General features: G+C 25.7%; 50 protein-coding genes (2 of these 50 cut by a window edge). 6 read left to right on the top strand and 44 right to left on the bottom strand.

Annotation, left to right across the window (positions count from 1 at the left end):
• The 6 genes from mutL to efp form a co-directional block, all read left to right on the top strand.
• A protein-coding gene (mutL, locus tag VJI77_RS00500) for a DNA mismatch repair endonuclease MutL (protein ID WP_293439759.1) crosses the window boundary here: on the top strand, positions 1 to 1,040 show its 3' portion. 811 nt of this gene lie to the left of the window's left edge; 1,040 of the gene's 1,851 nt are visible here — the last part of the coding sequence; its start codon lies off the left edge, out of view; its stop codon occupies positions 1,038 to 1,040.
• Between the two features lie 2 nt (positions 1,041 to 1,042).
• Positions 1,043 to 1,984 (top strand): tRNA (adenosine(37)-N6)-dimethylallyltransferase MiaA, encoded by a 942-nt coding sequence (gene miaA / locus VJI77_RS00495; protein ID WP_323987873.1) that lies wholly within the window; start codon positions 1,043 to 1,045, stop codon positions 1,982 to 1,984.
• A 1-nt stretch (position 1,985) separates the two neighbouring features.
• Positions 1,986 to 3,266 (top strand): methionine gamma-lyase family protein, encoded by a 1,281-nt coding sequence (locus VJI77_RS00490; RefSeq protein ID WP_313960775.1) that lies wholly within the window; start codon positions 1,986 to 1,988, stop codon positions 3,264 to 3,266.
• Positions 3,267 to 3,390: 124 nt separating this feature from the next.
• Entirely contained in the window at positions 3,391 to 4,029 is a 639-nt protein-coding gene (gene nth, locus VJI77_RS00485) for an endonuclease III (protein WP_293439756.1), read from the top strand.
• Positions 4,030 to 4,037: 8 nt separating this feature from the next.
• On the top strand, positions 4,038 to 5,432 hold the full coding sequence (locus tag VJI77_RS00480; protein ID WP_323987872.1) for a VanW family protein: 1,395 nt from the start codon (positions 4,038 to 4,040) through the stop codon (positions 5,430 to 5,432).
• An 81-nt stretch (positions 5,433 to 5,513) separates the two neighbouring features.
• Entirely contained in the window at positions 5,514 to 6,071 is a 558-nt protein-coding gene (efp, locus tag VJI77_RS00475) for an elongation factor P (RefSeq protein ID WP_009372767.1), read from the top strand.
• Positions 6,072 to 6,115: 44 nt separating this feature from the next.
• On the opposite strand, the gene VJI77_RS00470 is transcribed toward efp, so the two are convergent.
• The 44 genes from VJI77_RS00470 to VJI77_RS00255 all read right to left on the bottom strand — a co-directional run.
• On the bottom strand, positions 6,116 to 7,090 hold the full coding sequence (locus VJI77_RS00470) for a tyrosine recombinase XerC (RefSeq protein WP_323987871.1): 975 nt from the start codon (positions 7,088 to 7,090) through the stop codon (positions 6,116 to 6,118).
• 159 nt (positions 7,091 to 7,249) lie between these two features.
• Entirely contained in the window at positions 7,250 to 8,362 is a 1,113-nt protein-coding gene (locus VJI77_RS00465) for a tetratricopeptide repeat protein (protein ID WP_323987870.1), read from the bottom strand.
• 6 nt (positions 8,363 to 8,368) lie between these two features.
• Entirely contained in the window at positions 8,369 to 10,105 is a 1,737-nt protein-coding gene (gene argS / locus VJI77_RS00460; RefSeq protein WP_323987869.1) for an arginine--tRNA ligase, read from the bottom strand.
• A 9-nt stretch (positions 10,106 to 10,114) separates the two neighbouring features.
• Positions 10,115 to 12,469: an endonuclease MutS2 gene (locus tag VJI77_RS00455; RefSeq protein ID WP_323987868.1), complete on the bottom strand. Its 2,355-nt coding sequence runs from the start codon at positions 12,467 to 12,469 to the stop codon at positions 10,115 to 10,117.
• A 5-nt stretch (positions 12,470 to 12,474) separates the two neighbouring features.
• The gene (locus tag VJI77_RS00450; RefSeq protein WP_293439750.1) at positions 12,475 to 12,993 is read right to left on the bottom strand and encodes a cell division protein ZapA; all 519 of its coding nucleotides are present in this window, start codon (positions 12,991 to 12,993) and stop codon (positions 12,475 to 12,477) included.
• 13 nt (positions 12,994 to 13,006) lie between these two features.
• A complete protein-coding gene (pheT, locus tag VJI77_RS00445) occupies positions 13,007 to 15,373 on the bottom strand; it encodes a phenylalanine--tRNA ligase subunit beta (protein ID WP_323987867.1) in 2,367 nt (788 codons plus the stop codon).
• A gap of 10 nt (positions 15,374 to 15,383) precedes the next feature.
• Positions 15,384 to 16,406, bottom strand: coding sequence for a phenylalanine--tRNA ligase subunit alpha (gene pheS / locus VJI77_RS00440; protein WP_313960768.1), 1,023 nt, complete (start codon positions 16,404 to 16,406; stop codon positions 15,384 to 15,386).
• A 13-nt stretch (positions 16,407 to 16,419) separates the two neighbouring features.
• Positions 16,420 to 17,109 carry a response regulator transcription factor gene (locus VJI77_RS00435; protein WP_009372600.1) on the bottom strand — a complete coding sequence of 230 codons (690 nt, stop codon included), beginning with the start codon at positions 17,107 to 17,109 and terminating at the stop codon, positions 16,420 to 16,422.
• A gap of 9 nt (positions 17,110 to 17,118) precedes the next feature.
• On the bottom strand, positions 17,119 to 19,023 hold the full coding sequence (gene selB, locus VJI77_RS00430) for a selenocysteine-specific translation elongation factor (protein WP_323987866.1): 1,905 nt from the start codon (positions 19,021 to 19,023) through the stop codon (positions 17,119 to 17,121).
• A 1-nt stretch (position 19,024) separates the two neighbouring features.
• Positions 19,025 to 20,413 carry an L-seryl-tRNA(Sec) selenium transferase gene (gene selA, locus VJI77_RS00425; RefSeq protein WP_323987865.1) on the bottom strand — a complete coding sequence of 463 codons (1,389 nt, stop codon included), beginning with the start codon at positions 20,411 to 20,413 and terminating at the stop codon, positions 19,025 to 19,027.
• Between the two features lie 35 nt (positions 20,414 to 20,448).
• Positions 20,449 to 21,504: a selenide, water dikinase SelD gene (gene selD / locus VJI77_RS00420; protein WP_323987864.1), complete on the bottom strand. Its 1,056-nt coding sequence runs from the start codon at positions 21,502 to 21,504 to the stop codon at positions 20,449 to 20,451.
• 9 nt (positions 21,505 to 21,513) lie between these two features.
• On the bottom strand, positions 21,514 to 22,134 hold the full coding sequence (locus VJI77_RS00415; protein WP_323987863.1) for a helix-hairpin-helix domain-containing protein: 621 nt from the start codon (positions 22,132 to 22,134) through the stop codon (positions 21,514 to 21,516).
• A gap of 199 nt (positions 22,135 to 22,333) precedes the next feature.
• Positions 22,334 to 23,719, bottom strand: a complete 1,386-nt coding sequence (asnS, locus tag VJI77_RS00410; protein WP_004833381.1) for an asparagine--tRNA ligase — start codon at positions 23,717 to 23,719, stop codon at positions 22,334 to 22,336.
• A gap of 1 nt (position 23,720) precedes the next feature.
• Positions 23,721 to 25,007 carry a replication-associated recombination protein A gene (locus VJI77_RS00405; RefSeq protein ID WP_323987862.1) on the bottom strand — a complete coding sequence of 429 codons (1,287 nt, stop codon included), beginning with the start codon at positions 25,005 to 25,007 and terminating at the stop codon, positions 23,721 to 23,723.
• Between the two features lie 53 nt (positions 25,008 to 25,060).
• A complete protein-coding gene (gene rplS, locus VJI77_RS00400; protein WP_004833379.1) occupies positions 25,061 to 25,408 on the bottom strand; it encodes a 50S ribosomal protein L19 in 348 nt (115 codons plus the stop codon).
• Between the two features lie 58 nt (positions 25,409 to 25,466).
• Entirely contained in the window at positions 25,467 to 26,159 is a 693-nt protein-coding gene (gene trmD, locus VJI77_RS00395) for a tRNA (guanosine(37)-N1)-methyltransferase TrmD (RefSeq protein WP_041953910.1), read from the bottom strand.
• Positions 26,152 to 26,652 (bottom strand): ribosome maturation factor RimM, encoded by a 501-nt coding sequence (rimM, locus tag VJI77_RS00390; RefSeq protein WP_323987861.1) that lies wholly within the window; start codon positions 26,650 to 26,652, stop codon positions 26,152 to 26,154. Before rimM ends, trmD begins: the two co-directional genes overlap by 8 nt.
• Positions 26,653 to 26,656: 4 nt before the next feature.
• Entirely contained in the window at positions 26,657 to 26,884 is a 228-nt protein-coding gene (locus VJI77_RS00385; protein WP_009372714.1) for a KH domain-containing protein, read from the bottom strand.
• A gap of 11 nt (positions 26,885 to 26,895) precedes the next feature.
• The gene (gene rpsP, locus VJI77_RS00380; RefSeq protein ID WP_004833375.1) at positions 26,896 to 27,150 is read right to left on the bottom strand and encodes a 30S ribosomal protein S16; all 255 of its coding nucleotides are present in this window, start codon (positions 27,148 to 27,150) and stop codon (positions 26,896 to 26,898) included.
• Positions 27,151 to 27,167: 17 nt separating this feature from the next.
• On the bottom strand, positions 27,168 to 28,511 hold the full coding sequence (gene ffh / locus VJI77_RS00375) for a signal recognition particle protein (RefSeq protein ID WP_323987860.1): 1,344 nt from the start codon (positions 28,509 to 28,511) through the stop codon (positions 27,168 to 27,170).
• Between the two features lie 12 nt (positions 28,512 to 28,523).
• Positions 28,524 to 28,877: a YlxM family DNA-binding protein gene (gene ylxM / locus VJI77_RS00370; RefSeq protein WP_009372500.1), complete on the bottom strand. Its 354-nt coding sequence runs from the start codon at positions 28,875 to 28,877 to the stop codon at positions 28,524 to 28,526.
• Positions 28,878 to 29,006: 129 nt separating this feature from the next.
• Positions 29,007 to 29,987 (bottom strand): signal recognition particle-docking protein FtsY, encoded by a 981-nt coding sequence (gene ftsY / locus VJI77_RS00365; protein WP_323987859.1) that lies wholly within the window; start codon positions 29,985 to 29,987, stop codon positions 29,007 to 29,009.
• A 1-nt stretch (position 29,988) separates the two neighbouring features.
• A complete protein-coding gene (smc, locus tag VJI77_RS00360) occupies positions 29,989 to 33,525 on the bottom strand; it encodes a chromosome segregation protein SMC (protein WP_323987858.1) in 3,537 nt (1,178 codons plus the stop codon).
• Positions 33,515 to 34,594, bottom strand: coding sequence for an elongator complex protein 3 (locus VJI77_RS00355; RefSeq protein ID WP_323987857.1), 1,080 nt, complete (start codon positions 34,592 to 34,594; stop codon positions 33,515 to 33,517). The genes smc and VJI77_RS00355 overlap by 11 nt, the downstream gene beginning before the upstream one ends.
• On the bottom strand, positions 34,587 to 35,303 hold the full coding sequence (rnc, locus tag VJI77_RS00350; protein ID WP_009354264.1) for a ribonuclease III: 717 nt from the start codon (positions 35,301 to 35,303) through the stop codon (positions 34,587 to 34,589). The genes VJI77_RS00355 and rnc overlap by 8 nt, the downstream gene beginning before the upstream one ends.
• Before the next feature lie 11 nt (positions 35,304 to 35,314).
• A complete protein-coding gene (locus VJI77_RS00345; protein ID WP_009372380.1) occupies positions 35,315 to 35,536 on the bottom strand; it encodes an acyl carrier protein in 222 nt (73 codons plus the stop codon).
• A 2-nt stretch (positions 35,537 to 35,538) separates the two neighbouring features.
• Positions 35,539 to 36,531, bottom strand: a complete 993-nt coding sequence (gene plsX, locus VJI77_RS00340; RefSeq protein WP_323987856.1) for a phosphate acyltransferase PlsX — start codon at positions 36,529 to 36,531, stop codon at positions 35,539 to 35,541.
• Between the two features lie 254 nt (positions 36,532 to 36,785).
• Positions 36,786 to 38,603, bottom strand: a complete 1,818-nt coding sequence (locus VJI77_RS00335) for an aminotransferase class I/II-fold pyridoxal phosphate-dependent enzyme (RefSeq protein ID WP_323987855.1) — start codon at positions 38,601 to 38,603, stop codon at positions 36,786 to 36,788.
• A 13-nt stretch (positions 38,604 to 38,616) separates the two neighbouring features.
• Positions 38,617 to 39,660 (bottom strand): DUF1015 family protein, encoded by a 1,044-nt coding sequence (locus VJI77_RS00330; protein WP_323987854.1) that lies wholly within the window; start codon positions 39,658 to 39,660, stop codon positions 38,617 to 38,619.
• A 153-nt stretch (positions 39,661 to 39,813) separates the two neighbouring features.
• Positions 39,814 to 40,959 (bottom strand): recombinase RecA, encoded by a 1,146-nt coding sequence (gene recA, locus VJI77_RS00325; RefSeq protein WP_323987853.1) that lies wholly within the window; start codon positions 40,957 to 40,959, stop codon positions 39,814 to 39,816.
• 14 nt (positions 40,960 to 40,973) lie between these two features.
• Positions 40,974 to 41,516, bottom strand: a complete 543-nt coding sequence (gene pgsA, locus VJI77_RS00320; RefSeq protein WP_323987852.1) for a CDP-diacylglycerol--glycerol-3-phosphate 3-phosphatidyltransferase — start codon at positions 41,514 to 41,516, stop codon at positions 40,974 to 40,976.
• Complete coding sequence (locus VJI77_RS00315) at positions 41,500 to 43,824, bottom strand: DNA translocase FtsK (protein ID WP_323987851.1); 2,325 nt, start codon at positions 43,822 to 43,824, stop codon at positions 41,500 to 41,502. Before VJI77_RS00315 ends, pgsA begins: the two co-directional genes overlap by 17 nt.
• An 11-nt stretch (positions 43,825 to 43,835) precedes the next feature.
• On the bottom strand, positions 43,836 to 44,267 hold the full coding sequence (gene dut / locus VJI77_RS00310; protein WP_293439712.1) for a dUTP diphosphatase: 432 nt from the start codon (positions 44,265 to 44,267) through the stop codon (positions 43,836 to 43,838).
• Positions 44,268 to 44,333: 66 nt separating this feature from the next.
• Positions 44,334 to 45,473, bottom strand: coding sequence for a hypothetical protein (locus VJI77_RS00305; protein ID WP_323987850.1), 1,140 nt, complete (start codon positions 45,471 to 45,473; stop codon positions 44,334 to 44,336).
• 1 nt (position 45,474) lies between these two features.
• Entirely contained in the window at positions 45,475 to 46,017 is a 543-nt protein-coding gene (locus VJI77_RS00300; protein WP_293439708.1) for a prepilin-type N-terminal cleavage/methylation domain-containing protein, read from the bottom strand.
• Positions 45,995 to 46,330: a PulJ/GspJ family protein gene (locus tag VJI77_RS00295; RefSeq protein WP_009372689.1), complete on the bottom strand. Its 336-nt coding sequence runs from the start codon at positions 46,328 to 46,330 to the stop codon at positions 45,995 to 45,997. Before VJI77_RS00295 ends, VJI77_RS00300 begins: the two co-directional genes overlap by 23 nt.
• Complete coding sequence (locus VJI77_RS00290) at positions 46,320 to 46,742, bottom strand: type II secretion system protein (RefSeq protein WP_323987849.1); 423 nt, start codon at positions 46,740 to 46,742, stop codon at positions 46,320 to 46,322. The genes VJI77_RS00295 and VJI77_RS00290 overlap by 11 nt, the downstream gene beginning before the upstream one ends.
• Positions 46,735 to 47,079: a prepilin-type N-terminal cleavage/methylation domain-containing protein gene (locus VJI77_RS00285; protein ID WP_009354265.1), complete on the bottom strand. Its 345-nt coding sequence runs from the start codon at positions 47,077 to 47,079 to the stop codon at positions 46,735 to 46,737. The genes VJI77_RS00290 and VJI77_RS00285 overlap by 8 nt, the downstream gene beginning before the upstream one ends.
• 133 nt (positions 47,080 to 47,212) lie before the next feature.
• Positions 47,213 to 48,448 (bottom strand): aminopeptidase, encoded by a 1,236-nt coding sequence (locus tag VJI77_RS00280; protein WP_323987848.1) that lies wholly within the window; start codon positions 48,446 to 48,448, stop codon positions 47,213 to 47,215.
• A 74-nt stretch (positions 48,449 to 48,522) separates the two neighbouring features.
• Positions 48,523 to 49,161 carry a CPBP family intramembrane glutamic endopeptidase gene (locus VJI77_RS00275; RefSeq protein WP_323987847.1) on the bottom strand — a complete coding sequence of 213 codons (639 nt, stop codon included), beginning with the start codon at positions 49,159 to 49,161 and terminating at the stop codon, positions 48,523 to 48,525.
• A 116-nt stretch (positions 49,162 to 49,277) separates the two neighbouring features.
• Positions 49,278 to 51,809 (bottom strand): magnesium-translocating P-type ATPase, encoded by a 2,532-nt coding sequence (mgtA, locus tag VJI77_RS00270; protein WP_323987846.1) that lies wholly within the window; start codon positions 51,807 to 51,809, stop codon positions 49,278 to 49,280.
• A 1,255-nt stretch (positions 51,810 to 53,064) separates the two neighbouring features.
• Positions 53,065 to 54,993: an AAA family ATPase gene (locus VJI77_RS00265; protein ID WP_323987845.1), complete on the bottom strand. Its 1,929-nt coding sequence runs from the start codon at positions 54,991 to 54,993 to the stop codon at positions 53,065 to 53,067.
• A 102-nt stretch (positions 54,994 to 55,095) separates the two neighbouring features.
• Complete coding sequence (locus VJI77_RS00260) at positions 55,096 to 57,351, bottom strand: DEAD/DEAH box helicase (protein WP_323987844.1); 2,256 nt, start codon at positions 57,349 to 57,351, stop codon at positions 55,096 to 55,098.
• Positions 57,348 to 57,671 carry the 3' end of a site-specific DNA-methyltransferase gene (locus tag VJI77_RS00255; protein ID WP_323987843.1) on the bottom strand. The gene runs 1,347 nt beyond the window's last position, so only the last 324 of its 1,671 coding nucleotides appear in the window; its start codon lies beyond the right edge, outside the window; the stop codon is at positions 57,348 to 57,350. The genes VJI77_RS00260 and VJI77_RS00255 overlap by 4 nt, the downstream gene beginning before the upstream one ends.

Genomic DNA, 57,671 nt, shown 5'->3' with positions numbered 1-57,671 from the left:
TTGCTACATTAATACCAAAAGGAAAGTTTCCTGCATTTGTAATGTTTATCGAAGTAAATCCCAGCTTAATAGATATAAATGTTCATCCAAATAAAAGAAAGATTAAATTTATTTTTGAAGACAAGTTACTAAATTTACTTAATAATAACATTACTGACATTGTTCTAAAAAATACTACAAGTGATTTTATATCTGTAAAGGAAGTACAAAAAGAAAAAATCTTATACAACGAAGAAAAGATTAATAACGAACAATCTTCAGAAGAAGATATTATTGAAACTATAATTTATGATGATGATTATAATACACAAAATATTGTAAATAAGTTTTCTTATGATGATTTATTTAAAGTAAATAAAGATGATATAAAAACGATAAATGAAGAAGATAATATTGAAAATTATATTGTTGAGGACGAAAAAGTAGAAAATACTCCAGTATTGGAACAAATAAAACTTGATGATAATACTGAAACTTCAAAAAATATTTTAGATTATGAAATTATAGGTAAAATTTTTTCAAAATATATTTTATTGTCCGATAAGGATGAGTTTATAATTATAGATATACTAAATGCTAAATATAGACTGTTGTATGAAAATTTATTGGATAATTACAATAATTGTACTATTACAAAACAGATACTTTTATTTCCTATAATTTTGGAATTAAATGAATATAAATTGAGTGTGTTTAATACTATTAAAGATAAGTTGAAAAATTTAGGTATAGAAGCTGATATTTTTGATGAAAATTCTATAGCAATAAGGACAATGCCTAATTTATTAAATGATAATTTAGATAAAGAAGATATTAGAGAAATGATTGATGAACTGTTATTTAAAGATAATAGAGTGTTTGAGGACTCATTATACAAAATGGTTTCTAAAAAACGAATAAATTTAAGTTTAACGGATTTTGAGATAGAAGAATTATTGTCACAGTTATCTAAAATAAATCTAGATATAAATTTCTATGACAAAAAAATATTAAGAAAAATATCTAAAGAAGATTTTGATAAATTATTTTTTAAGGAATAAAAATGAAGAAAAAAATAATATTTATTGTTGGCCCTACATCTGTTGGAAAAACAAAATTAAGCGTTGATATAGCAAAAGATTTTTCAGGAGAGATTATATCTTGTGATTCTATGCAAATTTATAAAGAATTTAATATAGGAACTGCTAAGATAACAGAAGAGGAAGTTAGTGGAATTAATCATTATATGATTGATATTTTAGATGGAAATCAAAAATTTAATGTTTCTGAATATAAAAATATGGCAGAGAAATATATTGAAGAAATTTATTCTCATAATAACATTCCGATTTTTGTAGGAGGAACAGGACTTTATGTAAATTCTATATTATATGATTTTAAATTTACTGAATCTGAAGAATCGAATAATCTAAGAGAACAAATTACAGAATTTTACGAAAAAAATGGGGCAATTTTGCTTTATGATTTATTATTATATCTAGACTATTCAAGTAGAGAAAAAATTCATAAAAACAATATAAAAAGAGTAATTAGAGCAATAGAAGTTTGTGTAAATACAAAAAAAGAATTTTCCAAACAATGCAAAGATTATGAAAATAATAATTGTAAGTATGATTACTTAATAATAGGATTAACTTTAGATAGAAAAATATTATATGATAAAATAAATTCTAGAGTCGATATAATGATTAATAATGGACTTGTTGAAGAAGCATCAAGTCTATATAAAAAATATGGCGAGTATTCACAACCATTTACTGCTATTGGATACAAAGAGTTTATTCCATATTTTAAGAGAGAAATTACTCTGGAATCTTGTATTGATAATATAAAACAAAATTCAAGAAAATACGCTAAAAGACAATTTACTTGGTTTAATAGGAATGAAAATATACATTGGATTGATGTTGAAAATGGATATGATGAAGTTCTATTTAAATCTAAAAAATTAGTAAAAGATTTTTTAACTAAAGGAGAATTATAAATTGGAAAAATATTTAGATACTGATTTTAATTTTGATTCTAAAATTATTAATTTTGTAAACAAATGTTCTAAGGAAATAGAAATAGAATTTGAAACTTTAAAAGAAATAGAAGAATATAATCAATTAAAAGTTTTAAATGCATTTAAAAAGCAAAAATTATCTGCTACTGATTTTTCTTGGACAACAGGATATGGATACGGTGACTTTGGAAGAGAGAAATTAGAAAGGATATATTGCGACATCTTTAAAGCAAAAGATGCTATAGTAAGGCAAGAAATAACATGTGGAACTCATGCAATATCTTTAGCATTGCAAGGTAATTTATTACCAGGAGACGAGTTTATTTATATAACTGGAACTCCTTATGACACACTTTTAAAGGTTATAGGTATTAGTGGAGATGAAAAGGGAACACTACTTGATTATGGAATAAAGTATGATAAAGTTGATTTAGTAAATAATGAAATTGATGTAGAAACTGTATTATCTAAAATCAATTCAAAGACTAAATTATTAGCTATTCAAAGATCTCCTGGTTATAGTAGTAGAAGATGTATTTCAATTAGTGAATTAAAAACAGTTATTAATAAAATAAAATCAAAGTTTCCAGATATTATTATAATGATTGATAATTGCTACTGTGAATTTGTTGAAAAAAAGGAACCTCTAGAAGTTGGCGCCGACATAGTTGTAGGATCATTATTAAAAAATTTAGGTGCAGGAATCACTTTAAATGGAGGATACATAGTTTCAAACTCCAATGATATTATAGAATCTATTTCGAATAGACTTACTTCTCCAGGTCTTGGAAAGCATGTAGGTGTAAGTTTTGGTACTACAAGAGCAATTATTCAAGGATTATACTTTGCGCCTCATATAGTTTTAGAAGCAGTAAAAAGTGCAATATTAGTATCATATATTTTTGAAAAGTTAGGATATAAAACAATTCCTAAATATAATGAAAAAAGAAGTGATATTATTCAAGTAATTACTTTAAATGATGAGAATAAAGTTATAGATTTTTGCAGAGCTATACAAGAATTTTGTTGTGTAGATAGCCACGTTGTTCCCTATCCATGGGATATGCCAGGATATTCTGATAAAGTTATTATGGCTTCAGGAAGCTTTATAGATGGTTCAAGTATTGAATTGAGTGCAGATGGACCTCTAAGAGAACCTTATAATGTGTATTATCAAGGTGGTTTAAATTTTTATCAAACTAAAATAGCACTAATTAATGTATTAAATACTTTTTATGATAAAAAATACATAAATTTATAAAACTTTTAGAAATATTTTTAAGAATTAGCGTATTTTAAAAAAAATTATGGTATAATAGTTATAGTTTTACACTTTTTACAAAAAAACTATAGCTATTAAATAATAAGATATTGGAGTGAATGTTTTGAAATGTTTATCTAAGGAAAAAATAAACATTGTAATGGAAAAATTAGAAAAATTATATCCTGATGCAAAACCAGAACTTAATTTTTCTAACAGTTTCGAGCTGCTGATAGCAACTATTTTATCTGCTCAATGTACTGATGTAAGAGTTAATAAGGTTACTGAAAAATTATTCAAGGATTTTAAGACTCCAGAAGAATTTTTAACTTTAGATGTTGATGGTTTGTCTAAATATATACATAGTTGTGGTTTTTATAATTCAAAAAGTAAAAATATTTTAGAAACTTGTAGAATTTTAGTTGAAAAATATAATTCTATAGTTCCAAGTGATATGGAATCATTAACTTCATTACCAGGAGTTGGAAGAAAAACTGCAAATGTAGTTAGATCTTGTGCTTTTGGTATTCCTTCTCTTGCTGTAGATACTCATGTGTTTAGAGTTACAAATAGAATAGGAATTATAAATGAAGGTAATGTTTTAGATTCTGAATTTGCATTAATGAAGAAGCTAAAGAAAAATACATGGAATAAAGCACATCATTTATTTATTTTTCATGGAAGAAGATTATGTAAATCAAGAAAACCAGATTGTAAAAATTGCATAATAAATTCCGAATGTTTATACTTTAAGAATTTATAGGAGGATATATGAAAAGATATATAAAAATATTTGCTGTATTAGGAATATTTTTAATAGTAACAATATCGGGTTATTTTTTGCTTAATAGAAATCCATTAAGTAATGCTACAGGACATACTAAAAATTTAAAGAAAGAAGAACTTTTAACATATGATAAATTCTATGAAGGAATTTATATTAATAATATTGATTTAAAAGATTTAACTAAAGAAGAAGCTTTAAATAAAATAAAACAAAGTTTAGAAATGGGTAGCGAGTTCACTTTAAAACATGGTAATTATGAAAAGAAGTTTCTTCCTAAAGATATTGACTTTTCATATAATTATGAAAATTTAGTTAATGAAGCTTTTAATATAGGTAGGTCAGGATCCGATGATGAAAGGATTGAAACTTTAAAAAATTTGATAAAAAATCCTAAAAAGTTTGATGTTAAGTCTACTTTTGATTTATCAAAATTAAATAGCATTATTACCGAAGTTTCTGAAAAAATAAATTCTGAACCAATAGATGAAAAATTTTCTTTTTCTGAAGGAAAAATATCAGTTGTGGATGGTAAAGTTGGATTAAAAGTTGAGAGTGAAAAAATATTGGATAATTTTAATACAGTTCCTGTGAAATTTGATTTAGAAATACCAACTATTGTTACAGAATATAAAAAGATTGATAAAACATTGTTATCATCAATCAAAGGTGTAATAGGAGAAGCAACTACTAAATTTGATAATCAGCCTAATAGAAATAATAATATAAAAATCGCAGCAAATAAAATTAATGAATTTGTAGTAAATCCAGGAGAAACATTCTCTTTTTCAAAAGAGTTAGGGGAAGTATCTAAAAATACAGGTTATAAGCCTGCAGGAACATTTATTAATAGTAAGATAGTAGATTCTATAGGAGGAGGAATTTGCCAAGTTAGTTCTACCTTATATCAAGCGTTAGTTAAATCTGATTTAAAAATAGTTGAACGAAATCAACATTCAATGAGGGTACCTTATTGTACTATTGGTTTAGATGCAATGTACTATGAAGGTTCTAGTGATTTGAAATTTCAAAATACATTTGATTTTCCTATAGTTATAACTAGTTATGTTTCAAATGGGGAAATAACTTTTAGAATATTGGGTGATACAGATAAGAAAAATTATGATATTAAACTATTTACTACTGATGTTTCTCGAATTCCAATGCCTATAGAGGAAGTTCCGGATCCAAGTTTACCAGAAGGAAAGAAAGTTGTAGTTGAAAAGGGATTTCCAGGTTATAGGGGCTCATCATATAAACAAAAAGGAAATGAAAAAGCAGAATTATTAAATAGTGATTATTACAAACCAAAAAAGCAAATTGTTAAAGTAGGAACAAAAAAAGAAGTAAAAGAAACTATCGAAAAAGAAAAAAATGATTAATAATGAGCAAAAATATAGATATTTTTAATGCAATATGTTATAATACTTTTTGGATTATTTATTAAAATAGGAGGAATAATAATGATTTCAGCAGGAGATTTTAGAAAAGGTACTACATTTGAAATGGATGGAGATGTATACCAAATTATAGATTTTCAACATGTAAAACCTGGAAAAGGTGCTGCTTTTGTAAGAACTAAGATAAAATCAGTAAAAAATGGTGGTTCTAGAGAAATGACTTTTAACCCAAATGATAAATATGAAGTTGCAAAAATTGAAACTAAAGAGATGCAATATTTATATTCAGACGGTGAGTTATATTACTTTATGGATACAGAAACTTATGAACAATTACCATTGAACTTTGATGTTGTAGAAGATGCTCTACTATATTTAAGAGAAAATGACAATGCTACAATAAGATTTCATGATGGAAAAGCATTTAATGTTAGTGCACCAAATTTTGTAGAACTTGAAGTTGTAGAAACTGAACCTGGTGTTAAGGGTGATTCAGCAACTGGTGCAAACAAACCTGCCAAAGTTGAAACAGGAGCAGTTATAACAGTACCTTTATTTATAAATAATGGTGATAAAATAAAAATTGATACTAGAACAAATGAATATCTTTCAAGAGTTTAATAAAAAAGACAAGTAATGAACTTGTCTTTTTTGATTCAATAATATTATATTTTTAACTTTGAAATAGGGTTTTTTGAAATTCCTTTTTTTATATCGTCATCATCCAAGTGGGTATATATCTGTGTTGTAGCTACACTTGTATGACCTAAAATACTCTGAATAGTTCTAATATCTACATCTCCATATTTATACATAAGTGTTGCTGCTGTATGCCTTAATTTATGAGGAGTGTAAATTTTGGGATTCAGTCCAGCAAATTCAATATATTTTTTTAATCTTAATTGAATAGATCTATTTGAAATTCTTTTTTTATGTGAACTTAAGAATAGGGCATTTGTATCTTTTGTTACAGGCCTAAGTTTTAAGTAACTTTTTATTGCATAAATACAATTTTCATTTAGAAAAACAGTTCTTTCCTTATCACCTTTTCCAATAACAGTTAATTTATCATCTTTAATAGATTCTATATTTATACCAGTTAGTTCAGAAATTCTTAGACCACATGTTAAGAAAATTAATATTATACATAAATCTCTTGCTCTGTTAAACTCATTATTTTCACCTTTTATAGAATTAATAACTTTTTCTGATTCAGATAAAGTCAAATATACAGGATTTCTTTTTTGTAACTTTGGTAATTCTAATTTTTCTGAAGGGTTTTTATCAATTAATTCAACAGTATTATGCAAGTATTTAAACCATGATTTTATAGCAGATATTTTTCTTGCTTTAGTTTTAGTAGAATCATTAAAGTATGAATCGCAAAAAGAAATATATGCATGTAAATCGGTTATATCAATATCTAATATATCACGTTTGTTAATTGATAAAATACAAACAGAATCTATATCAGAATCTAAATTATAACCGAATAATTTTTTTCTCATAACTATAAACTTCAAAAATCTTTTTAAATCATAATAATATTCTTTAACAGTAAGGGTAGAACGTCCTTTTATAGTTAATAAATAATTCAAGTAGTCATCTAATATAGTTGGACAATCATTAAAATGTTCCATTATAGTATCTCCTTAAAATTTTAATTATTTTTCGCAAAACTATTATTTTGCGAAAAATAAAAAATTTAAAATAAAGAAGAGACTCTAATTAAATCCCTACTCTATTTATGCATAAATTATATTATATTATTTCCAAAAAGTCAATACTACAGAAAAAAACTATTTTAAATTTTCTTTGTATAATTCTTGTAAATATAATATATCATTCATTATAGAATTATCTATATCTTCATATAATAATAATTTTTCGATATCTTCTTTAGCTTTTTTGAATCTTTTTAGTTTTAATTCCAATATTATCTTATTAAATAACAATTTTTCATCATCTATATATAGAGATAGTCCTCTTTCGAAAATTTTAAGCGATTTTTCGATTTTTTGCATTTTGTAATATAATAACCCTAGTTCTATAAAAATATTTAAAAAATCAGCGTTTAAATCCAATGATTTTTCGTAGTACTCTATAGCTTTTTCGTTTTCGTTTAATTTATTATATATATATCCAATCCAATAAGAATCTTCTTTATCTAGATTAAAATTATCAATATTTTTTAATATTTTATAACAGTCTTCAAACTTAAATCTATCTACCAGTTGTAGTAGCTCTTCAATTTTAACTTTTACAGTAATATCTTGTATTTTTTTATTGATAATATTATCAATTATTTTATTTGAATTAGTTATAGCTTTTTTATAAAATATATTAGCTTTAATATAAAATTTTTCTTTTACACATAAATCGCCATAAAGCATATTTAGTAAATAATCATCTTCATTTTTACTTTCTAAATCAGACAACAAAATTTTAATTTCATTAATTAACATATTATAATAACTATTATCATAATCTAAAATCATCAAAAGATACTTAGTATATATTTTTATAATAAAATCATCAGATATTTCTAAATTAATTAATCCTCTAATAATTAATAGATTATAAATTATTGTATCATAATTATTATCATTAAAATCAATTTTAGACTTAACAAAATCTAATAAGTTAATATTTTTTGATTTTATAAAACCATTTAAAAATTCAATATTTTCAAAATTTGAATCTATTCCATTTAACAATAAAATCCCTTCAAAAAAGTATGATAAATTAATATTTTCATTAAATTTATTATTTTTAATATTTTCTAATAAAACATTTGAACTAATTGGAAAATCGATATTTTCATAATTTTTTTCATTAATTTCAATATTTTTCACTGTAAGAAAATATACTTTATCAGAAAATTTTCTAAAATAATTATATAAATTATCCATATTCACCTACATTTTTTTAGGAGTATCCATACCTAAAAGTCCTAATCCAATCTCAATAAGTAATCTTGTACAATATGTTAATATAAGCCTAAATTCTTTAACACTATCTTCTTGATTACTTATATGACAAGAATTATAAAATTTATTAAATAATTTTGCAACTTCAGTTATATATCTTGCAAGTATTGAAGGTTCATATTTCTTGGCTGAATCTAATAAAATATCTTCAAATTTATAAATTGATTTTATTAAAGATAATTCATCAATATTCATTTCGTAATTTGAAACTTTTGAAATATCAATATTATCTAATTTTAAATAAAAATCATTCTTTTCTAATATACTATTAGCTCTTGCAGCGGAATATTGAACATACGGGCCTGTTTCTCCTTCGAAATTAAGAACATTATTCCAATCAAAAGAATAATCTTTAATTCTAGTATTGAATAGTTCTTGAAATATTACAGCACCAATTCCTACTTCTTTAGCAATTTCTTCTTTGTTTTCGAGAGAACTGTTTCTCTCATTTATAATTTCTAGAGTTTTTTCTACACTTTTTTCAAGCACATCATTTAAGAATATAACATTTCCTTCTCTTGTGCTTAGTTTTGCAGAAGTTCCTAAAAAATTATCTTTTACACTTACCATACCAAATGAAACATGAATACAATCTTTAGCCCATTCATATCCCATTTCTTCTAAAACAGCTTTTAATTGTTGAAAATGTAATTTTTGCTGAGTTGCAACTACATAAATATTTTTATAAAAATTATAATCTTTTTTTCTAGTTAATGCAGTTGCAATATCTCTTGTTATATAAGTACTGGAAGAGTTACTTTTTAAAATCAAAGCAGGTGGTAAATCATATTTATCTAGATTAACAATTTTACATCCATCACTTTCAACTAATAAATTTTTGTCTTCAAGTTCTTTAACAACATCATCAATAAACTGAGAATGATAAGCTTCACCTCTGTATGAGTCGAATTTAACTTTTAATTTATCGTAAACTTTTTGAAATTCCATTAAACTAATGTCTTTAAACCAATTCCAAAGTCTAACGGACTCTTCATCTCCATTTTCTAATTTATTAAAATAATTTCTAGCAGTTTCTAACATTTTTTCATCAGTTTTGCATAGATTATTAAAATCGACATACAATTTTAATAATTGATTTATAGGGTCAGCATTTATCTCTTCATCATTCCCCCACAATTTATATGCAGCAATTATTTTTCCAAACTGGGTTCCATAATCTCCAAGATGATTTACACCAACTGTATTATATCCTAGAAAATTATATATGTTTTTAATTACATTTCCAATTAATGTACTTCTTATATGTCCAATATGAAATGGTTTAGCTATATTTGTTGAAGAATAGTCAATAACAATAGTTTTATCTAAATTATCTTGTGAAGATCCATATTTTTCTTTTTTATCAAATATTTCTTTTATAACATTTTTAGAAAATTCTGAGTTTCTAACAAAGAAATTAATATAAGGTCCAACATTTTTTACATTTGAGAATATACTATCATCTATATTAATTCTATTTACCAATCCTTCAGAAATTATATTTGGTGCTTTTCTTAAAGTTTTAGATAATTTAAAACATGGAAATGAGAAGTCTCCCATTTCTGGATTAGGAGGAATTTCTATCAATTCTCTAATTTCTTCTTTATTTAAATTTATATCTAAATCAAAAATAGTATCTATAACTATATCCTTAAAGTTTATCATAATTTTCTCCTATTTTAGTTTTACAATAGTAGCTCCATCGCCACCTTCATTAAATTTAGCAAAGCTAAAAGACTTAACCAATTTATGTTTTCTCAAAAAATCTGAAATATTATTTCTTAAAACTCCAGTTCCCTTACCATGAACAATTGTTACTTCATTTAAATTAGCTATAAAAGAATCATCTAAAAATTTATCAATTTCATAAATTGCATCTTCTGTATTATATCCTCTTACATCTATCTTATTATTATACATTTTATCACTCTTAATAAAAGTAGCTTTAGAATGAGATATTTTTTCTTTAGAATTATCAATAACTTTTTCAATTCTAATAATATCACTAATATTTGCATTTACTTTTAAAATACCTATTTTAACTTGTAAATTTCCATTTTTATCTGGTAATGTCTGTACATATCCGTTTTCATTTAAACTTAGAACTTTAACTTCTTCACCTAACATTAAAGGTTCATTTAATATATTAGATTCAGTTTCTTTTTTAATCATTTTAGAATGATTAATTTTATCCATTTTCTTTAATATTTCTTCAGAGATTTTTTTTAATTTAGCAGATTGTTCTTTTGATCTTGCTTTGTTTATATGATTAATTGTTTCTTTGCAAAATTTTTCAGTTTCATATATTGAATTTTCAATATATTCTTCTAATTTTTTTATCTTTTTTTCTTTTTGTTTATTAAATTTCTCAAGCTTTTCTTCATATTCTTCTTTAATTTTCTTGTTAAAATTTAATAACTCTCTTTGCTCAATAATAAGCTCTTCATATTCTTTACGTCTACTATCAACACTACTAACTAACTTATCAAAAGATAACTCATTATTGGATATAAACTTTTTAGCATTAACAATAAAGCTTTCGTTAAGTCCTAATTTTTTAGAAATCTCAAACGCATTTGATTTTCCAGAAATGCCAATGATTAATTTGTAAGTGGGTTCTAGCTTTTCAACATCAAATTCCATTGCGGCATTTTGAACATTTTCAGTTGATATTGCATACATCTTTAATTGACTATAATGAGTTGTTGCAATAGTTCTAATATTCTTTTCTAAAAAATAATTTAGTATGGCAATTGAAAGACCTGAACCTTCTTCCGGATCTGTCCCGGATCCTAGCTCATCAAATAAAACCAAGGAATTTTCTTTTGCTCTGTTTATTATTTCAATTATATTTTTCATATGAGATGAAAATGTGCTTAAGGATTGTTCTATACTTTGTTCATCACCAATATCTGCAAATAATTCATCAAATACAGCTACTTCTGAATTATCAGCACAAGGTAACATAAGTCCGTATTGAGTCATCAAAGTTAAAATACCAACAGTTTTTAATGTAACAGTCTTACCACCAGTGTTTGGTCCTGTAATTACTAAAGTATTAAAACTATTTCCAAGAGAAATATCAATTGGAACTACTCTATCTTTATCAATTAGAGGGTGTCTAGCCGATTTTAATGAAATTATGCCTTTATTATTTATTATAGGTTTAATAGCTTCCATATCGTATGCCAATTTTCCTCTTGAAAATATAAAATCTATATTGGCAATTACATTTAAGTTTGAAATTAATTCAGGTAAAATTTCTAAAACTCGTTTAGAAAATTCTATTAAAATTCTTTCAATTTCTTTTTCTTCATCAATTTCTAACTTTTTTAAATCATTATTTAAATCAACTACAAACATAGGTTCTATAAAAACTGTTTGACCTGATGCAGATTGATCGTGGACAATACCTTTAAAAGAATTTTTAAATTCACTTCTTACAGGGACTACATATCTGCCATCTCTTAAAGTATATAGATTATCCATCAACTTATCAGATGTTGAAATCAGTTGATTTAGTCTATCTCTAATCAAATCATTTTTTGATTTTATCATCTTTCTTATTCTTTTTAAATCAGGACTTGCATCATCAGAAATTTCATCTTCAGATATTATAGAGATTTCTATATCTTTTTCTAATTGAGCAGCTATGTTTAATAAATTTATAAGTCCAAAAATATTTTTAAATTCAGAGGATTCTTCTTCAGAAATTATATTTTTTAAAAATCTTGAAGTATTGAGAAGCTTCCAAACTTCTAAAAGTTTTCTAAGAGAAAAATATTGTCCTATTTCTAAAAGCTTAAAATCTTCTTCCAAGTCATCAATATTAGAAATTCCCGGTAATCTATGTTTTATTATAAATCTATAAGCTTCATCTGTTTCATCTAATAGTCTTTGTACTTCTATTAAATTTGATGAAATTTCTGAATTTTTAATAGTTTTTTTTCCTATTATACTTTGAGAACGATTCAATAACATATTTATAATTTTATAAAATTCTAAAGTTTTTAACACTTTATAGTTCATTATAATTATTTTTTCTCCATTTTTATAATTTTTTCAATATATTCATTTTTAATATTAACAATTTCATTTTGTAATTCTATTATTTTCTCATTTTTTTGTTTTAATTCATAAAAATTATCATATGAAATTTTTTCAATATTTTCATACCTTTTTTCAAGAGAATTTATTGTACGAGTTAAAACATTATTCTTATCTGTTAGATCTTCTACTATTTTTTTTAGTTCTTCCTTTTCTTTTTCAATTTTTTGACTATTTTTAATAAATTCTTCTTGCTTTTTTACAGGAAATTCACTATCTTCAGTTAATAAGTTAATTTCTTTTTTTAAGTCAAAATAATCGCTTGAAATATTTAGTGCGACTAATGTAGCAGCCATAGTAGGGTTTAATAAATAATTTTGCGATGTAATTTTCTTTATTTCCTCATCAACATAATTTGCTATTTCTTCTACTTCTTTATTACTTTTTTCTCCAATAATTGTATAAGTAGTTCCCGCAATATTGACTTTTATTTTATTAGTTTCCATATTAATCTCCTAGTTAAAATCTTAAATAAGCTCCTAATTTTTCTTTTAAATCAGATAACATTCTATCAATTACACAATTTATATCTTCATCAACTAAAGTTTTGTCTTGTGATTGGAAGGTTAGTTTGTAAGCCATTGATTTTTTACTATTTTCAATTTGATTACCAGTGTAAATATCAAATAGTTCAACATCTTTTAAAATATTACTTGAATTATCTCTAAATATTTTTTCAATGCTGCCACTATCTACATCTTTATCAACTATTATGGCTAAATCTCTTTTAACATCAGGATATTTAATTAATGGCTCATATATTTTTATTAAACTTACTTTATCTCTTATTTTTTCAATATCAATTTCACAGACAAATATATTTTTCTTTATAGAAAAGTTCTTACAAACATCATAAGATATTTGTCCTATTTCTCCAATTTTTTCTTCATTTACTAATATATCAGCACTTACACCAGGATGAAAATAGTCTATAGAACTATTTTTTTTGAATTCTAAGTCTTTAATGTTCAAAATATTAAATAAATTTACAACAATATCTTTAATATAATAAAAATCATATTTTCCATAACAACCTATAACCAATTTTTTCTTTTCTACTGGCACTTTGTCATTGGTAATATTGTGAAATGTATTACCTAATTCGTAGACTAATAAATTTTCATTTTTATAATTCAAATTCTTAGCTAAAACATCAATTACATTTGGAATTAAAGATTTTCTCATAATACTAAATTCTTCTCCTAATGGATTTAAAATCTTTACTGTATTTTGAGTACTCATTTTTGCTTTTCCAATAATATTACCACCAATAAAAGAATAAGTTGTAATTTCATATAATCCCAAATTTAATAAAATATTTTTTATCTTATCCTCAAGTATTCTTTTTCTGCTTTTTCTACCTATTGTATTAGGTGCTAAAATAGGTGTAGGCTTAAGATTTGAGAATCCATATAGTCTACCTATTTCTTCAACAATATCTTCCTGAATAGCTAAATCTGTTCTGAAATAAGGGATAGTACAAATTATAGTATTATTTTCAATTTCTGTATTAATTTCTAATAAATTTAAATAGTTTATAATTTCAGAATTTCTAATCTCAACACCTAGTAATTTTTTTACTAAATTAGGATTAAATTCTATTATTTTTGTAACTGTTTTTTCATTATTTACATCAAATACTGAGTCAATTTTACATTCAATGTTTTTTTCTAGTAAATATAAAAACCTTGATAAAACATTCATAGTATGTTCTGAAGTTAATCCCTTTTCATATCTTATAGATGCTTCAGATTTTAAACCTAATCTTTTTGATGTAGATTTAATAGCTTTTTTTGTAAAATAAGCAGATTCAATAAAAATATTTTTAGTATTTTCATCAATTTCAGAATTTTTTAAACCCATAACACCCGCAATAGCAATAGGTTTTACATCATCACATATCAACATATCTTCGCTTGAAAGAATTCTTTCAACATCATCTAGAGTTACTACTTTTTCTCCTTCAAAGGCGTTTCTAATAGAAATATTACCTTCTAATTTATCTAAATCAAAAGCATGTAATGGTTGACCTAATTCTAGCATCAAAAAATTAGTTAAATCTACAATATTGTTTACAGGTCTTATACCAGAATTCAATAGATAATTTTGAATTTTTCTATCTGATTCCTCTATCTTTACATTTTTTACAATACTAGCAGAATATCTTCTACAATTTTCTGAATTAATATTAATATTTAATGAACTTTTATTTTCTATTTCTTTAGTATCCATAAGATTTACTGGATTTAATTTTTCATTAAAGCTTGCTGCAATTTCACGAGCCATACCAACAATTGATAAACAGTCAGGTCTATTTGGAGTTATTTCAAATTCTACAACAGTATCATCTAAATCTAGAATTTCTCTAATATCAGTTCCAAGAACTATATTTTCATCAAAAATTTTAAGAACACCGTCTTTATATTCTTTAGGAATAACAGAATCAGGATATCCTAATTCTTTGTAACTACAAAACATACCTTGAGAAATTTCTCCAGCAAGTTTTGCTTCCTTGATTTGTGTATTATCAGCAAGTGTAGAGTTAACTTTAGCAACTGGTACATGATCAAATTGTTGTAAATTTTGTGCAGCAGTAACAATTTGAACTATTTCATTTCCCAAATCAACTTTAGTAATCCATAATTTATTTGAATTTTCATGTCTGTAAATATCTATAATTTTACCAACTACAATATTATCAATTTTAGTGCCTAATTTTATAATAGATTCAACATGTGATCCTGTAAGTGTTACCTTATCACATATATTCATTATATTATCATTTATATCAACATATTCTTTTGCCCATTTAATTGGTAATAACATATAATCCCCCTTAAAATTGTTCTAAAAACCTCTTATCATTATCATATAATAATCTAATATTATTTATTTTATGCTTAACCATTGTAATTCTATCAATTCCCATTCCAAAGGCAAACCCAGAATATTTTTTCGAATCAATACCACATGCTTCTAATACATTAGGATGAACCATTCCACATCCTAGTAATTCCATACTCCATCCAGTCCCATTACAAACTGGACATCCCTTACCCTTGCAATTAAAACAAGAAACATCTACTTCAGCACTAGGTTCAGTAAATGGAAAATAATGTGGTCTGTATCTTGTTTTCATATCTTCTCCAAAAAATTCTTTAATAAAAGTATTAAGAGTATCAATTAAGTTACTCATATTTATATTTTCATCTACTACTAGTCCTTCAATTTGATGGAACATTGGTGAATGAGTATCATCAACTTCATCAAATCTAAATGTTCTACCAGCTGATACCATTTTTATAGGTGGTTTTGTTGTCATCATAGTTCTAATTTGAACAGGAGATGTATGAGTTCTAAGTAACAAATCCTTATCAATGTAGAATGTATCTGACATTTCTCTTGATGGATGATCCATTGGAGAATTTAGTTTATTAAAATTATTTTCAACAGTTTCAATTTCAGGGCCATCAATTACCGAAAAACCCATTGAAATGAAAAAATTCTCTAACTCTTCCATAGTATTATTTAAAGGGTGTCTATGACCTATGTAAATAAGTTTTTTATTTATTGTAACATCAATAGTTTCTTTTTTAATTCTTTTTTCTAATTCTATTTTATTAAAACTTTCAATTTTTTCATTTATTATACTATCAATTTCCTGTTTTGTTACATTTATAAGTTCTCCTATTTTTGGTCTTTCTTCTTTTGAAACATTTGCCATATTTCTAAGAATACTAGTAAATTCACCTTTTTTTCCTAAATATTTAATTCTAAGTTCTTCTAAGGTGTTTTTATCCACTGAATTTTTAATTTCACTTAAAATTTTTTCTCTTAAATTACTAATCAAATCTTTCATATTTATCTCCTATTTAACCTTGTATTTTTTTATAATAATAGCCTTCTCCCCATTTAGTTTGAATATAGGTAACATCACCCATATTTATTTTTTCTCTTAATCTTCTAATATGAACATCTATTTTTCTGTAATCACTAACACGTTCTTCTTTCCAAACTGTTCTAGCAATATCTTCTCTACTAAAAATTTTTTCAGGATTAATAGCCATTATATATAAAATATCAAATTCTTTTCCAGTTAAATCAACCTCTTCACCTTTAAGCTTAACAGTTCTTCCTACTATATTAAACTCTAAGTCATCAGCAAATATTAAGTTATCAATATCTGTTCTTCTTTGACCAAATCTTCTCATTATAGCTCTAATTCTTGCTTTTAATTCAAGAATATTAAATGGATAAATTAAATAATCATCAGCTCCATATTCAAAAATTAAAATTTTTTGCATATCATCCTTTAAAGTAGTAGTGACAATAGTAGGAATATCACAAAATTCATTTAACTTTCTTTTAAGGTCTAATCCTGTACCATCCTTAAAATTCATATCCATAATAATCATATCAAAATTTTTCTGATCAGCTAAAATAATAGTATCTTCGATATTATTAGAATTAGTTATTTCATAATTTTCATCTTCCGTCATCGAATACATTAAATCATTTATTTGTGAATCCGTAGGTAAAGCCATTAATATTTTTAATTTCATAATCTTCTCCTATTTCACCAATATTCTTTCATTATCTTTTCTTAAAGTTATCTTTTCTTTATCTAAAAATTCAAGTAATTCCATAGTGGATTTTCTATTAGAATTTAATAAATCTCTCGCATCTGAGACAGAAATAGTTCCATTTCTTATTATAAATTCTCTAATCATATTTACAGCTAAATCATAATTTTCTCTGAGCATATAACCTGAATCCAATTTTATAACCTCTTTATTACTTATCAAATACAAAATAAGTTCCTTAAAATGTTCAATGTTCATATCTAAATTAAAATCTTCAAAATTTATAATTAAAAATTTATTTGAATTAAATGTATTTTTTATCATTTGAAGATTTTTAAAATCTGTATCATCTAGTGAAACATTAAAATCAAAAGTAGAAACATATTCATCTAAAACTTTGAATTTATCAGAAATTAAGTAATTCATAAATTCATTTTTTGTTTTTCCACTTAAAGAATCAAAAAATTTTGATTTAATAGTTTCTTTTGAAACTCCAATTCTCTTAGGATATTTTTCTTGAAAATTCTCTATAAATTTAGTTATATTTTTAATTAACTTTTTAATAAATCTATCTGATAAAATTAGTCTATCAGAATTATTTCCAAATGAAACAACTCTATTTTCTTCAATTAATTCGTCAATCAACTTCGAAATATTTTTAGATGAATCTGATAAAAAATTGTAATAATTTTTTTCTATATAGAATTTTTCACTAAATCTATCTATGTAATTATATATATATTCTTTGAAATTACAATTATCAAGATTTTTAATTTTTTCTATATCATAACTATTAAATCTTTTTTTCTTAGTAGCGTTTGGATCAATAATATATCCTCCACCAATAGTATATAGTGGTGAAAATAATCTTAATATAAATCTATCATTTCTTTTACTAATGATAGGTTCTTCCAATCTTAATTGAACTATATATTCTTTATTTGATTCTAACACGTCATTTTCTAATAAGATTGCTCTACATAAAACTTCACTGGAACCTAAATATAAATGAAATCTTGTTCTATTAGTAATTTCAAAAGGTAAATTAATTGTCTTTAATTTTACATCTATAATACTACTCTCAGTAAAAGTGTTATTAGGAACCAGTACTGAACCCTTTGGCACATCTTCTTTTTTGATATTTGCAAGATTTACAGCAACACGTTGACCAGAATAAGCCGAATTAACATTATTGTCATGTACTTGTAAATTTCTAACCTTTGTTATTTTGTTTGAAGGATAAATTAGAATTTCATCATCAAGATTCAGTGTTCCTGATATTAATGTTCCTGTAACAACAGTCCCAAATCCCGTTATTGAGAATGATCTATCAACATATAATCTTGGATTTGAATTTAAATCTTTTTCAGGTAAAGTATCTACAATTCTAATTATTTCATCTTTTAGTTTATCAATTCCAATTTTTTCAGTTGATGATACTTCTATTATTTTAGCATCTTCTAAAAATGTTCCAGAAACTTCATCAGCTATATCTAATTTAACAAGTTCAATCCAATCTTTATCAACTAAATCGCATTTTGTTAAAGCAATAATTCCATTTTTTATACCTATTAAATTTAGAATATCTAAATGTTCCTTAGTTTGAGCCATGATTCCTTCATCAGCAGCTACAACTAAAATTATCATATCCATTCCACAAACGCCGGATAACATATTTTTTATAAACTTTTCATGACCAGGAACGTCAATAATTCCTACTCTAAGTTCATCATTTAAATCAAAATGAGTAAATCCTAATTCAATAGATATACCTCTTTTTTGTTCTTCTTTTAATCTATCTGTATTTCTCCCGGTTAATGCTCTTATTAAAGTTGTTTTACCATGATCTATATGTCCAGCTGTTCCTACGATAATATTTTTCTTATTATCCATATTATTCTCCTATTAACGAATTTAATGCATCTTTAATTATACAAAATTCATTTTCAAAAATTGTTCTCACATCAAAAATTAAATTTCCTTTATAAATTCTTGTAATTATTGGAATTTTATTACTTCTTAACTTTTCTTCTAATTCATTTTCTGTAAATGATTTTGAAATTACTTTTATAGCCTTAGATGGTAATTTTTGAGTTGGAAGTGAACCTGCACCAACTTCTGAATCGATATCTATAATTTCATAAGAAAATTCGTTATTTTCTCCCAAATATTCGATAAGTTTTTGGGCTTTATCGTACAGTTTCTCAATTTTTATAGTTAACATATTTAATGTTGGTATCTTTGAAATAGCTAATTCTTCGTCAATATAATATGAAAATACAGCTTCTAATGCTGACAAAGTAAATTTATCAACTCTTAAAGCTCTAGTTAATTGATTTTTTTTCATTTTTTCAATATATTCTTTTTTACCAACAATAATACCTGCTTGAACCCCACCAAGCAATTTATCTCCACTGAAACTTACAATATCAACACCATTTTTAATACATTCTTGGACAGTCGGTTCATGAGATAACCCATATTTAGATAAATCTATAAGAACTCCAGAACCTAAGTCTTCAATAATAGGAATATTATATTTTTCTTTTAAGCTATTTAATTCAAATGAAGACACAGCTTCAGTAAATCCTAAAATTTTAAAATTACTTTGATGAACTTTAAACAGTGCTGCTGTATTTTCATCAATGGCATTTTCATAATCTTTAAGATGCGTTTTATTGGTTGTCCCTATTTCTTTTAGTTCTGCTCCACTTTCTCTACAAACATCAGGAATTCTAAATGATCCACCAATTTCAACAAGCTCACTTCTACTTGTAATTACATTCTTTCCTTTTGCTATTGTAGATAGAATCAACATAACTGCCGCAGCATTATTATTTACAACCATACAGTCTTCTGCCCCGGTAATTTTTTTTATAATTTCACTTAAATGAGAATATCTCGATCCACGTTCTCCTTTTTCTAAATTATATTCAAGATTAGAATATCCGATTGAAACTTTTTTAATATTTTCAAAAATTTCATTATTTAAAACAGATCTTCCTAAATTAGTATGAATAACAACTCCTGATGCATTAACAACATTTCTTAAACTGAATGTTTTTTTGTTCATTAAATTATCTTTAATGTTATCAATTAGATTTTCAATCTTATTTGATATAATATTTTTATCATATCCATTAGAAATATTATTTCGAATATTATCTAGTTCTTCATGAATTGATTCCATAACTAAATTTTTTGAATTTTTATCTAATAAATCTTTTATTACATCATTATCTAATATTTGATCAACTTTAGGTATCATTTTGTATAAATTCATAGTCTTCTCCACTTTAAAATTACTTAATTATATTATTATTTTATTATTAAATATTTTTCTTTTTTTTCTACAACTTTACCAACAACAGCAAATTTTGTTGGAATACCTCTTAAATTATTTAGAATATCTACTACTTCGTTTTCAGGAACTGTAATTAGAAGTCCACCTGATGTTTCAGGATTAAACATTACATTTAAAAGAGATTCATCTATTTCTTTTTCCATCATATAGTTATTTCCAACAAATTTTTTATTATCGTAGCAACCTTTAGGAATAAGTCCAATATTAGCATAATCTATTGCACCCTTTAAAATAGGTAAGTTAGAACTATCAAGTACAAAAGTAGTATCTGATCCTTTAGCCATTTCATAACAATGGCCCATTAATCCAAATCCTGTAATATCCGTACAAGAATTAATTGTATAATTTTCTATCGATCTTTTTGCGTATTTGTTAAGAGTTTCCATAGTATGAACTGCATCTGCAATTTCTTCTTCAGTTGCAACTCCACCTTTTATAGCAGTATTTATTATTCCGAGCCCTAATGGCTTTGTTAAAATTAAAATATCACCAATTCTAGCAGAGGAATTTTTCCAAACTTTATTAGGATGAACAAAACCTGAAACACTTAACCCATATTTCGGTTCATCATCTTGAACAGTATGTCCTCCAATTAGTAAACATTCAGCTTCTTGCATTTTTTTAAGTCCACCTTTTAATATTTCTGTTAAAATCTTTGGAGGTAAACAATTTGGGAAACATACAATATTCATCGCCATAGTTGGTTCTCCACCCATTGCATAAACGTCTGAAAGAGAATTAGCAGCGGCAATTTTGCCAAAAGTATACGGATCATCAACTATAGGAGTAAAAAAGTCTAAAGTCTCAATTAATGCTAGTTCATTATTAATCTTATAAACAGCTGCATCATCAGAAGTTTCTATTCCTACAATTAAATCTTCACTTATTGAAGTGCTGTTATCCAATCCTGATAATACCTCGTCCAGAATATCTGGACCAACTTTAGCTGCTCATCCTGAAGTTTTCGCATATGAAGTTAATTTTATATCTTTTAAATTAGTATCTTTCATTATTTTCTCCTAATCTACTGTTATATCATTTTTTATTTTTTCAAAAGTTTTCTTTCCAATTCCCGAAACTTTTGTAATATCTTCAATTTTAGTAAATTTCTTTTTTTCTCTATACTCTATTATAAGTTTAGCTTTATTCTCTCCTATTCCAGTTAATTTACAAAGTTCTTCCTTACTTGCAGTATTAATATTAATTAATTTACTATTATTTTCAACGGAGCTATTATCAACATCTCTAGATTCATTGTGTGAATTTCCATTAGTTTCTCCAATTTTGAAAATATGTATTTTCATTTCATCTTTAAGTTTTGTAGCCAAATTAATTTTACTTTTTTCAGCATTTTCAGTTAATCCACCTGCTGCTTGAATTGCGTCATTAACTCTATCTCCTATTTTCATCTTATATACACCAGGATTTTTTACTTCTCCATCAATATGTACATATATTTCTGAATTTTGATCTTTATTTTCTGAAGAGTTTTCTTCATTTTGGAGTTTGCTTTCATTGTGAATATTTTCTACAGCTTTTTTCTCGTTAGTAGATGTAAAATATTTATAAGTAAATCCAAGAACAGTTAATCCTAAAAACATACATACAATTAAAATTATATCTTTTTTATTCTTTAACATAATACACCTCAATTATTGCAATTACGAAATAAAAATACATTATAATTATAACATATTATTACAAAAAAATCTATTTTTAATTAATTAAGATATAATATATTAAATAATTTTAATATATTATATAAATGTATAATATTTTCTTGCATATTATTACAAAAAAATGAGATGCAAAGAGCACCTCATTTTAAAAATTATAATATTAAAATTCACATAATCCTACTGTTCTTGGGAATGGTAATACATCTCTTATATTTTGCATTCCTGTTAAATACATTAACATTCTTTCAAATCCTAATCCATAACCTCCATGTTTTGTTCCACCAAATCTTCTTAAGTCTAAATACCAAGAATAATCATCAATATTCATATTTGAATCTTTCATTTTTTGTTCTAATATTTCAAGTCTTTCTTCTCTTTGACTTCCTCCTATTAGTTCTCCTATACCTGGAACTAACATATCTGTTGCTGCAACAGTTTTATTATCATCGTTTAATCTCATATAGAATGCTTTTATTTCTTTTGGATAATCTGTTAAAAAAACAGGACCCTTTACGATTTTTTCACAGATATATCTTTCATGTTCTGTTTTCAAATCAACTCCCCATTCAACCGGGTATTTGAAATTTTCTTTGGATGATTTTAATATTTCTATTGCTTCAGTATATGTCATAACCTTAAATTCTGAATTAACAACAGAATTTAATCTTTCGAGTAATCCATTATCTATAAAATCATTAAAAAACTTCATTTCATCAGGAGCATTTTCTAAAACGAATTTAATAATATATTTAACCATATCTTCTGATAATTTAATAACATCTTTTAAATCAGCAAAAGCTATTTCTGGTTCAATCATCCAAAATTCAGCAGCATGTCTTGTAGTATTTGAATTTTCAGCTCTAAATGTTGGTCCAAATGTATAGATATTTCTATATGCCATTGCAAATGCTTCACCTTCTAATTGACCACTAACAGTTAAATTTGTTGGTTTAGAAAAAAAGTCTTGAGTGAAATCAACTTCTCCATTATTTGTTCTAGGTAGATTGTCTATATCTAAATTTGTCACTCTAAACATTTCGCCAGCACCTTCTGCATCACTTGCAGTTATAATTGGTGTGTGTGCATAAACAAATCCTCTTTCGAAAAAGAATTTGTGTAGAGCATAGCTTAAAATTGATCTAACTCTAAAAACAGCATTAAATGTATTTGCTCTTGGTCTTAGATGTTGGATTGTTCTCAAAAATTCAAATGTGTGTCTTTTCTTTTGAAGAGGATACTTATCAGTGGACTCTCCTTCAACTACTATTTCAGAGGCATTAATTTCAAAATTTTGTTTTCCACCTAAACTTTTAACAACTTTACCTTTAACTATAATTGCGGAAGGTAATAGTAATTTTGATATAGTTTGAAAATTATCTAGTTTTGATTCAACTACAATTTGAATACTTCTGAAAGTTGTTCCATCATTAAGCTCTATAAAACCAATATTATTATTAAAACGACTATTTTTTATCCAACCTGCCACTTCAACTTCTTTGTCAATAAAATTTTTTTCATTTGCAAAAATATCTTTTAGTAAAAACATTCTATTCCTCCTTTAATTTATCAAAAAAATTTTTTTCATATCCAATATTTTTTGGGTTATAAAATTTTATATCTTTAATTTTTTCAGGTAAATATTCTTGACCTGTGACCATATTTTCATAGTCGTGAGGATACTTATATTCCTCATTTTTTTTAGATATTGATCTTGAAGTTTGTAAAAAGATAGGAACTTCTTCAAGTCCATTTTCTTTAATAAATTTTAATGCCTTATTTATAGCTAAGTATGATGAGTTGCTTTTTTCACTACATGCAAGGTAAATGGCACATTGTGATAAAATAATCCTTGCTTCAGGCATTCCTATTTTTTTTACAGATTCCGCACATGAATTTGCTAAAATCAGTGCATTTGGATTTGCATTTCCAATATCTTCTGATGCAAAGATTATCATTCTTCTTGCAATAAAATTGATATCTTCACCAGAAATTAACATTGACGCTAAATAATAAACAACAGCATCAGGATCACCTATTCTCATAGATTTTATAAAAGCAGAAATGAAATTATAATGTTTATCTGAATTTTTATCATAATATACTTTTACCTTGTCAAGAATATTCTTGATTTTATTTTCAGATATAACTTTATCTTCAGATTCAATATTGTCAATAATTAATTCAAGATAATTTAATGCCGTTCTTGCATCTCCATTTGACATTTTTATTAAATAGCTTATGCCATCTTCTGTATAGTTTATTTTTTTATTCTTTAAAATTTCATCATTTAAAATAGCATTGTCAATTATATCTTTTAAATGTTCAAAACTAAGTGCTTGTAATTCAAAAACAATAACTCTTGATAATAATGCATTATTTACTTCATAAGCAGGATTTTCTGTAGTAGCTCCAATAAATATTATATCTCCATTTTCAACGAATTCTAGTAGATAATCTTGTTGCATTTTATTGAATCTATGTATCTCATCTATAAATAATATAGTTCTTTTATTATACATTGATAAATTATCTTTTGCAAGTTCAATTATTTCTTTAATCTCCTTTGTTCCAGATGTAACTGCAGAAATTTTTACAAAATAATTATCAGTAGTACTAGAAATAATATTTGCAAGTGATGTTTTCCCAGATCCTGGTGGACCATATAATATCATTGACGAAAATCTATTATTTTTTATCATGTTTTTTAGCACAGAATTATTTTTTATTATATTATCTTGACCAATAAAAAAAGATAAATCCTTTGGTCTCATTCTTTCGGCCAATGGTTTTGATAATTTAGAAAATAAATTGTAATTCATTTTAAATAAATCCATATTTTCCTCTTTTCTATAAAATTAGTACCTCGAAAACTCGAGGTACTTAATTTTTAATATTTCTTTAATTCTTTAACTTTTGAAGCCTTACCTACTCTGTCTCTTAAGTAATATAATTTTGCACGTCTTACTTTACCACGTCTAATTACTTTTAAACTTTCAATTCTTGGTGAATGAATTGGGAATGTTCTTTCAACACCAACTCCTTGTAATACTCTTCTTACAGTAAAAGTTGCTCTTGAGCCCTTTCCTTGTTTTTTAATTACAGTTCCTTCAAAAGCTTGAACTCTTTCTCTATTTCCTTCTTTGATTTTATATCCGATAACAACTGTATCACCAACATTAAAATCAAATTTTTCTTGTCTTAATTGTTCATTTTCAATTTGTTTTATTATATCCATAATAATTCCTCCTAATATCAATGTTCTTAATTTATTTTATATAAACTAGAGGAACATCCTATTTCTTTTTTAAAATGTACTTTTCATATAAGTCAGGTCTTTTTTTCTTTGTATTTTCTAATGAAGACTCTTCTCTCCATTTTTCAATTTCTTTATGATTTCCACTAAGTAAAACTTCTGGAACTTCAATTCCATTAAAATCTCTAGGTCTTGTAAAAACGTCATATTGTAACAAGTTATTATAATGCGAATCCGTAGAAGCACTTTCTGAATTACCTAATACTCCATCAACCATTCTACAAACAGCATCCATAAGTAACATAGCAGGAATTTCTCCTCCTGTTACAACATAATCACCTACAGAAATTTCTTCATCTACAAAATTATTTATAATTCTGGAATCAATACCCTCATAATGTCCACATAGAAATATTAAATGTTCTTTTTTAGATAACTCTTTACATTTATTTTGTGTTAAAACTTCTCCCTGCGGAGATAGAAAAACAACTTTAGAATTATCCTTTTTACTAAATTTTATAGCATCAAAAACAGGTTGCACTGTCATCAACATACCTGCTCCACCACCATATATTTCATCATCAACTTTATTATGCTTGTCTTTAGAAAAATCTCTAATATTCAAAATTTCAAGTTCAATAACGCCTTTTTCAATGGCTTTACCCAAGACACCATAACTTCTTATTGAATCGATAAAATCTGGAAATAAAGTTAAAATTGTAATCTTAATCATCTAACATACCATCTATTATACTTACTTTCATTATAGATTTTTCAATATCAACATATTTTATAAACTCTTTTACTGCAGGTATATATACATCTTTTCCATTATAATCAATATCATAAACATCATTAGCCAATGTTGTCAAAACATTTTTTATTTTTCCAATAAATTTATTATCTTGATCATATACATCAACTCCTATCAGTTTATATATATAATATTCATCTTCAGGAAGTTCTAATAAATTACTTTCTTCAATGAAAAGTCCTTTATTTTTAAATTCTAACACTTGATTTATATTGTCATACTCATTAAAAGTTAACAAAGCAAGATCAGAACTCAACTCTCTGACGGATTTAATAGTAACAGGTATTTTTTTATCAATATAAAATATACAACCCGCATTAAATCTATCAGTATTGGAAGTTAATGAATAAATTTTTACAGTACCTTTTATTCCATGAACATTTATAATTTTTGCAACTTCAATAAATTCCATAATACTAATTTATTTCTATTATTACCTTTTTACCTAATTTCATTGCAGCAGATCTAACAATTGTCCTTATAGCTTTAGCAATTTTACCTTGCTTGCCTATAATTTTTCCAATATCATTTTCATCTGCCTTAATAAAAATCTTTAATACTTCTCCTTCTTCCTCAGTAGTTATAACTAATTTTTCAGGATTATCAACTAGAGATTTCACAATAAATTCAACTAATTCTTTCATATATACAGTCCTTATTTATTTTCAGAATATATGTTATTATTTTTAAATAATCTATTTACCGTATCAGTTGGTTTTGCACCATTTTTAATCCAAGCATTTACCTTTTCAGCATCAACTTTAATTTCTTTTGATTCTGTTAATGGATTGTAATATCCAATTTCCTCGATAAATTTACCATCTCTTGGTGCTCTTGAATCGGCAACAACTATTCTATAAAATGGTTTTTTCTTTGAACCCATTCTCTTTAATCTAATCTTAACTGCCATATTGTCCTCCTTAAAATTTATTTAAAAAAAGGTAAACCGAATTTGCCTTTTTTCTTAGCTCCTTTAGTCATGTCTTGCATTTTTTTCATCATTTTTTTACTATCTTTAAATTGCTTAAGCAATTTATTAAGATTTGTAATACTAGTTCCTGAACCTTTTACAATTCTTTGCTTTCTAGAATTATCAATAATATCCGGATTTTCTCTTTCTTTTTTTGTCATTGATAAAATCATTGCTTCAATTTTATCAAGCTCTTTTTCATCAATGTTAACATCTTTTAGCATTTTAGAGTTCACCCCGGGCATCATAGAAAGTAAATCTTGTAACGGTCCCATATTTCTAACCTGTTGCATTTGACTTAAAAAATCATCCAATGTAAAACTTTGCTTTCTAATTTTTTCTTCAAGTTCTTTTGTCTGCTTCAAATCAAATTGCTTCTGAACTTTATCTATTACAGATAAAATATCTCCCATTCCTAAAATTCTAGATGCCATTCTATCAGGATAAAATTGCTCTAAATCATCAAGCTTTTCACCTACACCAATAAATTTAATGGGTTTTCCTGTGATAGCCTTAATAGATAAAGCAGCTCCCCCTCTCGCGTCTCCGTCTAATTTAGTCATTATCACTCCGGTAATGTCTAATTCATTATTAAAACTTTCAGCAACATTTACAGCATCTTGTCCTGTCATAGAATCTACTACTAATAAAATTTCTATTGGACTAACTGATGATTTAATAGATTTTAATTCTTCCATAAGTACATCATCTATGTGTAGTCTACCAGCAGTGTCTAAAATAACTATATCTTTTGAATTGGAATTTGCAAATTTAATTGATTCATTTGCTATTTTAGTAACATCTTTACAATTGTCAATAGTAAATACTGGAACATCAACTGATTTACCAACAACTTGCAATTGCTTTATTGCTGCTGGTCTATAAACATCACATGCTACTAGTAGAGGTCTTTTATTTTGTTTTATAAAGTATCTCGCAAGTTTTCCAGCATGCGTAGTTTTACCTGCACCTTGCAAACCACAAAGCATAATAACAGTCGGAGGATTAGAGTCAATTTGAATTTTCTCTTCTTTTTTCCCCATAAGAGCAGTAAGTTCTTCATTTACAATTTTGATAACTTGTTGTGCAGGAGTTAAACTCTCCATAACTTCTTTACCAATTGCTCTTTCTTTCACATTATTTATAAACTGTTTAACAACTTTGAAATTTACATCAGATTCTAAAAGTGCAAGTTTAACTTCTCTCATTGCAAGGTCTACATCTTTTTCAGATAATTTTCCCTTACCTCTTAATTTATTTAATGCTCCTTGAAGTTTTTCGGATAAATTCTCAAATATCATTCCTGTCACTTCCTATAAATCATTTTCTATAATTTCATTATTTTTCTTTTGAATAATATCAAGAATACTCTGTAAAGAAGAATCTTCTATTTTTGATTTTTCAATTAATAAACTAATTTCCCTTAGACTACTATTTATTTTTTCAAATTTAGAAATTAATTTTAATTCATCTTCATAAAATCTTAATTTTTTTTCTGCTCTACTTAAAATATCTGATATACCTTGTTTAGAAATTCCATTTAATTCAGCAATTTCTCTAAGAGACAAATCTTCATTACAATATTGATCAACAACTTTATATTGCTTCTCGCTAAGAAGTTTGCCATAATAATCAAACAGAACAGCTATCTCAACTATTTTTTCCATAATCACCTCTTAAATGGGTCAAGTTTTTTTCTTGACCTTTATATTATACCATTATATACATATTTGTCAATACTTTTATTAAAAAATTTTTAAAAAAAAATTAGCGTATTTTTACAACGCTAATTTTTATTAATTAAATATTGCATTTACAAAATCTTCATCATTGTAATCTTGTAAATCATCTATTTGTTCTCCAATTCCTATTTGTTTAACCGGAATTTCCATTTCAAGTTGAATTGTGAAAACAACACCACCTTTAGCAGTTCCATCTAATTTTGTTAAAATTACACCATCTATATTTGCTGTTTCCCTAAATTCTTTAGCTTGAATAATAGCATTTTGTCCAGTTGTTGCATCAAGGACAAGTGTTGTTTCCTTATTCGCTTCAGGATATTCTCTATCTATTACCCTGGCAATCTTATTCAACTCATTCATTAAATTTTTCTTATTATGAAGTCTTCCAGCAGTGTCACAAATTAGAACATCTATATTTTTACTCTTTGCACTTTGAATTCCATCATATACAACAGATGCTGGATCAGCTCCTTCTTCATTTGAAATTATTGGAACACCTGATCTATTAGCCCATTCAGTAAGTTGTTCAGTTGCTGCTGCCCTAAAAGTATCTGCAGCAACAAGCATTACATTCTTACCTTTTGACTTGAATTTACTTGCTAATTTTCCTATAGAAGTTGTTTTTCCGACACCATTTACTCCAACAACTAATATAATAGTTGGTACACCATCTATAATATTAAAATTGTGATTTAATTCTTTTGAAGCTAACTTTGAGTTCATAAGCTCAATTAATTTGTCTTTGATTAAAGACGGTTCAGTAATTTTTTCTTTTTTAACAATTTCTTTTAAATCATCTATTAGTTCTATTGTAACATTTGCGCCAATGTCAGCAGATACTAAAATATATTCTAATTCTTCAAATAATTCTTCATCAATTTTTTTTGACATAGATAATAAGTTATCTATCTTGCTTGATAAATTATTTCTTGTGTTTGTTAAACCTTTTTTTAATCTTTCAAAAAAATTCTGTTTTTTTTCAACAACTTCTTCGGCTTCATTTTCTTCTTTTTTCTTTCCAAAAAAATTAAACATATTATTCATTCTCCTTATTAAAAGTCATAGAAACTATTTTACTAACTCCCTTTTGTTCCATAGTTACACCATAAATCATATCTGCCATTTCCATAGTAGGTTTTCTATGAGTTATCATTATAAATTGTGTTTCCGTTAAATAATTCTTCAAATACTCAACATATCTTAATATATTAGAATCATCTAATGCAGCATCAACTTCATCTAAAATACAGAACGGAGATGGTCTTGTTTCAAAAATCGCAAATAAAAGCGCTACTGCTGTTAGTGATTTTTCTCCTCCAGACATTAATGACAAAGTTTGCATCTTCTTTCCTACGGGTTTAGCTATAATATCTATTCCACAATTTAAAATGTCTTCACTGTCAAGTTCAAGTTTAGCTTCTCCACCGTTAAATAAAATTTTAAAAATATTTGAAAAATTCTCATTAATAGTTTTGAATTCATTAATAAAAGTCTTTTTCATAGTATTTTCTAATTTCAATATAATTTTATTTATATCTTCTATAGAATTTTGTAAATCTATCTCTTGATTTTTTTGAAATTCAAGTTCATTTTTTACCTTTTCAAACTCTTCTATGGAATCATAACTAAAAGAACCTAATTCTCTTAAATCTTCTTTTAGTCTTTTTAATTCTTCTTTAGTAAAATGCTCATTCTTATATAATTCCATTTTTCTTTCGCAATCTTCCAAAGTTAAAGAATACTCATCGCAAAGTCTATTGATTAAATTTGAAAATTGTTCTTTTAAATTTGATATCCTAAGTTCATTTTTCTCAATTTCTTTTTCTAAAGTTAAAGATTTTTCACTTAATTCAGAATATCTTTTTGAAATTTCTTCATTATCTAATATGAGCTTTTTCCTCAAATGAGTATTTGTACTAATGGAATTAGTTAATTCATCAGTCTTTAAATTAAATTCTACATTAAGTTGTTCTATCAATTCTATTTCGGATAAATTATTCTTTAGTTGTAACTCGGATTCTATTAACTCTGATTCCTTTAGCTTAAGTTTACTCTCATTAGAATTCTTATTTTCTAACAAAATATTTTTTGAATTATCTAAAATATTTATATCTCTTTCAATTGAATCTAAATTATTTATAATAATTATTTCATTTTTTTCCATTTCTAAAACAAGATTCTTCAATTTATTTATTTCTAAATTGTATTTATTAATTTCATCATCTATAAGAATACTTTTTTCCTTATAAAGAATTAACTCCTTTTCTTTATCAGAAGTAAAACCTTGATGATTTTCTTTGTAATTATCTATCTCGTCAATTTTTTCAGAAATTTTTCTTATATCAAATTCATTTAAATAGATAAGCTTTTGCAAAGAATCAATTTTTAATTTTACATCTTCTTTTTCACTTTTCAGATTATCTAATTTTTCTTTATTTGACTGTAAATCAGTTTTTACTTCAGAAACTCTATTTATATTATTCTTTAAGTTAGTTTCTAAATTTTCAATATCTGATAAAGTTTTTGCTAACTGCTGTTTCCTACCAATTATAGAAAAAGAATTTTTACTAGATTTATATCCTCCGGAGATGGAACCCCAACTATTTATAACATCACCATCTAGCGTAACTATTCTAAATTTATTTTTAAACTTGTTAGATAATTTTATTGCGATATCCATATTTTCACATATTACAGTATTCGCTAAGAAATAATCGACTATATTTCTATAATCATTATCACATGTTATTACATCATTAGCAAAAGATAATATATCAGAATCTATAATATTACTGCGTTCTTTTTTTAATAATATTTTTGAAATTGGAAAAAAATTAAGTCTTCCAATTTTATTAGCTTTAATTTTCTCAATTATTTTTTTAGCTTCTAAATCATTATGAACAACAATGCCCTGTAAATTTGAAGATAAAACAGTATCAATTGCTTTTTTATACTTCTCTTCAACAGAAATAAGTTCTCCCAAGGTCCCACAAATCATCGACTTTAACTCAGTTTCTCTATCGCAAAGTTTAAATAAATCTTGAACTGATTTACCATATCCTTCATAATTTCTAATATAATTTTTTAACATAATAATTTCTTTATTCTTATAATTTATCTCATTATTAATATTAGAAACCTGATTATTTAAAGAAATAAGTTCTTTTTCTAATTCTGATATAAGTTGTCTCTTTTCAAAAATAGTTAAATCAATATTTTGTACTTTTTGATTATTTGATTCTAAAAGCGAGTTATTCTCAGATAATTTTTTTTCTATATTTTCTTTTTCAATATTTAATTTAGTTACTTCTTCAGTATTTTCTTCAATTTTCTTTTTTATGCTATCAGTTATAATTTCATTAGCTCTTTTTTCAGTTTCTAAATCGCTGATTTTATTTTCAAGTTCCTCTTTTTCTAGGAATAATTTATCTTGAATTTGAACTTTAGAACTCAAAAGTTCTTTGCTTTTTGATAATTCGTTCTTTACCTTATTTTTGTCATCGATATAGTTTTTTAAAATCGAATTTTTTTCAGAAATTCTTTTTTCCTGTTCTGATATTTCAAGATTAATTTTTTCTAAATTATCGATATACTCCTGTTTTAATTTTAAGGATTGTTCATTATTTAATCTTATAAACTTATTTCTTTCAATTAAAACATTTTTTTTATTAGTAATATCATTTTTTTTGTTATTTATTCTATCCAATTCAGTAGAGTCTTTTTCAATAACATTAGTTATATTATTGAGTTCCTCTTTTAATGGTGAAATTTTTAATTTTACATTTTCAAATTCTTTATTTATATCAAGTAATTCTTCTTTATTGATTTCTAAATTTTCTGAAAATTTATTAAAATTACTGTTTAAATTGTTATAATCTTTATATGAAATAGAAAATTCAGCTTTTTCAATGTTCTCTAATAGAGCAATACCTTTTTTAGCCTTAGTAGATTGTCCTTTTAAAAAGCCATATCTATTTTCATTTTGAATAATTATATCTCTTAATCTTGTTAAATTATCTTTAGCTTTGAATAACTTCTTTTGTGATTCGTTTTTTTGGTATTTAATTTTTGAAATACCTGAAGCTTCTTCAAAAATGGCTCTTCTATCCTCTGACTTTCCATTTATAATTTCTTCAATTCTACCTTGACCGATTATTGAATAACCTTCTCTTCCTATACCAGTATCTAAAAATAATTCTCTAACCTCTTTCAATCTTACATTGGATTTGTTTATAAAATAATCACTTTCACCAGTTCTATATAATTTTCTTGAAATAGTTACTTCTTTAAAATCGATAGGTATTACATTATCTGAATTATCAAAAGTTATACTAACAGTTGAATAATTTTTTTTAATTTTGGTATCTGTTCCGGAAAAAATAACATCTTCCATTTTGCTACCTCTTAAGGTCTTAGCGCTTTGTTCTCCTAAAACCCATCTAACAGCATCGGCAACATTACTTTTTCCGCTCCCATTTGGTCCAATTATCGCTGTTATATTAGTCTCAAAATCTAATTTTATCTTATCAGCAAATGATTTAAAACCATTTATTTCAATGCTCTTAAGTCTCATTAATTCTCCTTAAAATATTCTTATTAAAATAATAATCTATAAAATCATTCATATAAACTATATTTTCATTAAATTTTAAAATATTTTCCTCAAATGTAAGAGTTTTTATTTTTATATTAATATTATATTTTTCTTTAAAATATTTTAAATTTGATCTTTTATTTCCAACAATTTTTGAAACTTCTGAATTGTTACATTCAATAGTAATATCATCTTTAATATCAAAAAAACACATATAATACTCTATAAAATCTCTATAAACAGAACTTTCAACAAGTTCTCTAAATGCAGGATGATATGGTCCAGCAACTATATCTACATCTTCAGAAATGTTATCACTACTCTGTAATCCAAGTCTTATAATAGGAATATTGTAATATTTAAAAATAACATAAATATATTTACACAAACAAATAGAATCTTCAAGACTCATTGGTATATATTCTTTAGAATAATAAAGTCTTTCCAATTCTGTATCTTTTATAGTAAGTGTAGGATACACTCTAACAAAATCTGGGCTTATTTTACATATTTCAAAAGCAGTGTTTACTACTGTATCTATGGCATCTCCATAGAGTCCAACCATCATTTGTAATCCTAATTTGATATTATATTTTTTTATAAGAGATGATGACTCATAAACACATTCTACATTATGACCTCTGTTATTTAAATCCAAAGTACTCTGAGTCATAGATTGGACACCTAATTCAATTGTATGAACCTTGTATTTAATTAAAATATCAAGAATTTCCTTACTAATATAATCTGGCCTTGTTGATATTCTTATAGAATTTACAAAGTCTATATCAATATAATATTTTGCTATTTCAAGGTATCTAATCATTAAATTCTTATCTAATCCTGTAAAACTGCCTCCATAAAATGCAATTTCAATAGGAATATTTTTATTCTTAAAATATGAAATATAGTTTTCTATATTTTTACGTATATCAACTTCATCAAGAACATCAACAAAATTTGTTATCTTTCTTTGATTACAAAATATACAGTCATGAGGACATCCCATATGTGGAACAAAAATTGGAATTATATTACACTTATTCACTAATAGCTCCAGTTTTTATTAATGCATCTCTGGCTGCTTGTTGTTCAGCTTGTTTTTTATTTTTTCCAGTACCATATCCCTTAACAATATCATCAACATTTACACACATATCAAATTCTTTGTCATGATCTGGACCACGTTCTGCTACTAGTGTATAATTGATTTTTGTTGAAGCATTCTTATGAAAATATTCTTGCAGATAGCTTTTATAGTCTTTTATAAAAATATTTTTATTAATTTTATAAACTACAGTGTCAAAAAAATATTTATTAGCTATTTCAATAACAACATCCATACCACCATCAAGGTATAAAGCTCCAAAAAGGGCTTCAAAAGTATCAGCTAATATACTATTTCTATCTCTTCCACCGAAATGGTCTTCACCTTTTCCTAATAAAAGATATTTACCTAAATTAAAAGTCCTTGCCGCATATGAAAAAGATTCTTCACAAACAACTTTACTTCTTATTTTAGTTAAATAACCTTCATCTGAATTTGGAAATTGGCTATATAATTCAACACTTACCACAAAACCTAAAATAACATCCCCTAAAAATTCTAATCTTTCATTAGAAACAGTAACATCTTTGCATTCATTTAAGTATGATCTATGAACAAATGCTAAGTTAAGTAAATCTAAATCCTTAAATTTATAACCAATATTTTCCATCAATTCGGATAACAATTCTTCTCTTTCTTTAGTAATCATATAATTACCTCTTATATATTATTCTCAATATATTCTACTAAGTCTCTTACAGTAACAATTGAACGAATTGTATCCTCATCTAATTCCAGATTATATTCATCTTCAATATCCATAATTACACTTAATATTTTTATAGAATCCGCTTGTAAATCCTCTCTAAATTTAGTATCTAAATTTATTTCCTTACCTTTAAACGCATTTTGTAAAAATTCTTTTATCTTTTCGAAAACCATTACTAATCTCCTTTCTCAATTTTTGCTTCAATTTTTTTATTTACGTCTTTATTTATATAATCAACCATTGAAGTTATACCAGAAACAACTGCTTTTTCATCACTACTACCATGCCCTTTAAATACAACCCTTTTTAATCCTAACATAGGACAAGCACCATACTCTTTATAATCTAAAGTTTTCTTTAATTTTATCATTGGTGACTTTATTAACATACCACCAATTTTCCCTAAAAAAGATGACATTAATGCTTTTTTCATATTAGTAAGTATAAACTTTACAGAACCTTCAATAGTCTTAAGCAAAACATTTCCATGAAATCCATCACATACTACTACATCAACTTCGCCATTAAAAATATCTCTAGATTCGATATTACCAACAAAGTTCATGTCCTCTTTTTCTAAAACAGAATATGTCTCTTTTAAAATTTTTGTACCTTTTCCGTTTTCACTGCCTATGTTTAATAATGCAACTTTTGGGATTTGTTTATTTAATGTTTCTTTAGCATAGATATTCCCCATTATTGCAAATTGCTTTAATATTTCAACAGTACACTCGATATTAGCACCAATATCTAGTAAAATCATTTTTCCTTTATTTGTTGGTAAAGTTATTGTTAGTGCAGGTCTTTCTACATTTTCCATTCTTTTTGCAATAAGAAGTCCTGAAACAAGCACAGCTCCAGTACTTCCGAAAGAAATTAATCCGTCAGCTTCCCCATTATCTAATAATTTCATTCCTAAAACTATAGAAGCATCTTTCTTTCTTCTTACTGCAAAAGTTGGTTCTTCAGTATTTAGAATATATTCTTCAGTATCGATTATTTCTAATCTATTTTTTAAATCATTATCAATATTTATTTTTTCTATTATTTTTTTTGGTCCAATAACTATAAAAGATAAATCTTTAAGGAATTTACTTGTTTCGATTACTCCATTAAAAATAGTTTCAGCTCCTTTGTCTGATCCTAATAAATCAACTATTATTTTCATAATTACCTCCAATATTAATTCAATTTAGTATATCATATTTACACATTTTATACAAATATTTTGCATTATAACCGTATTTAAAATAATTTTTTATGAAAATTTTAAAAAACATATACCATCATTTATAAAAAAGAACCCACTTCTCCATGATGTTTCAAATTGGCTGGGTAACTGGGGACCTTGTTGTGTCACAATAAAAAAACAGTAAACATAAAATTTACTGTTTTTAAAACTATTTTAGTTTTATATTATTATCAACAAAATTTATAATAATCTTTAATCGCTGCAATAAAATACTCATTATCCTCAGTATTTCTGACTGCTACTCTAATAAATTCTCTATTTTCTAAATTAATTTTTGAAGTTAAATCTTTTATAAATATATTATATTTTTCAAGCATTTTAGAACATAACTCTTTAGAATTTCCCTTTTTCAATTCAATAGTAAAATAATTGGCTTGAGATGGTATAACTCTAAATTCTTCAATTTTGTTTAATTCATTTAAAAAAATCTTTCTAGCATTTTTTATTTCAGTTAATGCATTAGCATAAACTTTTTTATATTTATCATATATTTGAAGATAATATTCTCCAAATGAATTTATATTCCAAATTGAAACATCTTTTTTAACCATAGAAATTAAATGTGAATTTGAAGTTGCAACAATCCCAAGTCGAATACCCGGAACTCCATAAGATTTTGAAATACTTTTTACAACAATAAAATCATCATATAAACTTAATAACCTATCATCTAAAAATGTAGAATTTTCTTCTTCTGCAAAATCAACAAAACTCTCGTCTAAGATAAATTTAATTTTTTTATCCTTTGCCCAATCAATTAGAGTAAAAACATCTTTCTTACAAATATAATTCCCGGTAGGATTATCGGGGTTTATTAAAACCAATGCTTCTATATCTTTGTCAAAATAAAATTCAATTATGTCTTTAGCAGTATATGAAAAATTATCATTTTTTGGAACAAATACTATTGATTTTTTGCTATTATGTCTATTAGGGTATTCCTCGAAGGTAGGCCTTATAAAACCAATATTTCCATCAATTTTTTCGATGACTGATTTTATAAGTTCAGCAGCTCCATTTCCAACAACAATATTTTCTTTCTTTATATCAAAAATTTTAGCCACAAGACTCGAATTGACATTAAGTCCTGAAGGATATTGTTCAAGAAGCACTTTAAAATTATATTTTAATTCATCTATCATTTTTTTAGGTGGAAAATATGGATTTACTAAATAACAAAAGTCCAGTAATTTAGGATATCTCCAATAACCACCATATCTTATTTGATATTTTTCAAGTTTTTCATCTCCTGTTGAAAATATTGAAGAAGCAATATCTAAATCTTGTTCATCATCAATTTCATACCATTTAATATCTTCTGATATCACTTTTGCATATATATGATTTTTACCTAAATCAATTATTGTCTTTAAAACCGCTTCGTAATAATCATTTTTTCCATTAGCACTCATATATGCTTCTAAAAAAGGAAAATAAATATTTTTTGAAAATTCTTTAGAAAATTTATAAATATTTATAGTTTTGAAATAATTATTTGCATCTTTAAAATTAAAATCTTTTCCAGGAATAAAATCTAATATTTCCTCATCCTCATTTATCTTTAAACAAGTTCCATCCATCCAACGTTCATATTTTGAAACCAAAGCTAAATTTTTTCGTTTATCTTCTAAGATTTCTGTAATCATTTTATCATCAAAAATCAAATCAGATTCAAGTAAAATACTATCTTCATTAATCATTTCATTTTTAGCAAGAAACATTGAATAAATATTGTTTGTTTTATCATAAATATCATTATTAATAAAAGTTAGTTTAGTTTTAACATTTAATGACTTTATATAATCAATAAAAAATTCACTTTTATATCCAGTAACCACAATAATATTTGAAAGTGATTTATCATCTAATATTCTAAGCATTCGCTCCATTAGGGAAATACCATTTACCTCTACCATCGACTTTGTATTATTCTCTGTTAATTTTTTTAGTCTACTTCCAAGGCCTGCTGCCAATATAACTGCTTGCATTAAAATAACTCTCCTATTTATACTTTTTAAAAACTAAAAATGATGGAAATTTTGGAATAAAAAATGTAGATTTTGGTGGTAATATACAAACCTCATTAGCCAATTCCATAAATTCCTCAGGGTCAAGAGGACAAAGTTCTATTAAAACATCATTTTTATTAAGATTTTTCTTAGCAAATAAAATTTCAGTATCTCCAATATACTTAACGTTTGAAAAATTTAAAATTCTAAAAGCTGTAGAAATTATTTGAGTATTCATTCTATATACATCATTATTCCAAAATAAATCATTCTCAGTATCTTTTAACTTTACTAGAAAAGAATCTCCTTGATATGTTATTCTAACATATCCCTTTTTCAATTCTCCATCATCAAAGACTTCTAAAAAATTATCCATAAATATCTTAGCCTTATCAAAAGAAGTAGCATCAATATCTTTAATCATTCTGTGTATAGGAGATATTGTTACTTGTGAAAAACTTAGAAAGCATGAAAAAACACTATTTTTATTTTTTAACATGGAAGATGCATACAGTCTATGATGACCATCCGCTACATACATTTGTTCAATAAATAAAAAATTTTTTAAAATTTTTTTAGCTTCATCATCAAAAAAAACATACAAATCAATATTATCAAAATGATAATCTTTTTTATACTTTTTATCAGAAATTATTTTTTCATAATCAATCTCTTCTTTATGAACAATAAAAACTGGAGCGGTTTCCGAATTATATATATGATAATTTGAAATCATCCCCTGAATTACATCTGGTAAAACTAATTCATGACACTTTATTTTCTCAGAAACATATTCTTCAATAGGTAAATCTGCAAGAATTCCATAAGAATCATAATATTTAAAAACATAAATGCATTCATTATTTCTTTCTATTATTTGAGAATTTAACTTATCTTTGCTACGTTTAGATAAGAATAAAGTATCATTATCAAAACAAATTTTACTATCATTTATTTTTGCTAAATTTATAAAATCAGAATCGTATAGATTATTAGAAATATTTATAAAACTATTTTTTAATAATTTAATTTTCATAAAAACCTCCATAAGCTAAATGATATACTATAATAAAAATTGTAATCTTTATATTAAACTAGATTTATTATATCATAATAATAGATAAAAATCATCTTGCTTTTATACTTATATAAAAAAGATGAGAAACTAATCTCATCTTTAGAATGATTTTTATTCAATTATTAAATCGTCTAACAACAATTCTTCTGAATCTTCAATTTCATCATCAACTAAATTTGTTGTTTCAATTTCTTCTGGAACATCTTTCTTTTCATATTCAATTCCATAAGATTCATATATTTTTTCCTTTATTTCTTCTAAAAATGCAGGATGTTCTTCCAAATATACTTTTGCTTTCTCTTTTCCTTGACCAAGTTTAATATCACCACAACTATACCAAGCCCCAGATTTTTTTATAATATTTTTATCAGCAGCCATATCTACTATAATTCCAAGTTTTGATATTCCTTCTCCAAAAATAATATCAAATTCACAAGTTTTAAAAGGAGGTGCCATTTTATTTTTAACAACTTTTACTTTAGTTTTTGCACCAAATGGTTCACCATCTCCTTGTTTCAATTGTTCTGCGCGCCTAATATCAATTCTAACACTTGCATAGAATTTTAATGCTCTACCTCCTGTAGTAGTTTCAGCTGGCCCACCGCCAGCATAAGGATTAGTTGAAATGTTAGATCTTAATTGGTTAATAAATACAACTGTTGTATTAGATTTAGAAATTATTCCAGCTAACTTTCTCAATGCTTGACTCATAAGTCTAGCATGTAATCCCATATGAGAATCACCCATATTTCCTTCTATTTCTGCTCGAGGAACAAGTGCAGCAACCGAATCTACTATTACTAAATCAATTCCTGAGCTTCTAACCAATGCTTCAACGATAGCCAATGCTTGTTCACCAGTATCTGGTTGAGATATAAGCAAATTATCAACATCAACTCCTAATTTTCGTGCATATTCTGGATCTAGTGCATGTTCTGCATCTATAAAGGCTGCTACTCCACCTGTTTTTTGTGATTCAGCAATAATGTGTAATGTTAACGTAGTTTTACCTGAAGATTCAGGACCATAAATTTCAACAATTCTTCCCTTAGGAATTCCACCTATTCCCAAAGCGATATCTAAGTTCATCGCTCCAGTACTTATTGATTCTATATTTATCTTTGGAGCATCACCCATTCTCATTATTATACCTTTTCCAAAATCTTTTTCAATTTTTTCAAGTGCAATAGATAGCGCTTTTTTTCTTTCATCTTTATCTTCAATTCTTTCAAATTTATCAGTTTTCTTTACTGCCATTGCTTCCTCCTATATTATATATTATTTAAATCTAATACTTCCAAATTTTTCCAGATATAATCAACTGCAGATATAATTGTAAATATAACAGATATATACCACAATATAATATCAATATTCAAAGGAATCTTAATTATATCTGTAGAATTCAAAAGAATAAAACTAATTGCAAATAGTTGAGTTATAGTTTTTATTTTTCCATAAATGCTAGCTGATATAACAACTCCATTAGATGCAGCTACTAATCTAAATCCAGAAATTATAAACTCTCTTGCTAAAACAATACAAACCATCCATGCCTCAACTTTTCCAAATTGCACAAGCATAACAAGTGCAGAACATGCTAGTATCTTATCAGCTAGAGGATCCATAAATTTACCAAAAGTAGTTACCAAATTTCTGCTTCTAGCTAAGTATCCATCTAACATATCGGTTAAAGATGCAACTGTAAAGATAAGAAAAGCCAGGATATTATTTATTCCTAAAAACAATAAACTAATAATAAAAATAGGTACTAATAATATTCTAAATAAAGTCAATTTATTTGCTATATTCATCATTATCCCCTCTCATTTTGTCTAAATAATCAAAACCAACTAAAATTTTTCTTGGCTTGCTACCTTCCTGTCTTCCTACTATCATTCTGCTTTCCATTTCATCAATAATTCGACCAGCTCTAGCATAACCAATTTTCATTTTTCGTTGCAACAATGATATTGATGCTGTATTTTCTTCTAAAACAATTCTAACAGCATCATAGAATAAGTCATCAACATCTTCATCTTCGTTATTATCCAAATTAGACATTTCTGATTCAATATTCTTAATAATTTCCTCATCATAACAAACTTCATGAGTCTGTTCCTTAATATTATTAACAACAGCCTCAACTTCGCTATCGGAAACAAAACATCCTTGTATTCTAATAGGCTTTGAAAGTCCAGAAGGATTAAACAACATATCTCCCTTTCCTAATAAAGTTTCAGCACCAGAAGAGTCTAAAATAGTTCTTGAATCAATTTGTGAAGAAACTTGAAATGAAATTCTTGATGGAATATTTGCTTTTATTGTTCCTGTAATTACATCTACAGAAGGTCTTTGGGTAGCAACAATCAAATGAATTCCACATGCTCTAGCCATTTGTGCAAGTCTACATATGTAAGATTCAACTTCATTAGCACTTACCATCATTAAATCAGATAGCTCATCTATAACTATAACTAAATAAGGTAGTTTTTCCAATTGATTACTTTTCTGCTTTTCGTTATATCCTTTGATATCTCTTACTTGATTATCAGAAAACAAACTATAACGTCTTTCCATTTCTCTTACTGCCCAATTCAAAGCAGCACTTGCTTTTTTGGAATCAGTAACAACTGGAATTGCAAGATGTGGAATTTTATTATATATTTTAAGTTCTACTACTTTTGGATCAATTAAAATCATTTTTACATCTTCTGGAGAAGATTTATATATAATACTCATTATTAAAGTATTAATACAAACCGATTTTCCAGATCCCGTTGCTCCTGCAATTAACATATGAGGCATTTTATCAATTGAAGAAACAATTATTTCACCCGATATAGTTTTTCCTAAAGCCATAGGCATTTTCGAATCACATTCTTGATATTCTTTAGAAGATAATATTTCTTTTAAGGATACATTCTCTTTAAGAGTATTAGCAACTTCAATTCCTATAACTGACTTACCCGGAATAGGAGCTTCAATTCTAATGTCTGGAGATGCTAATGCCAATGATAAATCATCAGATAAATTTACAATTTTATTAACTTTAACACCCATATCTGGTTGTAATTCAAAACAAGTTACTGTTGGACCTTTATTAATCCTTACAACTTTTGCACCAACACCAAAACTTTTTAATGTTGCTTCAATTTTTTTGGCTCTTTGTTTTAACGTTTGTTCTGATTCTGTTTCTTTTGTTTTACTTCCTCTTAATAAACTTAAAGGTGGTATTTTATATTCGACTTTTTTTACCTCAAAATTAGATATAGCTATGTCTAAATTATTAGAGCCATTTTGAGAATTTTTTATTTTTTCTTTATTATTCTCTATATCGTCATTGGGAAATAAATTAAAACTATCTAACAATTCATCTTTTTCAATTTCATCAATTTTTGTTTCTGTATTATTGTTAATATTATCATTATGATCTAAAACTATAATTTCATTATCTTCTTCATTATCAACATTTTCAACAATTTCTAAAACTTCATTATTATGACTAATTTTCTTTATATCTCTTTTTTCTTTATAGTTTGAATACTTTTCTTTAATTTTTTCTATCAACTTTAAATTATAATTTTTAACGATTTTTAAAAAATCAATAAAACTGATATCCAAAAAAGATAATATTAAAAATAACCCTATTATAAAAGTAAATATATATAGACCTATTGTTCCAATCATAGCATTATAAATGAAGCCAAAAATGGCTCCTATATATCCACTACCTTTCGGTACAGTATTTTTTGCCACAGACATTTTAACCGAGAAATTTGTGGAAGAATTATTTGCTAAATCAACAATTGCCATATAATTAGATAATAACAATAATCCTAAAAAACTTATATTTCTATTTTTTTTATTTAATTTCCCTAATAGTATAACAACATATATCATTTCCATTAAAAATAAAAATAGAAAATATGTGCCACCAAATAAGCCCTGAAAAATATTTTTTATAATATTTCCTAAAAACCCTGTATTAGCAAAAAAAGAAAAAATAATAAAAAAAGAATTTAACAAAAATAATACTAAAACAGTATTTTTAAAAACTTTATCTTCTTTACTATAATTTATTTTTTTTGTTTTTGATCTTGTTTTCCTCTTTTTCTCCATCTTTTCTCCTACTAATAACCAGTATGTCCAAATCCGCCATTATTTCTATCAGTATCAGATAGTTCTTCTACTAGTTTAAAGTCAACACGTTCATATTTAGTAATAATCATTTGAGCTATTCTATCATTATTTTTTATAACATAATCTTGATTAGATATATTAACTATAAGAACTTTTAACTCTCCTCTATAGTCGCTATCTATTGTGCCAACACCATTAGCCATTGTAATACCATGTTTTAAACTCATCCCACTTCTAGCCCTAATTTGGCCTTCGTATCCTAATGGAATTTCTATATATATTCCAGTAGGAACTGCAATTCTTTGCATAGGTTTTATAATCAAATCTTCATCTAAATTCGCTCTTAAATCAAAACCTGAAGAGCCATCCGTAGCATAAGATGGATTTTCATTTTTACTTCTATTTATAATTTTAATTTCCATTAAATAATCCTCCAAATATACAATTTTAACAGTTATAGTATAACAAATTTATTGTATTTAAGCAAACTACTTAATATCATTTTTTTCCATTTTTTCCACGTAATAATCATCGCTTATTTTTATAAATCTAGCTGTTACATCTAGTATTTCAGGTAAAAATTTATAATCACTTTTTATTTTATACTTTGAGAATAAGACTCCTTCAATATAAAAATCAAATTTTTTATTCTCGGAATTATTAACTATTACTCCTTGTACTTTGGGTATCTTATTGGTTACTATTATTTCACTTGTACTATTAATTTTAACATTACTATAAATATCAACATTTTTATTAAAATCAAGATATAATTTATTTTTAACGTCTATATTTATAATGCTGTACTTATAATCCTTTATAAAATCAGAACTTTCTACTAAAAACAAGTTTATAAAATCATCTCTTGAACAATTTTTAAAATCATCTATATCACATAAATTTATATCTAAATTATCAACAGTAACCTGCTTTAAATCCAAATAACTTCTTAACAATTTTTTATACTGCTCATTATACACAAAATAAATTTTATCTTTATAATCATATATTCTTAAATCATCAGTATAAGTATTTTGTATCTCCTGAGTAAATATTCTATTATATAATTTAGAATAATCTTTATTTAAATCAAAGTAAAAATCATTATTTAACAATTTAGTATTTTCGTCAATATAATTTTTTACTTGTTCATCAAATATATAATTCTCTATTCTATTTTTATCTACAAATTTATATTCAATTAATTCATTATAATTTTTTACTTCAAAAAAAATTTCGTATTGACTTACATTATATTTTTTTGATTTATTACTCTTATCGTAAAAATTCAGATTTTTCTTTATACGTTTACTTGCTAATGTTATTTCATAGGTATCAAAATTATTCTGAAAATTTGTAATATTATTCACATTTAATAAATCTTTAAAATTTATTTTTACATTAAAATTTTCCCTATTATTTAATTTACTATTAACGAAATTTAAAGTAGCTTTAGTATTTAAAATTTCCTCTAAACTAATTTCATTTATTTTTTTAGAAATTAAATTTTCTTTCGAAATCTTATGATTGTGAGTAAAAATAGTTCTATAATATATTGAAAAAAATACAACTAATACTAAAGAAAATATCAACAAAACAACCGGCATAATATACGACTTACGTTTCATATCAATTTCCTCCTGACAAGTAATTAAATTTTGAATTTTTTAAAAAGATATATTTTGAATATTCTTTACCATTAAATGAGACTTTTATAACTAAGTAATTATCAATTCTTTCCACTAAAAAAAAATCTAAATCATTTATCAACAAATTACTTCCATAGTATGTAGAATTTAAAATGTCTTTAGATATTCTACGTATTTCGTACTTACTACCATATTTTATTATTTTATATGTAATTTTATTTATTTTAGAAACCGTATGTCTATTATTTTCACTCAAAAAAGAATTATATCTATATCTTTTCAGCTCTATTTCATCTGAAGTTACTTTAGTCTCTAATGAATCAGAAATTTCTTTTTCTATATAATTCATTGCGTAATTAATTTGTTCTAATTTCGAATAATTTTTTCTTTGATTTAAGTTTAAAAAATAAGTACCATAAAAAATATGAATACAACATATAATAATTATACTTGAAACTACTATTGTTATCAGAAGTTCTAATAATGTAAATGATCTTCTATTATTTTGATACATAAAATTCATATATCTTCTCCACATTATCTTTTTGATAAATCTTTATATTATAAAGTTCTCCAAAATCAGAAACTTTAACTTCAAATTTTTCTGAATTGACATTCTCTAAGATAGATTTATTATTTTTGATATTGCTCTTTATAAGTACAATAGTAGTTTCAATTTCTGATAATTCATCAATTTCCTTAATATTAGCTTTTTGAATTTGTAAAAAATTATTAATTCCTGATAATATATACAGACTTATTATAGATAGAACAAAAACCGCAAAAATACATTCAACTAATGTAAATGCTTTATTTTTTAAATAATTATTTTTCATTTTTTATCACATTAACAAATCCTGTTACAGGTCTAATCCTAATTTCAAAATTTTGTTTATCATATGAGAACTTAAAAGTCTTTCCCACACTTGGAATACCGTTAGTGTTAATTTCTAATTCAATATCATTTAAGATATTTAAATGTTTACAATAAATTTTTTTAAATACAAATTCTCCTGATGATATTTCAAATGTTTCTTTTGTTGAATCTGATTTCAATTTAACAATTTTATTATTTTCTATAGAAAAGACTTTTGCATTTTCTATACTTTCTGCTATTAAGTATAATTCCTCATTGGCAATTGTTTTTTTATTATTTACAAAATTTACTCTAACAACAATTACCATTACAGATATTATAGCTAAACAAACTACCAATTCTATAAGCGTAAATGACTTTCTTTTAATCATCTTTCTCTACAGGTGGTGTTACTACTACATCTCCATTTTTTATTTCTACTTTATAAGCTGTTCCCTTTATAGACTTTGGCAATTTAGGAATTTCTTTTATGTATTTTTTATTTACCAATTCTTCAGTAATATCTCTATCAGATTCTACTTTTTCCTCTGTTAAATACCTAAGTCCAGCCACTTCTAAAACCTTAACATTTGCTGAATGAGCAGTCTTATCAGCCTTAACTCTTGAATTGTTATATCTAGGAACAGCTATTAAAATAAGGATAGCAAGTATTGCTATAACAACTAAAAGTTCAATCAATGTAAAAGCCTTTTTCTTTACATTATTCATAAAACTAATCCTCCTAAATAAATAATATTTTAATAAGCCCACACCACCCTTCCACGATATTTTGCATCGGGTGGGTTCCTGGGAACCTTGTTGTTTCACAATAAAAAAATTGCAGAAAAAATCCTGCAATTTTTTAATTTGACCAATTTCCGTTAGTAAATACAGGAATTTCTTCTCCAGATTCTGTTATTCCAATTATGTTTAATGTTTCATCTCCAACCATAAAATCGACATGAACTAAACTATCGTTAGCACCTCTTTCTTTTAGTTCTTCTTCAGTCATCTTTTCTCCATCCTTTAAACAAGTAGGATAAGCTCTACCTAATGCTAAATGACAAGATGCATTTTCATCATATAGAGTTTCAAAAAACATTGTATTTGTATTTGAAATAGGTGAGTCAAAAGGAACCAAAGCAACTTCTCCTAAAGATAAAGCGCCTTCATCTGTTTCTAATAAAGATTTTAATACTTCATAACCTTTTTTTGCCTCATAATTAATAACTTTTCCATTTTCAAATTCTAACTTAAATTCATCTATTATGTTTCCATTATAATTTAACGCCTTTGTACTATAAACAACACCGTTTATTCCATCTTTATGTGGGAGAGTAAATACTTCTTCAGTAGGCATATTAGCTGTAAAACTAACACCTTTAGCATTATATCCACTACCAGCCGCATTCCAAACGTGGTTCTTTGGTAGTTCTATTGTTAAATTAGTACCTTTTTTACTAGAATATTTTAAATATTTGAATTGTTTTTCATTTAAATATTTTGCTCTTCTACTTAATTCACTAATATGTTCTTCCCAATCTTTAATTGAATCTCCTTCTCCTATTCTTGAAGTATAGAAAATCAAATCCCAAAGTTTTTCAACTGCATCTCCTTCTGAAAGATTAGGAAAAACAACTTTTGCCCAAGCTGGAGTAGGTGCTCCCACAACACACCAAGAATTTTTATCTGCCATAAGAGAAGTTGAAAAGTATTTCATAGCCTTAGAGTTTGCAACACTATTTGCTTTAATTTTCTCAATATCTAATCCATCAAATTTATTTGGATCATCGCCTACTACAGAAATAAAAACAGCATTACTGTCAATATAATCCGTATATTGATCTACTGCCCATTGTTTTACCTCAGAAAGCGTTTCAATACTTGCATATTCAAATTTACGTCTTGTAATAATGTCATCTCTCCAAACAACATTAACATCTCCAGCTCCAGCTTTATAAGCTTCTTCTGTTAAAGAACGAACGAGCTCTTTTGCTTCAATATTTGCTCTAATAACAACTAGTTGACCTTTTTGTACATTTGTTCCAACTTTAATAATTGTTTCAGAGTATTTTTTAAGTTTTTCTTTAAAGTCCATAACCCTCTCCTTATATTATATTATAAATTAATTATACACTATTTTATTAAAAATGCAAACCTTAACAAAACATTTTATTTTATAAGATATTTTATTAAATCTATAATTAGAACACCATTTATGATTAAATTACATATTAAATGAGCTGTCATTGGTACATAAATATTTCTTGTTTTTATATATGAAATACTAAATGGAAATGCCCAAATCATACATAAGAAAATTCCCCACCACGTTAAAGAATGTTCTAAAGCATATAAGAACATAGATAATAGAGATGTTATTATTAATATCTTATTATTTTTAAAAGAAATTAAATTTTTTCTAAAAAATGTTTCCTCAATAATTGGTGGAAAAATAATTGTTGAAAAAGAGAATAATATTAGTTTTAACCAATTATCAGCTCTCAATAAAATCATACCTTTATTAATATTAGGAAATATATTTTCTAAAATAATAGTAAAGTAAAATGCAATAGAAATTAATACTACTGTGAAAATTACTTGTATAAAAAATTTTTTGCCACTCTTGATAGCATTATACCACTCTTTTATAGATAAATCTTTTCTTATGTAGAAATAGATAGCTAATAACAAATAAAAGCAAAAATTTGTATAAATATAAAATTGTTTTTCTACAATAAAACATGATACTACAAATAAAAGCTCTATAAAAATAGGAACAAAATTATCCTTTATATATTTAATTTCCATCACATCACCCTCTATACAATTTTTAACTACTGACTTTATATCTAAAATAGTTTAATACTATTATATCACGAAATTAATATTACTTAATCAAAAAAATAATGGAGAAAAACTCTCCATTATTTTCTAGAAAATGAATTATATTTATAGAAAAATTTTTTTAATATCTCAGCTGTTAATGCGTATAGTAATGAAACGCCAAGTAAAGATATCAATACCTTAATAGGTAGAGCTATTAATCCTAAATATGAACTTATTGGACTATATACAATCACAAACAAAACCACAGCTACTCCACTTATAGCAATCAACAATTTATTGCTTGGCTTACTGGCAAAAACCGGCCTTGCTGTTCTAACAATAAGCATTACCACCATAGCAGAAATAATAGACTCTAATAACCATCCAGTATGAAATAATCTTTCATCGGCCTTAAAAGTAAAGAGTAATAGTGCAAAAGTTATATAGTCAAACACTGAAGAAATAATTCCAAAAAGAATCATAAACTTCTTTATAAACTTTGTATCCCATTTAACAGGACTCTTTAACCAATCTTCATCTACAGAATCTGAAGCAATTTGTAGTGAAGGAAAATCTGTTAGTAGATTTGTCAAAAGAATTTGCTTAGGCAATAAAGGTAAAAAACTCAAAAACAAACTTGCTCCTGCCATTGAAAACATATTACCAAAATTTGCACTTGTGGCTACAAATATATATTTTAAAGTATTAATAAATGTCCTTCTACCTTCACTTATGCCTGATACCAACACCTTTAAACTATTTTGTAATAGTACTATAGAAGCTGCATCTTTAGCTGTATCAGCAGCGGTATTTACAGATACTCCAACGTCTGCTTGCTTTATGGCAGGAGAATCATTAATACCATCTCCCATATATCCTACTATTTCTCCTGCCTGTTTATATGCCATAATTATTTTTTCTTTTTGATTAGGACTTATTTCAGCAAAAATATCTATATCTAAAACTTTCTTGTTAAGCTGACTTATAGAATATGAATCCAGTTCTTCTCCTAATAAAATCTTTTCAGGATTAAGTCCAATTTGACTACCTATATTTTTAGCTATAAGACTGTTATCTCCAGTAATCATTTTTAGAGAAACTCCCAATCTATTCATTTCGGCAACAACATCTTTTATATCGTCTTTTAATGGATCCATAAATAGTAATAGACCTACAAATACCATATCTTCTGCTCTTTGATTTTTAATTTCTATATCATCTTCTATAAATTTATAAGCAACACCTAAAATTCTATAACCTTGACTTGAATATTTATCAAATAAATCTAATATATGTGTCCTAACTTCTTCAATATCTCCACTACTCTTATCTGATTTTTCATAAGTTTTGCATATATTCAGTATGCTTGTTAATGCTCCTTTTGTAACCATTATATTTCTACCATCAAAATCTAGCTCAGTTTTTACAACTATACTTAAAAGCTTACTTTCAAAAGAGTAAGGTATTTCAAATATTTTTTCATATTTAGAAAAATCATTTTTATTTGCTTCTAAAATAGATTGGTCAATAGGATTCGTATATCCTTCTTGAAAATATGAATTTATGGATGCTAATTTGCTTACATTATCTGATTTTTCACCATTACAATCTAAAGCAGAATCAAGCTTTACTCTTCCTTGAGTGATAGTTCCTGTTTTATCAGAACACATTACAGTCATTGAACCGAAGTTTTCAATTGCATTTAATTTCTTTACTATAACACCTTGTTCTGACATTCTCTTAGCACCTTGTGATAAGTTTACGCTTATAATAGCAGGTAGCATTTGAGGAGTTAATCCTACTGAAAGAGCTAATGCAAACATAAAAGATTCTAAAAAAGATTTATTCAGAATTATATTAAATAAGAATATAATACCAATTAATAAAGTTGTAACATGAAGTATCAAGTTACCAAAATCTCTTATGCCTTTTTCAAAGTCTGTATCAGAATCTTTTTTATTCAAAGATAAAGTAATTTTTCCAAACTCTGAATCTTTGGCTAGATTTACTATTACTGCCATACCTGATCCGCTTATGACATGAGTCCCCATCCAAAGTGAATTTTTTCTTTCAGAAAGTCCCGTATTGCAAGGTAACTTTTGTATAATTTTTTCAACGGGAAAAGTTTCGCCAGTTAAACTTGATTCATCCATTGAAAGTGAATTTTCTTCTATAAGTAGACAGTCAGCTGGAATCATATCACCAGTTTTTATATTTATTATATCCCCTATTGTCAACATTGCATTGTCTATTTCTTCAAATTTTCCATCTCTTAAAACAGAAGATTTTACGCTTACAGAAGAAAGAAGTTTTTTTACTGCATTATTAGCTTTACTTTCATGACTATAACTCAAAAATGCAGAAATTATAATAATGATTAGAATAATAATACCATCAGAATAATCTTTTAAAAACATAGATAATATTGCTGCAAAAATTAATATCATAATTATAGGGTTTTTGAATTGATTTATGAATATGCTTAAATTTGAAGATGAGTTCTTTTCTTCAAAAATATTTTGTCCATATTTATCAATTCTTTCTTCTGCTTCTTTACTTGATAATCCGAATTTATTCGTTTTTAATCGTTTTAATATATCATCCAAATCATAAGACCAGAATTCTTTCATAATATCCTCCTAGTTGTATTTAAAACATATTGCTAAAAAGAGTGATACAGTAGACTTTTGAAGTAACTCTTGTTATCTTTTAAAATTAAAGAATTACTATATAATGTTAAAATTAAGCTAATAAATAACATTAAAAAAATGTAAAAAATTAAACTATAATTTTAACAAAATCAATAAAACATCATACTGCTCATTCTCCTAAAATTTGTGAATAATTTTGTGTATGGATTCTCTTAATCTATATAAAATATATTACTATAAATATTTTTTAGGACATATATTTTAAATCCATCTTGATTTATATGTTATCATAGCTACCTTTAAATTTCAACTTATTTTACTAAAATTTTTAAAATATTAAGACCATTTTTATTGTAGCTGTATCACTAAAAAATTTGAGAATTGCTGTCATAGAGATGCAAAAAAATGGTTTGTCTATCTTTAGTCTTAACGGTGATTCTCTTACTTTTTTGAGTTTAGTAACTAAGATTAGAAAGTAAAAATTAAAAAAATGAAATAAAAAAATTAGGGAGTACTTTTAAAGTTTACTCCCTAACCTTAGTTACTAAACTAGTATTTTATTTAACACCTGTTAATGAAACTCCATTAACATATAAAGTATATCCATTACTTATTACATTTTCAGGATTTCCATTAAATTCTGTAACATAACTATCTCCAGTTAATGTCCATGTACTAGAACTATCAAGTGTTACAGATACTTTTCCTACATCTGTTGATATAGAACTACCTTCTGCATTTCTTATTTTTCCATCTATATAACCATCAAAAGTAGAATTATCAGATATTTCTAGTGTAAGACTTGAATCGCTACCAACCTTAATTGCTCCTGTAAGTTTTTGAGAAGAGGCTTTTAATGTTGCAATATTACTTCCACTTTAAATTAAAAGAATAGGCTAATATTCTTGATTTGTTTTACTTCAATCCTTTTTCTTTACACTTAGTACAAAAATAATATCATCATATTAATCTTTTGCAGTTGAACTGTCAAAGTTAAAATCATTACTGCAAAAAACTACTCCCACTCTTCTTTTTCTACTGTTCACTATATCCAAAACCGTTCAAAATAAAGACTTTTCGTTTGTTGTGTGCTTGAAAATTCGTTCAATTTTAGCTTGTCTTTAGATTTTTTTACCCGTCCTAGTCCCAGTTCCAGTTTTATACATCATATTGTTATAACTAAACTAATATTTACTAAATATATTTAAACTATAATGTGCAATATACAAATTTTTTAAACAAATTTAGAATTTATCACTTTAAATAGTTTTTCAAAATTTTCTAATGTTTTCTCTGATAATGAGATGTCACTAATATTTTTTGCTAAAAAGTTTGCTGGTCTATAATGATTAAAATCTTTCCCTCCATTTTTATCTTTTAGTTGACTTAAAATAGAATTATCTGGATTAAAATCATTTTTTTCATAATTTGTGTTAAACTCATGGTTGTATAGATAAATATAATCAGATATATTGAATAAATCTTCCACATCTGCAAAATCCCTTTTTAAAATATCATGATAAAATAATATTTTATTTTCTTTTATTATATTCTTTACAATCATATTTTCTAAGCGCTTTTTTGCAGATTGTTCAGTAAATGTATCTAATAAACATACCATTTTTAGCTTATTACCTCTCATTAAAGATATAAATGTTGCAACCTTATCAGCTCCGCCCACTGGTACTATCGTTATATCTTGACTCAAACCTTCTTTTCCTTTTGCTTCTAAAACAGCTGAAATAATAGAAATATAAGTTAAGTCCGCAATACCTTCAACAAGTAAATTTTTATTTGAAACAAATAAATTTTGAGCTAAATCATAACCTAAAGCTGCTTGTAATGGAAAAAGTGTATTGGGATCTTTTTCTTGTACAGAATCAGATATTAATGTTCCATCTTTTTTCTCAAATACTGTCCTTACTTTATTAAGTTTGTCAGTTTCAATCATAAATGGTGAATGAGTAGTATAAATAATCTGGTAATTATTTGATAAATCAGCTAAGAATTTCAATAAATCATTTTGAGCCTTAGCATGCAAATTCAAACCGGGCTCATCAAGCAACAAAATATATGTTGCATTTCTATCTTCTTGAATTTTCATAAACCATACTAGGAAAGAAAAAAACCAATTAAATCCTTTGCTTCTGTTCTCTAATGGCAACGATACGCCTGTTCTCTGATTTTCTACTCTTATATCTAATATCCTCTCAACAATTCTGTTATTATTATAACTATCAGTTTCTTCTTTCTTGTTAATTCTAAACTTTATTTTAAGATTATTATTAGTTGTCCAATACTTAAATAATTCTTCAGAAATAATTGCTTCCGTTGCCTCTAATTCAGCAATAAATTCTTCAAAATCATCCGATTTAGTTAACGTATCTATATCTATATCGGCTAATTCCAATAACGCTTTAGCTGTTTTTTTAGATGATTCTTTAGGGTTTGCCTCTAATTTTGTTAAGGAAACTCTTGATGGCAGAGAATAATAATCATCATAATACATAAATTTAGGCAAATTAGGTATTATGTATTTTTGAACAATATATTCATCTATCGGTGAATTTTCCCATGACTTGCTATCGTCAAAATAAATTTTTAAGGAGTCTAATTTAGCCATGTCATCTTCACTATAACTCTTTTCACTAACATTTTCTCTAACTGATTCTAATATTTCTATAAAATCAGATTTAGTTGAAATTTTTTGAAGGTTATCCGACAAACATTTATCTTCAAATTCTAATGAAAGAATTTTTACTTTCATAAATTCGGCTGTTTTAATAAAATCAACTGACCAAGTTCTCTTATTATCGTATTTATATTTTACAGAAAAAATATCCTTTGATGGTTTTACTCTAAAATCTTTAGTTATTTCTTCAATCAATTCAGTTCCTATCTTGTAATCTAGTACAACCGCAGTTTGAACTTTACCACTTTTATCAGCTGCTTTTTTCTGTTTTCTTGGAAAATCATGAGTCATATTAAATGAAAAATTATCATCTTCTTCAAAATAATTAGTTTTTGCTAGAGCTTCTAAAATAGATGTTTTACCTGATTCATTCATTCCAACTAAAACAGTAACATCATCTTCAATATCAAAAGACTGTTCTTTCTCAATACATTTATACCTTATAATATCTGCTTTTATTAATTTTATCATTTCATTCTCCTTTATAAACAAGTATTAAAATCTGAAATAATTCAAAAATACTTACCATAAACGGTATGACACCGTTCTTTTTACTATAACTATTCACATTTGCTAAAAAAATTCTTCTAGCAACACCCAACTACTATCTCTCATATTATCCACATACTCTGTGTTATTCAGATACAACTCATCATTTTTATCTCTAACAAACCCAAATTTATACCCATACTTATTCGAAAACTGCTTAAATGCTTCAAATTTATTCTCTATTTGTACATCAATATTCTTACTTTGTCCTTGATGTTCTCCACCCTTCGTTTCAATAAGCCAGATAGTATCGTCATTAAGCTGCACAATATAATCCGGATAAAATAATCTTTGTTTATCAAAATTGTTTCCATAAACGATGGATAAATATTGTTGTCCACTGTCTCCATTCTTATAAACATACTTCACATTTTCATTTTTCTCGCAATACTTTTCAAATAGTCTTTCTGAAGTTGAGCGAAAATCATCAGTAATCATCGATGTATTATATCCTTTATATACATTACTTTCTAATTCTTTTACATTTCTTTCGTATGGAACGTACCTATAGTGTTCTTCTAATGGAAATTTAAATTCTTCAATTTTGTTCTCAAGAATCATTAATTGATCATGCCTTTGTCCTGAAAATTCAATGAAATCTCTTTTTAAAAATTCAGAATTATTTATGATAAATGCATAATATTCTTTCAAAGTTAAATTCAAAAGTTTAAACTTATTGTTACCAAAACCTCTCAAAAACAAAGTTCTTAATATTTGACTTGTTTTATTATATGAGAGACCAACATGCTTTTTGATAGCATCAATATTATGTTGAAGTTCAATACCATGTGTATGAGTACTTACTTCGATTGACATTGTGTTATAATTAGCAACTTCATCTCTAATTTCTGTTAAAGTTGAATATTTACCAGTTAAATATTGTCTTGAAAGTACAGTTCCTAAAACAAATCTATTATTTTCAAGAATCTTAATATTTTCGTTCTTTATATTAGATAGATTATATTTTTCTTTAAAAAAATCATAAACTCTATTTCTAATAGCTTGCTCATCAACATAACTGCCGTCAAGGTTTCTCATCTCTTTAACAAGTTTTATATTTTTAGGTTCTTCTTTGAGAAATACTCTTTGAGTTTCAAAACCATTGCCAGCTTTAATTACCTCAAGTTTATATTTTTCATCAAAAGTATAGAGATAAGAGCAATCTAAAATTTCTTTGCCGTAATGTTTTGCTTTAGGCATACGTCTTAAACGACCAAGAGTCTGAATTTCAAAGGTTTCACTCATATTCTCACGAAGTTTAACAAGTATCTTTGCACGTGGGCAATCCCAACCTGTCGCCAGGGCTTGTTTAAATAACAGAAATACAGGAGTTGCATTTGATTTTGTTATACTATCATCCTCTGTTGTTCCAATATTTATTTTCCCTAATTTCTTTGACTTCCTATCTTTATCCTCTTTATTCTCCGCTGAAAACCAACTTGCAAGAAGCTTATTTTCATAGGAATAGCCCATTGAATTAAGCTTTTCTTCTACATGCTCAATAAGGTCATCATTCAAATTAGGAAATTGAACTAACACAAGAGGTCTAACATCTTCATTCTCCTCAATATATGCTTTCGCAATTTGTTTTCTTACCTCATCCGCTTTTTCTAAAAGAATATCAGTTTCATGAGTGACATTTTCTACTTCTACTGTATCAAGTCCATCATTGATATACATAAATCTTGTAATAAGTCCTTCATTTATTACATCAACTTCTGGGATTTCATAAAACTCTCCAACAATTCTTTTATTTGGTGTTGCTGATACTCTAATTTCATACTCCGCATTTATACTTGAAATAATATCATCAGCTTTCGACGTATTATTTTGATGTTCTTCGTCAATGATTACAATGAAATTCAGATTGCGATTATGTGCTTCACTAATTCTTTCAAAAAGATTTTTTCTCTCACTATCTCTAATAGCTGTATTATCTTTCTTTGTTATAGTTTCCCAGTTAATAAAATAGGTTGTTCCACTTTCAAAACCTGTATTTAAGATATTAAAAACATTACCTGTTTTAAGAGTTGGAGCAAATCGTTCCATTTTTTCTTTCGATTGTTCTTCAAGTTCTCCCTTTCCCGGACAGAACCAACAAATTACACTATCCTTGTGAAAGTCAAGATACTTCTCAATATATGCAACTAAAATAATAGTCTTCCCACTTCCTGTCGGACTCTGCATCACAATCTTAGGTTTAGAATTACTGTCTGTTGTTTTACTAAATAAGAAGTCAACGGCATCTTCTTGAAAATTTTTTAGTTTTATATCTATCATAGCTCGCCAACCTCCTTTAGCTCTTCTCTAAAATAATATTCAGGAATTTCAATGATAATAACGCCCTTTTCTTCAAGTATTCTTTGATTACTTCGTGATAAGAAAATCCCTGAACGTATAAATAATTTTCCATTATTTTCAATCTTGGATATAATTTCATCTAATTTATCTTCTTCATAAATAATAATATATTTTCTACCATCAAGCTCGATAGCATACTCAAGTTCAATTAACTCTCTAATATGCTCCATCATCTTATCTGAGATACTTTCTTCGTCATCAGAAAACTTCGGTATAAAATTAGTTTTATAATATTTCAG

The sequence above is a fragment of the Parvimonas sp. D2 genome, from assembly GCF_035282635.1.
Classification (GTDB): domain Bacteria; phylum Bacillota; class Clostridia; order Tissierellales; family Peptoniphilaceae; genus Parvimonas.
This window is presented reverse-complemented; position numbering and strand designations above follow the sequence as displayed.

What these genes read in the sequence shown, in the direction of transcription:
- miaA (WP_323987873.1), top strand. Translation starts at nt 1,043, where the DNA reads ATGAAGAAAAAAATAATATTTATTGTTGGCCCTACATCTGTTGGAAAA.
- VJI77_RS00480 (WP_323987872.1), top strand. Translation starts at nt 4,038, where the DNA reads ATGAAAAGATATATAAAAATATTTGCTGTATTAGGAATATTTTTAATA.
- efp (WP_009372767.1), top strand. Translation starts at nt 5,514, where the DNA reads ATGATTTCAGCAGGAGATTTTAGAAAAGGTACTACATTTGAAATGGAT.
- VJI77_RS00470 (WP_323987871.1), bottom strand. Translation starts at nt 7,090, where the DNA reads ATGGAACATTTTAATGATTGTCCAACTATATTAGATGACTACTTGAAT.
- VJI77_RS00465 (WP_323987870.1), bottom strand. Translation starts at nt 8,362, where the DNA reads ATGGATAATTTATATAATTATTTTAGAAAATTTTCTGATAAAGTATAT.
- argS (WP_323987869.1), bottom strand. Translation starts at nt 10,105, where the DNA reads ATGATAAACTTTAAGGATATAGTTATAGATACTATTTTTGATTTAGAT.
- VJI77_RS00455 (WP_323987868.1), bottom strand. Translation starts at nt 12,469, where the DNA reads ATGAACTATAAAGTGTTAAAAACTTTAGAATTTTATAAAATTATAAAT.
- VJI77_RS00450 (WP_293439750.1), bottom strand. Translation starts at nt 12,993, where the DNA reads ATGGAAACTAATAAAATAAAAGTCAATATTGCGGGAACTACTTATACA.
- pheT (WP_323987867.1), bottom strand. Translation starts at nt 15,373, where the DNA reads ATGTTATTACCAATTAAATGGGCAAAAGAATATGTTGATATAAATGAT.
- pheS (WP_313960768.1), bottom strand. Translation starts at nt 16,406, where the DNA reads ATGAAAGATTTGATTAGTAATTTAAGAGAAAAAATTTTAAGTGAAATT.
- VJI77_RS00435 (WP_009372600.1), bottom strand. Translation starts at nt 17,109, where the DNA reads ATGAAATTAAAAATATTAATGGCTTTACCTACGGATTCACAAATAAAT.
- selB (WP_323987866.1), bottom strand. Translation starts at nt 19,023, where the DNA reads ATGGATAATAAGAAAAATATTATCGTAGGAACAGCTGGACATATAGAT.
- selA (WP_323987865.1), bottom strand. Translation starts at nt 20,413, where the DNA reads ATGAATTTATACAAAATGATACCTAAAGTTGATCAAATATTAGATAAT.
- VJI77_RS00415 (WP_323987863.1), bottom strand. Translation starts at nt 22,134, where the DNA reads ATGTTAAAGAATAAAAAAGATATAATTTTAATTGTATGTATGTTTTTA.
- asnS (WP_004833381.1), bottom strand. Translation starts at nt 23,719, where the DNA reads ATGTTTTTACTAAAAGATATTTTTGCAAATGAAAAAAATTTTATTGAC.
- VJI77_RS00405 (WP_323987862.1), bottom strand. Translation starts at nt 25,007, where the DNA reads ATGGATTTATTTAAAATGAATTACAATTTATTTTCTAAATTATCAAAA.
- rplS (WP_004833379.1), bottom strand. Translation starts at nt 25,408, where the DNA reads ATGGATATAATAAAACAAATTGAAAATGAACAATTAAGACAAGAAAAA.
- trmD (WP_041953910.1), bottom strand. Translation starts at nt 26,159, where the DNA reads ATGATTAAGATTACAATTTTAACTTTATTTCCAGATTTTATCGATTCA.
- rimM (WP_323987861.1), bottom strand. Translation starts at nt 26,652, where the DNA reads ATGGAATTTATTGAAGTTGCAAAAATTATAAATGTTCATGGAATAAAA.
- VJI77_RS00385 (WP_009372714.1), bottom strand. Translation starts at nt 26,884, where the DNA reads ATGAAAGAATTAGTTGAATTTATTGTGAAATCTCTAGTTGATAATCCT.
- rpsP (WP_004833375.1), bottom strand. Translation starts at nt 27,150, where the DNA reads ATGGCAGTTAAGATTAGATTAAAGAGAATGGGTTCAAAGAAAAAACCA.
- ffh (WP_323987860.1), bottom strand. Translation starts at nt 28,511, where the DNA reads ATGATATTTGAGAATTTATCCGAAAAACTTCAAGGAGCATTAAATAAA.
- ylxM (WP_009372500.1), bottom strand. Translation starts at nt 28,877, where the DNA reads ATGGAAAAAATAGTTGAGATAGCTGTTCTGTTTGATTATTATGGCAAA.
- ftsY (WP_323987859.1), bottom strand. Translation starts at nt 29,987, where the DNA reads ATGTTTAATTTTTTTGGAAAGAAAAAAGAAGAAAATGAAGCCGAAGAA.
- smc (WP_323987858.1), bottom strand. Translation starts at nt 33,525, where the DNA reads ATGAGACTTAAGAGCATTGAAATAAATGGTTTTAAATCATTTGCTGAT.
- rnc (WP_009354264.1), bottom strand. Translation starts at nt 35,303, where the DNA reads ATGATTACTAAAGAAAGAGAAGAATTGTTATCCGAATTGATGGAAAAT.
- VJI77_RS00345 (WP_009372380.1), bottom strand. Translation starts at nt 35,536, where the DNA reads ATGGTTTTCGAAAAGATAAAAGAATTTTTACAAAATGCGTTTAAAGGT.
- plsX (WP_323987856.1), bottom strand. Translation starts at nt 36,531, where the DNA reads ATGAAAATAATAGTTGATTTATTAGGATCAGACAAAGGAGCTGAAACT.
- VJI77_RS00335 (WP_323987855.1), bottom strand. Translation starts at nt 38,603, where the DNA reads ATGCAAGCAGTTATATTGGCAGCAGGCCTTGGAAGTAGACTAAAAAAA.
- VJI77_RS00330 (WP_323987854.1), bottom strand. Translation starts at nt 39,660, where the DNA reads ATGAAAATTAAATTATTAAAAAATAGTTTTATAAATATTTCTAATAAT.
- recA (WP_323987853.1), bottom strand. Translation starts at nt 40,959, where the DNA reads ATGGCAGTAAAGAAAACTGATAAATTTGAAAGAATTGAAGATAAAGAT.
- pgsA (WP_323987852.1), bottom strand. Translation starts at nt 41,516, where the DNA reads ATGAATATAGCAAATAAATTGACTTTATTTAGAATATTATTAGTACCT.
- VJI77_RS00315 (WP_323987851.1), bottom strand. Translation starts at nt 43,824, where the DNA reads ATGGAGAAAAAGAGGAAAACAAGATCAAAAACAAAAAAAATAAATTAT.
- dut (WP_293439712.1), bottom strand. Translation starts at nt 44,267, where the DNA reads ATGGAAATTAAAATTATAAATAGAAGTAAAAATGAAAATCCATCTTAT.
- VJI77_RS00305 (WP_323987850.1), bottom strand. Translation starts at nt 45,473, where the DNA reads ATGAAACGTAAGTCGTATATTATGCCGGTTGTTTTGTTGATATTTTCT.
- VJI77_RS00300 (WP_293439708.1), bottom strand. Translation starts at nt 46,017, where the DNA reads ATGAATTTTATGTATCAAAATAATAGAAGATCATTTACATTATTAGAA.
- VJI77_RS00295 (WP_009372689.1), bottom strand. Translation starts at nt 46,330, where the DNA reads ATGAAAAATAATTATTTAAAAAATAAAGCATTTACATTAGTTGAATGT.
- VJI77_RS00290 (WP_323987849.1), bottom strand. Translation starts at nt 46,742, where the DNA reads ATGATTAAAAGAAAGTCATTTACGCTTATAGAATTGGTAGTTTGTTTA.
- VJI77_RS00285 (WP_009354265.1), bottom strand. Translation starts at nt 47,079, where the DNA reads ATGAATAATGTAAAGAAAAAGGCTTTTACATTGATTGAACTTTTAGTT.
- VJI77_RS00280 (WP_323987848.1), bottom strand. Translation starts at nt 48,448, where the DNA reads ATGGACTTTAAAGAAAAACTTAAAAAATACTCTGAAACAATTATTAAA.
- VJI77_RS00275 (WP_323987847.1), bottom strand. Translation starts at nt 49,161, where the DNA reads ATGGAAATTAAATATATAAAGGATAATTTTGTTCCTATTTTTATAGAG.
- mgtA (WP_323987846.1), bottom strand. Translation starts at nt 51,809, where the DNA reads ATGAAAGAATTCTGGTCTTATGATTTGGATGATATATTAAAACGATTA.
- VJI77_RS00265 (WP_323987845.1), bottom strand. Translation starts at nt 54,993, where the DNA reads ATGATAAAATTAATAAAAGCAGATATTATAAGGTATAAATGTATTGAG.
- VJI77_RS00260 (WP_323987844.1), bottom strand. Translation starts at nt 57,351, where the DNA reads ATGATAGATATAAAACTAAAAAATTTTCAAGAAGATGCCGTTGACTTC.